Raw genomic sequence first — 57,671 nt, 5'->3', positions numbered from 1 at the left:
AAGCGCTCCAACCTGGGAATCTCCTTGATAATTGCTTCATGCAAGGCGTTCTCCAAAACATCCTTACCCGCCCCAAGATGCGCAAGACCGGCTGCCAGTACCTTGCAAACCGGCACACGGTCATTGGTTGCGCTCAACTCTTTGCATTTGTCTAATAACCCCTGACTGAACAAGGAGTTAAAATTCTGCATAATCTCATCTGTATCAGCCTTGATCCTGGCCAGAAAAAATAACCGCTCCAATACAAGGACGAAGGCGGTTAACCCAACAAGGAGAATGGGCCAGACCAAAAATCCACCGGAAAGAAGCCATTCCTTTATTCCCTTGGAATGACTCAAACGCTCAAGAATCGCGCCTCCTGACAAGTCAAGGGGCAGAACATTGCTGTTGCCTTCCAAATATTTGCGTATCGCTCTGGCCACTGACCATGAAGTATCGCCGGAGTAAGCTGCCAAAAGCCTCTGTTTTGGATCATAGCGCAAAAAACCAACACTTCCGCCGCTTTCGCCATCTTTATTCTGACGGTAGAAAGCCACAATGTCTCCCACGCGCAGGGTTTCACCTCTTATTCTTATACCTTTCGGGCCAATAAACTCTTCTCTTGATTGACGAATCCGGCCCGATGCCTTCATGTACGCAAATAACGATTCAACAATGGCCTGGACATCCTCAAATGAAGGAAACTGTTTTGCCTCCGACAAACGCTCTATTCTTTGGAGATATTGTGGGTATTCAGGAGATATAAGGCTGTTTTGAAAAAGCTTGTTTGCATCCCTGGCTACCGCGCGCACGATTCCTTCCAGGCTCTTTGTCTCCTGTACCTCTTTTTCCAGTTGCGCACGCTCTTTTTCTTCCTGTTTAAGCAAGGTTTCAAACTGACCTTTGAGTCGATTAAATTTTTTTTCTTCTCTGAGTACTGCTTTTTTTAATCGGGCAAGCTGCTGCAAAAGTGCGGCCCGTTCTTTCTTGATTATCTCTTTGGTTTCTGCTGTTTCAAGTTTAATCTGATTGACTTCTTTTTGAACTCGGGCCGACACCTCTGTCCATGTCTGATTTTTTCCAAAGCACGGCAACGTCCAAAAGCATACTATAAGTGAAACAAGGAAAATGGTGTGGTTCATGGCTGAACTCTCCTTAGTGGGAGCTCGACCAGCTCATAGGCCCGCCTGCGTTCAATCATGTCCAGGGCTTTGCTGATTTCTGAATTAAAGGTGGCAGGGAGTTCCCTCCAGGTATTGGAAAACATATCCAAATATCCACATTTTTTTCCATCCAAGGTCTGATAAAAAAGGGCAACGCGACCAACACGCAAAAGGTAAACCTGGGTTGACTCGCTGCCCTGCGATAAAACTGCCTCGTTTTTTTCTATTCCCCGGCCATATTCAGCCTCAACCTGCAAAGCTTCCAGTACCCGACGCAATTTCTCGCTTAATTCAAGATGATAGTCGTCAAGGGAATTCTTTAGAAAGGCGAGTCTTTTTTGTCGTTCCTCGGGCAAAAAGCTTAAGTCTGATGCAATGAATTCCTCCAGCCGTTTGACGGTATCGTCCAGATATGGTTCCAAAAAAATGTTTATCTTTTTGGCTTCCTCTCTCTGCCTTTTAAGCTCAGCAATAACCTTTCTTTGCTTTTGAATATAGCCCTCATACTTTTTTTGCTGGTGGGTGTACCATCGCTTTAGATTTTTAAGTTCTAAAATTTCAGAAAGGAGTTTCTCCCGTTCCACAGCCCATGCATCAACTTCACCCTGGACCTTTTGCGCCTCTTTGACAGCTCCTTCCATGGAGTTAATCAATTTTTGCGGTGTCTCTTTGCCTTGGCCTGTAAAAGGAAAGAAAAAAAGAAAAGTGATAAAGAAAACAAGACCTTTTAGCACTTTTAATGCTCCATTTTTGATAGGGGATACTTTTTTGAAATGATTTGAACGACAAATTTAGATACCAAGGACATCTTCCTTGAGCACGTCTACTAAGGTCGCTGCTTTTAGATCTTCAATTTTAAAATATTGAGCTCCAAGTTTTAAAGCAATTTCTTTTGCCAGACCAAAAGTGATGAGACCGGATTTTTCCACATCAATCACTACACTACGAATACGGTTATCGTTTCGGATGATCGTAGCAAGCTCCATTACTTCTTCCAGCGGCTTTCTGCCAGATAGACTCACATTGGCCTTGCCATCAGAAACGAGCACCATAAGAGGATAGGTGTTGGGATCTTTTCTAAGCTGGACATCCAGGACATGGTAACCCACAGCAATGCCTTGGGATAGAGGGGTTTTACCTCCAGTGGGTAGTTCTTCAAGGAGTTTGTACGCGAGTTCAATGCTATTCGTTGGCGGTAGGAGTACTTCTGCCTCCTTGCCTCGGAAGGCCACAAAAGAAACCTTGTCCCGCTTTTGATACGCATCGAGAAGAAGGGAAAGGACAGCGCCCTTGGTTTCGACCATCCTTTTCCCGGCACCCATGGAGCCACTGGCATCCACCACAAAGACGATCAAATTGCCAATACGTTTTTCCCGCACTTTCTGGCGAAGATCGCATTTTTCAATAACAACGCTTACCCCTTCTCTACTTCGCTTAGCCTGATAAGGTGCTGCCGCGCGCAATGTCGCATCCAGGGCCAGGTCCTGAGGATTTTGATTTAGATTACTTTTCACATAACGGCCCATTTTATGGGTCGTACGAGTGCGGGACCTCCGTCCTGACCCTTTTCTGAACGACCGGTCACGCTTCATTAAAAATGGTTTTGCCCTAAATGGTGCGCCTACAGGAAATATTGTTTCCACTCCTGGGCCGGCAGGAGATTGGTCCTCATGGGAATCATTTTGTTCAGGAGTGGCCTCCTCGGGAGTGTCTGGCATCTTTTGATTTTCGGCACTCCTTTGCTTGTGTTCATGGTGTTCCGTTCTGTCTTCGGATGATTCTTGCTCGTGCTTGCGCTCATGGTCATGTTCATGCCGAGATGGAGGAGGCGAGGGAGAATTAACTCTTCTGCGATGTAAAAGAGTCAATTCGGCAGCTTTTAACACATCATCTTCCAATACATTATCGCGTTCCTGAAGCGCTGCAAGCGCCCGTGCAGTTTTTCTAAGTGTAATATCTGCTCTATGGCCCGCAACAAAGGCCTCCAAACAGAGGCTGGAACAAAGCTGAAGCAGCTTTTGGGACATCCTCACCCGAGGCAAAAGCCGGCGAGCTTTTAGAATGCGCCTAGTCAAATCTTCCTGTTCAGAAAAAAATTTTTTAACAAACAACTCGGGATCCTGATCGAACTGTTCTCTCAGCTGAAGCACACGCATACGCGGTTCAGGCTCGGAAGGAGCGCAAACTTCCACGCTAAGCCCAAAACGGTCCAAAAGCTGTGGTCTGAGTTCTCCTTCCTCCGGATTCATAGTGCCGATGAGAATAAACTCCGACGGATGAACCAGAGATATCCCTTCGCGTTCAACAATATTCATGCCCATGGCCGACGCGTCCAGAATAATATCCACAATATGATCATGAAGCAGATTGACTTCATCGATATAGAGAATACCTCGATGGGCAGCGGCCAAGAGCCCTGGTTCAAAAGCCTTCTTCCCTGACTTAACAGCTTCTTCCAGATTAATGGTTCCCGTTATTCGCTCTTCAGTTGCGCCAAGAGGGAGATCCACTAGTTTAATCTTTCTGCGCTTAACAGGCAGTGCTTGGCCTTGTTGGAGCTTTGTCCGACACAAAAAACAAAGCTCTCCATTCGGGTCACACCCAAAAGGACAGTCTGCTACTACCTCGATTTCAGGCAACAAATTTGCCAGTGCGCGCACTGCCGTGGATTTGGCTGTACCCTTTTCACCCCGGATTAGGACCCCTCCAATGGACGGACACACCGCATTCAACAAGAGCGCTTCTTTCATCTGCTCCTGTCCAACAATAGCCGGGAAGGGATAAACAGGCCGCGTTTCCCAGCCAACCCTTACTCCTGAGAAACTCGTATTTGCTGCGTAACTGGTCTTGACTTGCATCTTCGGATGTGTCCAACTCTTTGTTAGCATTGAATAAAAAACCTGGGAAAAGGCCACAAAAATTGAATTATCCACCAAAAATTTGCTGTATCTTTTCAGCTTCAAGACCAATCTTTTGAAAAGGCTTCTTGCGCATGCGGTGGGGCAAAGCCATTTCTGCGGCCTCCCTGATGTCTTCGCGGATTACCTCCTTACGACCACCAAGAGCAGCCAGTGTCTTGGCTGTTTTCATCATGACAATGTCGGCCCGGTGACCGTCCACATTCATTTCTATGGAAGTTTCAGCAATCAAGCGGAGCATGTCATCAGACAAACTGACCCCAGGCAAAATCTTTTTGGCCTGTACAATGCGCTGACTCAACTTTTCTTCTTCTTTACGCCATTTTTCCTGAAAAGCTTCAGGGTTTTCTTCATACTCTGCCCGCAGTTTAACTACTTCCACTCTCTGGTCCACATCCGTGATGCCTTCAACCTGGACACAAAGTCCAAACCGGTCCAGAAGCTGGGGCCTGAGCTCCCCCTCTTCCGGGTTCATGGTACCGATGAGAACAAACTCGGCAGGATGGGAAAAGGAAATTCCTTCCCTCTCTACTGTATTTACCCCCATAGCCGCAGCATCCAGCAGCACATCCACGATATGGTCATCCAGGAGATTGACTTCGTCTACATAAAGAATCCCTCTATGGGCCTGGGCGAGGATGCCGGGTTCAAAGTGCTTTTCTCCCTCTTTAATTGCCTTTTCCAGATCGAGAGTACCCAGGACCCTATCTTCTGTGGAACCAACCGGAAGATCCACTACGCGAATCTTTCTGCGCGTTACAGAAAGCTGTTTTCCCTGGGTCAACTTTTCCGCACATACAGGACAAACTTGCGAAGCTTGACCCGGACAGCACCCAAAAGGACAGTCTGCTACAACCTCGATTTCAGGCAACAAACTTGCCAGAGCTCGCACTGCTGTGGATTTAGCAGTTCCTTTTTCGCCTCGGATAAGCACTCCGCCCAGTTTGGGATTAATCACATTTAAAAGAAGCGCTTTTTTCATCTTTTCCTGGCCTACAATGGCCGAAAACGGAAATGCTCGATTTGCCTTCATAATAACTTCCTATATTTCTCCTATTACTCTAACTACTTTGATCATCCCATTCCTTTCTCCACATCTTCAGGAGAAAAAATATCCACTGCTCCGCCCTGGAAATCGCCTTCAACCTCACCCATGGATTCTTCTAACCACCCTTCCATTTCCAGGTACGCCTCACGCAGCCCTCGCGATACTTCCGGATCAGCCTTCCATAGTCCCCGACTTTCAGCCTCTAAAAGCCTGCGACCGATTTCTTCCAGGGCCCAAGGATTGTTTTCTTTAAAAAATTCCCGGTTTTCTTCATCCAGAACAAATGTTCGGGCTATGTCGTCAAAGATCCAATCATCCACCTCCTGGGTCGTGGACTCCCAACCATAAACCCGGCCAACTCGTTTGGAAATGTCTCCGGCACCTTTATAGCCGTGACGTTTCATTCCTTCGATCCATTTGGGATTGAGCAATTTTGTCCTGACCACACGACGTATTTCATCGGCAAGATCACGCACTTCCACCCGTTCAGGTTCTCGCGTATCACCATAATAAACTTTGACCTCTTTCCCACTGATGTGCCTGGCCGCAGCTGTGATGCCTCCGTGTGTCCCAAAGTAACAACAACAACCGAAAATATCATGTTCGTCAGAAACGACCTTATTAAAGGTCACATCAACACTTTTGAGACTACTCTTAAATTGATCATGGGATGCCTGCCCAAAAATTCCTTTTCCATAGGCATAGCCGTTCCAATTGACAAAGATATCTGACAAGTCCTTTTCATCCTTCCAGGCAGACGCATAGACTGCGAGATTGACTCCTGGCCGATATGTTCCCGGTTTCGAGGAGAAAATTCGCAAGGTAGCCTTTCGCCAGCCATCTTCATCAGGCTTATCATTCCCTTCTGACTCTAATTTTTCCAGAGAGTGCTTGCGTACATAATTCATATTCAGGGGCTCATCCAGAGAAGCGACCGCATAGATGGCCTCGTCCAATAAATCGATACATTCCGGAAAATTATCCCTGGTGATGCCGGAAACCCGGATGGTCACATCAATCCTGGGCCTGCCCAACTCTTCCAGAGAAATGATTTCGAACCCCTTGACCCTGCCGTCGGAGAGCCAGACAGGACGTACTCCAAGAAGAGAAAATATCTGCCCCATGCCCTCTCCGTCAGACCACATGATGTCCGTACACATCCAGTAAACAGCTACATTCTCGGGAAACCGACCTTCTTCACTCATATGTTTATCTATAACTGCAGCAGCCACCTGCTCACCCACACGGTATGCTGCCTTTGTAGGCACCCGCCTGGGGTCAAGGGAATAAAAATTTCTTCCGGTGGGCAGAATATCATCTCTTCCCCTGGTAATCACTCCTGAAGGACCAGCAGGTATATATCTCCCGTCAAAACCATTGAGTAAAGAGTCTATTTCCCTGGAGGCCTCAATTCTCTTGTCCAGTTCAAGAATCCTGGCCTGAATCCCTGCCAAATGCTTGAGCTCGTGCTCATCTACGAGGCGCTCTCCCAAAAGTTTGCGCACCTCCTTTCCAAAGCTCCCATTACCAGATGACTTGAGAGCCTGCTCCACAATAAGCCTGCCATAGGAATCAATCTCTTCCAGAAGTTCACCATGACTCTTTTGCCACCTGGGACTCACTTCACCGGGTTCATTTAAAAGACTCTGAAGTTCAAGCCCCATAAGTCGGCAAAGAATTTTTCGAACCGACCTTTCCTCATCTGCATCAAAACGCAAGATTGAATAAATAAAGTTGGTTCGCCTCTCACCTTGGGGGATTTCTCCGAAAATGTGCATACCGTCCTGGATCTGGGTATTTCTGATACGGCTTAATACTTCATGAGCTTTTCTTACAACTTCATCAAAAGGAGTGTCTTTATCGAGATTAATTTCCTGATCCAGGTTGGTCTGTTTGATCAGGTCAATGATCATGTGTTCCAGCGCATGAGCGCGGGTTTTATCGGTAATCTTGGCCTGTTCGTATTCGCTCAAAAATCGTCCAAGCTCTTCCAGCTCTTCATATAATCCAGCCTGGCTCATCACGGTCTGCATATGATCCACGAGGGTGGCGTAGCTTCTCCTTTTTGCGATGATCCCTTCTGGAGAATTGTCGGAATTATAGATATAGAGATGGGGCATCTCATGAATGCAAATATCCGGGAAACAGGCTTCGGAAAGACCGGCTCCTTTCCCTGGAAGGAACTCCACATTTCCATGCGTTCCTACATGCACAATTACATCTGCTCCAAAGCACTCTTCCAGGTAACGATAGGTGGCCAGATATTGATGTGGTGGGGGAACATCAGGGTCGTGCAAAATTTTGCATACCTGGCCATCACAGCGAGGGCCGGCGCATCCTCGTTTGGGTTGCACACAAACGACCGCATTGCCATAAGGGACTCCTGTGACCACAATTTTGCCCTCATGAACCATTGCCGGTGGCACGCCGTTTATTTCTTCTCCGGGGGGCTCGCCCCATGTACTACTTATTCGCTTACGGACCTTTTCAGGTAAATCTCTCCACCATTTTAAGTATTGGTTTAGAGGTACCAGGTCCAGGGCTCCGCCTTTCTTGACGATTTCATTGACAGTGGTCCAGCGAAATTCAGAAATGGCTTTGCGGTCCATGATGGTCTTGATGAGCTCCTTGCCATCTTTTGGGGCATCCACCGCGTAGCCTCGCTTGCGCATGGTCTGCAGGATACGGGCGACACTTTCCAGCGAATCAAGCTTTGCCGCTCCTCCTACTGTGCCTTCTGCTGAAGCGCAGGGATTATTGTGAAGAATAAAGGCTACCTTTCGCTCAGAAACCGGTTTTTGCCTGAGAGCCACCCATTTTTTGACTCTTTGGGCCAACCGACGGCAACGTTCCTCAATAGGTACGCGTTCTTCAAGTTCAACTCCGGTCTCACTGTCTTCAGACTTCCCTGCCCCACCAATAATAAGGGGCTCTATCACGCCTTCAAATTCTGGCATTGCCACGCACCAGCTAATGTCGGCCCCAAGACCTTGCTCGTCATTTTCCCATTCATCGGGCGACTTGTAGCTGGATACAACAGGTTGAAACACAGGAACATTGAGTTTTGTAAGCAGGCCAACGCCATCCTCGGCGCTTCCAATATCAGAAGATTTGTCACCTCTCTGTTTTCCCAGGAAAAAAGCCTGGAGTTTTACCATGGCCTGGATGCGGGAATTACCTTCAGGGGTAAAAAAGACATCGTGGACAACTTGAGCGCTTCCTTTTGCGCCCAGGCCGGGATCTTTCACGCTGTAGGAAAAGGCCGGGATAACTCTAAGGCCAAGGTCCTCCAACTCTGTAATAAGAAAATCCTCAACCGCCAGGTTGTTATTAACCCAATAGTGACGGGCAAAAAGTACTCCTACACTAGGCGCGTCTTTTATATTTTTCTTGGCGGCATGTCCTTCATACCACTGCAAATATTCATCAACCGAAGAAAAGTAAGAAACAGGTGCCTGAGGATGATACAGTCCCTCCCACGGGACTTCTTTAGGCTGCTCTACTGGAATATCATGCCCGTTCACTTCCCTGGCTATATAACAAAACATGTTGGCACAATTTTCTTCGCCTCCCAGGGTGAGGTAATCGTAACAAGTCTGAACTATAGCAGGGGCCACAGTGGAAAGGGCCCAATAAGAAGGGTCATGACTCAGGCAAACAACCGGGATACTTTGGCCGATATCCTTGAGCTCTCTTTCAATGGTTTCCCAAAATGATTCTGAAGAACGATACAGCAGGATTACATCTGCTTTTTTGAGTTTACTCAGCGCATCTTCTGGTTTTGATGGGTCTTTTTCCAGGGTGCTGGAAGAAAAAATTTTTAGGTCAAGCCAATCTAAGCTCTTGCTGGCCTGAACAAGCGTAGGAACGTAGCTATTCCAAACAATAGCGGCAATGTTCATAGATTCTCCCATGCATTACTGCTGAACCCGCCATGGCGGGTTCAGCAGTATCTAGTTGCCTGGTTAGTATTTCAGTCTTATCTCGAAGAAATAACTTCGACCGCGGCCCTTATAATATTCAAAATAATCTTCATCAAAAATATTATCCACAGAAAGTGAGAATTCCACATTTTCTTCAGGGGTAAAGGTGAGTTTTGTGTTCCAGAGCCACCGCTTGGAATAGCCACCGTATACATCAGGCACATCGTTATTATCTTCTGTGGTGTAAATCCTGCCCAGATAATCACCAGCCAGACTTAGCTTGAACCATTTGTATGTTAATTCACTGCCTAAGTTGATGGTTTCAAGGGGCATATAGGGAAGATGTTTGCCTTCAGCGTCCGGGTTACGTTCATTTTCTTTTACTTCGCTGTCGTTATTTGTGTAGTTGGCCCAGATCTTCAACCAATCAAACGGTAGCAATTGTCCTTCAAGTTCCCAGCCGTTAATTTCTACTTTTGCCACATTATCCAGATATTTATCTGTGCCAACTTTGTATCGCTCGATTGCATCTTTCAACCTGGAATGAAAAAAAGTTGCTCCAATCTTTAGCTTTCGGTTAAAAAGATATTGGTCAGCACCCACTTCGTATGTCCAAATGATTTCCGGATCGAGGTCTGGATTAGAGTGATAGGTATACCAACCTGATTGCCATGTCCGGTAAAGTTCATAGATGTTTGGCGCGCGGAACCCTTTGGCCACAGAGCCGCGAAGGTAGGTATCTTCAAGAGGATTCCAGACAGCCCCGATTTTTGGGCTTATGGCATAGTCCTGAGGTTCATCATATTCCTCAACGCTCCCTACAGAACCGGATTTGCCATCATATGCCTTCCAGAAATCAAACCGAAGGCCACCATAAAGAGTCAATTGTTCCAGGACTCTCCACTCATCTTGAACATATAGCGCATAAAACAGATCCTTTCCTCTTGTAATATCTATTTTGTCCAGCTTACTGTCTTCATCACGATAATATGAAAGATTGTAACTATCCTGTTCAAAACTATCTGTTTTAAAGTAAAGACCACAAGTAAGGAAATGCTTGTCTCCCAAAGGCATATTTGCCTGAAGATCAGCAAGCCAGGTCTCTGTATCGGCATCACTTAATTTCCCTGTGGCATTGTCAAAAGTACCAGTAGTATCCGTTGTTGTAGTGTACCACTTGTTATTAAACTGATAGCCAATTTTTCCGGTAAAACCCACAGAGCCAAATGTTTCTTTGTATGTTAAGGAAGCCAGGTAGAAATCCTCATTGCCGATGCCAGTGTAGTAAATATAATTATATGGCTTGACTGATGCATATTGACCGTCCCCTACATCAACTGTTCCGCTAAAACTTGGTTCACCACTGGCATCGGTCAAGTACGTATTTGGTTCATCATAACCATATTTGTGTTGTCCATATTGAAAATCAAGCGAGATAGTTCCTGTTTCAGTCAAATCATAAGAGGCCATCAGGTTAATATTCTGCCTCTTGGCCCAGTTATCGCCCTTGTCTCCAACCACCCATTTGGGGGTGCCGGAAGTACTCGTAGTAGGATAGCCGCCGGTAAGCGTACCGGTACCGGAGTAGATTGACCTGGTAACGAGAGAGGTTGGATATCCACCGGTCTCCTCTGCTTCATATCCAAACCTTATCCCAAACTTATCAAACTTATCACCTACATAACCACCATAACGATAAGTCTCATCACTTCCTATGCCGCCAAAAATCTCCGCTTCTAGTTTTTGAGGTGTAGTAGTGATGATATTGATCACACCGCCCATGGCATTTCCACCATAAAGGGCTGAGGCTGGACCGCGAATAATTTCAATGCGTTCTATATTTTCCACACTGATATTGTTCCATTTCACACCTCCATCGTACCCACCATTGATTGGCAGACCATTCAGTAAAACCAGCGTCCGCTCTTGTCCGGGCAAACCACGCATTTCGATACTGGGAAGACTATCACTCAACCCTTTTTTTCTCTTGAAATATATCCCGGCTTCATATTTTAAGGCTTCATCAATGGTCTGGATGTGATACTTTTTCATCTCTTCCCTGGTAATCACACTCACGCTTGCAGGAACATTGTCTATTTCTCTTTCTGTCCTGGTCGCAGTGACTACCATCTCTTCCATATCCACAGTTTCGTCTGCTTTCACATCTTCCTGCTGAGCAGCAAACAATGGATTTCCAAGACAAACTACCAAGCAACACGATAGCAACACCTTAAAAATTTTCATCTTGTCCCTCCATAATCTTAATTTAATAGTCTATTTGTATGATATCTAACCTTGCCTAATTTACATAATATTTACTCAATAGTTAGTACCGGCTATAATATTACGTTATGTCTACAAAAATTTATCTATAATCATTTCTTGTTATTGAACTAACAGGATATAAATAGTTATACCCCTGGTTACTGAAGCTTTCCACATTTACTCCATAAACAGTGCGAATATTGTCCTGATTCATAACTTTATCGGGCGGACCGGAACAAAATACAGTCCCGTTTTGCATCATGACCACCCGGTCGGAGAACCGAAGGGCGAGGTTTAGATCATGGATGGCCACTACTATAGCCATGTTTTTTTCATTGACGATTTGACAAAGAAGTTGCATCACTTCGAGCTGATACTTGAGATCCAGGCTGCTTGTAGGTTCATCCAGGAGCAGATAGCGGGCTTCCTGGACAAGGGCCCTGGCCAGCATGACCTTTTGTTTTTGCCCTCCACTTAGGCAATCAAAATCTTTCGCAGAAAAGGAGTCCAGTCCCATTATTTCAAGAATACTGGTTACCTTTTTGAGATCTTCCCTGGCAGGACGCCAACCTAAGTAAGGTCTGCGCCCCATAAGAACCGTATCAAATACTGTCATGGGAAATTTAGGAGGGTATGCCTGGGGAACATAGGCCAGTAGTTTGGCCCTTTCCCTGGAGGACATATGGAGAAGATCCTGTTTATCAACTGTTATGACCCCTCTGGCAGGCCTTAAAATATTGAGAATACACCTTAACAAGGTGGTTTTGCCCGCACCATTTGGCCCGATAATAGCTAGAATTTCTCCGGGACGCGCTTCCAGGGAAATATCTTTAAGGATTTCCTGATGCTTATATGAAAATTTTAGATTTTTTACCCGCAACATTAGCAGTATTTCCTAGCCTTTTTCATCAAAAGGTAAAAAAAGAATGGGACTCCCAGGAAAGAAGTCATGATACCAATTGGGATAACTTGTGGCGGCCAGATGGTTCTGCTCAACGTGTCAGCACCCACCACCAGTATTGCGCCCACAAATCCAGAAGCTGGGATCAAGAAGCGATGGTCACTTCCAATTAGCATGCGCGCGATATGAGGTGCCACCAGCCCAATAAAACCTATAACACCAGTGAAACAAATGACGCCCGCGGTCATGAGCGCTGTCAGAAAAATGCCTCCTGTCCGTATGGTGGACACATTGACCCCAAGGGCACTGGCTGATTCATCCCCGGTCATCAAAAGATTCAAGTCCCATGCCCTTGCCATCACCAGTGGAATGGGAGGAATGATCATCAGGCAGGCGATACTGATTTCAGGCCATCCCACTTTGGAGAGACTGCCAAAAAACCAGAAGACCATTTCATGCACTTCTTCAATAGTTGCTGTATATTGGACAAAGGAAGTAAGCGAAGAAAAAAGGAACATGATGGCCACGCCGGCCAGGATTAAGGTCTCGGATGAGGTGCTTTTCAAGCGAGCCACCCCATAAATAAGTAAAGATGTGAGCAAGGCAAAACCAAAGGCACTGGCAGCAACTATTTCCCTGGAAAGCCCGTTTGAGAAAACAATACCAATTACGGCTCCAAAGCCTGCTCCTGAAGCTACTCCCAGTGTAAACGGCGAAGCTAAAGGATTTTGCAAAATAGCCTGGGAGACAGTCCCGCCCAAGGCCAGACCCCACCCGGCCAGAAAAGCCATAACGATTCGAGGCAGGCGCAATTTCCAGATGATTACACTTGATACGGTCGATTGCTCAAACAGAGCTGCGAACACTTCTTGCAAGCCAAGAGCTGAACTACCTACACAGAGACTGACCATGCCCATCAACACGAGCAGAGCCGCCAAGATGCAAAGAAGCACGACTCTTTGCCTGATCAGATGCCTATATTGGGTTAACCCATATGAAGCCGGAAGCCTTCTGGAGGTACTCATGTCTTCACTTCCCTGTTGGGTAGGCATAAAAACCACGGTATGGCACCTTTAAAAAATCCGCCAAATACTCTCTGTGCATTTCCTGAGGATTTAAGTCTACTTTAGGGAAAAACCATTTGGTCATGTAAGCGATTCCCACTGCAGCCCTGGGTCCCCCTGCAACGTCTGACGCCAATACATAAACTTTGCCTTCTTGCACTGCACGGGTGAATTTCCAGCCAGGACGTTCCATGATATTTTTCTGTATTTTTCGAAATTTTTTTGAATTGTCGCATACATAGGCATCCTTTATCGAAGCTATCTTAACGATAACATCCGGATTTTTGCTCAATACCCATTCAGGGCTAACCCTAGAAAACGATGTAGAAAATGCAGAAGCAATATTACGAGCTCCGGCATAAATACTTAGTTCATACCCACCAGACCCCGGTCCCATCACCTGGTAGTCAGAAAAGCTTTCAACATAGACCTTTGGACCTGGTGAGTTTTTTCTGCGCAATTTTTCGATATGCTCCATTTTTTGAGCATGCCATTGTAAAAATACTTCTGCCTGCTTTTGCTTCCCTAAAACCATGCCCAGAATTTGCACCTCTCTGGGCAGCGCGCTTATTTTATAAAAATCGAGGCGAAGCACCTGGATTCCCAGCGGCTCCAATTTTTGTTCAGCCTCAAGCCCGGGAAAACGCCCGTAACACAAAACCAGATCAGGCCGGAGGGTAGCTATCAATTCGTAATCTGGCTCATTCCAACGCCCAACCACTGGCCGATCCTGAAATTTCGACCACAACCGCGGTTTTTGGTGGATGTAATCGCTGACTCCGACTACAAGATTTTCTGCCTGTAAAATTTGCATAACTTCCAAGGCATTTGCACTGAGAACAACTACCTTTCGGACAGGCAAGCTGAGCTGGATTTCACGCCCCCTGGCATCGATAAAGGTTCGTGTTTCCCCAGCAAACCCACTCTTGCAGGCTAAGAAGAAAATTAAAATAAATATAAAATAGTTGGCTGCACGCATAGGGTTTCTCGGGTAAAAAAGAAGCTTAGACCTCATACTAGAGGTTTTGTAGAATTTAGATAGAAATAGCACACCTAGCGAACCACAAAAAATGATCGCCTCAAGCTCTCCACTGTTCCCCTTCACAAATTGTAATTACCAAACCATGCATAATTTCCTAACCAAAGTAATACGACACATTTACAACTTATAAAAAATTACTCGATTATGTTTAAAAAATTAAAAAGTCAACATTTTTTATCGCCAATTTGCTACCTAAGTAACACGCATGAACGCAAATTTTCACACGTATCGCTGAAAAATACACCTGCTTTTTGTTACTTAACTAAAATGTGTAATCGAAATTGAAAAAAAATGTATTTTTTGCGTAAAAAAGGAGGTTTTTGCGTGAACCGGGGAGATGTCCAAATGGGGGGGGGGATAAAAAAACTATGCTCGCATATCAACAGGAGAATTGACTTCATTGGCTGCTTATTTAAAAATAAACCAGCATTAAAATCAAAGACATCGGGACTTGAAGCAAGGGGCTGATTTCCCAATCAAACAACTTGGACCGGGAACCTAACTGTTTTTAAGAATCTGGCCATAAGCGACCATTGCAAATTATAGCCGCAAAAAACAAAAAAGAGCTCAAAAACTATTGGAGTTCAGTTGTGTTTTCCTACCGATTCTATTAAAGATTGCTGTCCACTTCAAAACAAATAAAATTCGACATCCGATATTTTGCGGAGGTATTTAAAGTGTTCAAGTCTGCTGTTATATTTAACGAGATTTTTTTGAAACATGATCTTCCCTCCCATCCTGAAAATGCAACAAGACTGCATGCATTTCTAAAAACCCTTCCTTCTTTTAATATCCCCATTCTAGACAGTAAACCTGTAGACATGCACCTTCTCAAGCTTGCTCACGATGAAAATTATATCCACGAAGTAGAAAAAAGATGCCAGAGTTTTGAGGGACACCTTGATCCTGACACCTATTACAACGAACACAGCTACTATGCCGCACTCATGGCCGCAGGTGCAGTGGAAAAAGCAGTGAATCTCTGCTTTAAAGAAAACTTTAATTGTGTTTTATGTGCAGTAAGACCACCTGGACATCACGCAGAACATGGCAGGGCAATGGGTTTTTGTATCTTTAATAATGTAGTTGCAGGAACGCTAAAAGCCCTTGAGCTTGGCTTTAAAAAAGTATTCATCATTGACTTTGATGCTCACCATGGCAACGGAACTCAGCATATCCTATCTAATAATCCCGATGTGTTTTACTTCAGCTCTCACCGGTATCCATTCTATCCGGGTACTGGAAGCGAAAGCGAAAACAACGAACATACCTATAATATTCCTCTCTCGGCAGAGGCAGGAGATGTGGAGATAAAACAGATTTACGGAGAAATTCTTCCTGGTCTGATAAATAAATTCCAACCAGAAATCCTCCTTGTCTCAGCCGGCTTTGATCTGCATAAGGATGATTATCTGGCTGGCATGAAAGTCACAGATGAAGGCGTAAGGTTCATCCTTGAGACTCTTGTTTCGATTGCCAGAGAGAAAACCTTGCCCATTATCTTCACCCTCGAAGGGGGGTATAACCTGCAGGTTCTGGAAAGGAGCGGGGAAATATTGTTTAAGTTAATTAGCTAAAATGATATGAAAATAATATAGTTGAGCTTGCCAGACTAACCTTTAAGTTACAGTAAGCACCTTTTAAAAATTAGACTAACAGTTAACAACCTAAAAATTCCATGAATTTTTTGGCCTCTTTGAGTTCCTGATTCAATTCCAGGGCCTTTTTTAAATGCGTTAATGCCAGTTCAATTTTATTTTGGCCAAAATACGCCCGAGCGATATTGTAATGCAAATTTTCATCATTCGGGCTAAGCTCAAGTGCCCGTCCATAATACTCAACTGCCTGTTCAAACATCTTTTGTTTACGCAAATTTATTCCAAACTCATTAAACAAATGCTTGTGTTTCAGCTCAAAAGCGGCATCTAGCTTGACCAATCGCTTAAATATGTTGTTGGCCTTTTCTTTGTCACCTCTTTCCAGATAAGTTAGCCCCAAACCAAAATTTGCCCTGATATTTTCTTCATCAATCTTTAATGCATTCTTATACTCATACTCAGCACTATAGGTTTCTCCCCGCTTACGATGTCGCTCAGCCCTGGCAATGGTTTTCTTTAATTCGCACATTTTAGGATAAACTGTTTGCATATAAAACTCTGGCTCAGGAAAAAACTTATTCAGAAACTCATCTTTGGAAATGATTTTCTTTGAGCTGGAAGGAACTAATTCAACATTTAGGGGCCTGATCTCAACCATGTCATCATCAATCTCAGTTGCAAAGCAATACTTTTTCTGGATATCCTTTTTCTGAGTGGTTCCAATACCTACTTTTGATACGGTCTGGAGAGAAAATAGCCCCTTGATTTTATTGTCTTTTTCTTTTTCTGTTGTTTTAAGGCTATGGTTACTAACCATGAATCCCTCCCAGGCTCACAATATTTCCTTTATTAACTATAAATATAAATACGCATTAAATGGATTAATAAATTATGAAGTTCTTATTTTGTAACCCACAAGACTAAGAGTGTTGTAATTAAAAGATATAGAACTAGTCAACAAAATATCAGATAACGTTCAAGTATTTATTAAAATGGACAATGAATATACCCTAATGACACAGCGTACCACGCGATTGTCTTGCTGTGTCATTGTCGATTACACTATATTTACCAAACTTACGCGTTCTTTTGCCATTTAAAGTGTGAGATTCGTTCGCCTATTTTGCTCAATCCGCTATAACAGGGACGAGATTGTCCAGGCGAGGGCAGCGAAGCTGCCCGTGGCAATCTCACCCGTTGGTTGAAAATCGCTTGCTAAAAATCTATCTCCCAAAAAATCTTAGCTATTTTATCTTGACCTTTTTTTTAATTGAAATTAAATGAAGAGTTCTCTTAGCGCCTGTAGCTCAGCTGGATAGAGCAACGGCCTTCTAAGCCGTCGGCCCGGGGTTCGAATCCCTGCAGGCGCGCCATAAAAAGAATAAAAAAAGGGGTTAGGTCAAATCACCTAACCCCTTTTTTTATAAAAATCGCTCCTCTTGTCTAATTGTCTCGAATTTGTCTTGTCCAAATATTCTCAAAATTACTTTTCCTAGTCCTCTTTCATAACTATCTACTATTTTATATGCCTTCGACAATTGCCTGCGAACACGCCATTAAGAAATTTTCCATTGTTTATAAAATTAGCGGACTAGCTTATAGTATTTCTCTCATCGGGCCTATCCGGTACCTGCATCTGTCTAGTTTAAGGGGTAGGGATTAAGGGCTACGGGGTAAGGATTTCTTACTTGAACCCCTCTTTTAAAGTTTAACATCTTGCTTATTTCTTTGTAGACTTCTTCAAGATGCCTACAATCAACATCCGACAAATTATGAAAACTTATCCTCTGTCTGACTAAGGTTTGGGCACAAACTTTATAACCTTCCTAATCGCTTCTTATAAGTCTTTTTACTTCGAAATCAGGGAGTTAAGAACCTTAAGATTTTCTATATCTTCATGTAAATCCTTGTCTTTTGGGGTTTCCAGGACCATGGGATGCTCACGGAAACGGGGATCATTTAAGAGAAGCTTGAATCCTTCCAGGCCAATTTGCCCCTGTCCGATATGCTCATGCCTGTCCTTGCGTGAACCAAGCCCTGTCTTCGAATCATTGAGATGAAAAAAATGTATCCTTTCCAGGCCAATATTTTTTTCTAACAAATCAAGGGTCTGGGCATAGGCTCCTGGAGTACGTAAATCATAGCCCGCGGCAAAGATGTGGGCAGTGTCCACGCAGACCCCAAGCATTTCCTGAAACTTAGACTGCTCCAGAATAAAGGCCAAGTCCTGAAAACTAGCACCCAGATTCGTTCCCTGACCCGCTGTTGTTTCCAGAAGGACCGTTACACCTTGCTTCCCTGATATTTCAATGGCCTGGTCAAGATGGCGTACAAACCTTCCTAAGCCTACTTCCACTCCGTCCCCGCCGTGCGACCCCGGATGGGTAATCAGAAAAGGGATGCCAAGAAGCGCGGTTCTTCTCAATTCATCAGCAAAAGCGTGAATAGATTTTTTAAGTACACTCTTATTTTTTGCGGCCAGGTTAATGAGATAAGATGTGTGCGCGGCAATGGGATACCCGCCCCATTGCTGCCATTCTTCTTTAAATGCCTGAATGGATTCTTCAGTCAAGGAAGGGGAGTGCCACTGTCTTTGATTTTTAGAGAATATCTGCAGGGCCCTGCCTCCTACCTTCTGGATGCGTTGTATCGCCTTATACAGTCCGCCGCTGATGGACATGTGAGCGCCTAAATAGGGCACAATATTATCCTCCAAAACTTAAAAACAAACTCGGAGCGAACGCCGAAAGTTGAGTGATTACATCCTGGCTACTCCCAGGAAAACCGCATGCAGACTCACGACCATGACAACGAAAACTTTCCTGGCCAGTCCAGGGGATAGACCTGGAAATTTTAGATAAATATGCTTCTTTTTGCAGACCCCAAGACAATCTCCGCATAGTGTGCAGGATAAATTTGGCCTACCCTTTTCCAAATCTTCACCAGTCAAGGCTCCATACCGACATATGCTTGAACATCTGCCGCATTTGTTACACTCTGAATCAATCTTTATCCTCCAGGGTGAAATCTTGCCTAAAACATTACCCACCAGCCCCATGGGACAATACATTGTGCAATGAACCAGTTGTCCCCTTCTAGAGGACACAAAGAGCATGACCCCTACTCCCACAAGTCCGAAAATGGAAGCCGAGAGTAAAGCCAGCGTCCAGGGGGAGCCCAGAATACGCATTGTCAAAGCTGCTGCAACAACCAAAACAAGATTGAATATTTGTGCCCTTTTGGCCCATTTAGGAAGATGCCGGATCTTTTTAACCCTCCGGCTGGCCACATCATCCCAGGCCCCGATATAACATAGGTGGCTGCACCAGGCCGGGCCTACCAAAAGAACAGTTATCGTAAAGAGGGTGAGCATAAAAAAGCCCGACCCACGATAAATTGGTGCTGCCAGGATCAATGCTGGCACGGGTAAATGCAGTTTTCCGGTCATGAGCATTTCCTCTATCCCTAAAAGCCCCAGGAAAAGCTGAAGAAAAAAGACCAGGGAAAACAGGGCCCAGATACGCGGCCTAACCCGAATAGACGCTTTAGGGTCGAGCATTTTTCCAGTAATCCATGTTGCATACAAGGCAAGAAAAAAAATTTCTACCCACCCCATGTTCAAATGAAAACGATCAGCAAGAAGTATAGGAAAACTGGTCTTTGTTCTGGCCAATACAAGAGTCAGGGTTGTGAGCAAAAAAGCTGCTCCTTGGGCTGGTCCTATCTCTACTGCTTCCGAGAAAAAAAGTCGTCCTTTTTGGCCAAGGATCAGGAAAAGGGAAAAAACCGTAACCCCAAAGACAGTGAGCATAATCAGCCCAAGCCTGAGCCAAGGAAGCCCAAAAGCCATTCTGAACTGAACAAGCTGGACTCCAGTTTCCACCCAAGTAAAAGCCCCCAAGGTGAAACCCGCAGCCAAAACATATCTGATCCAACGCTTTTTGGTGAAAAATAAAAGACAAAGGAGAATCCAGGCAATGCACAGGCCCAAGTCTCCTGCCCTTAAGGCATGGGCCGAAAGCAAGATCAGACTCAAAATCGGGGGAACAAGCCAGAGATGCATTCGATTATCTCCTATTGATAATTTTTGACAATCCCATTTGGTTACACCAACTTTTTCAATACCCTATCCTGACCAAAAAGGTCAAAAAGATCTCCAAATCTTTTCAGGTGTTGGTAATGCTCCATATACATGACCAGGGCTTTACCCAGAATGTTTAAAACCTCCTCTTCGGCAAATATACCTGAAAGTTCGGACGCCAGTCTTGGGTGTCTTCCAAGCTTACCCCCTAGAACGATGCGAAACCCATCCTTGTCGGGAAGAATGGCCTGAGTTGGACATATTTTCTGGCATGCCCCACAGTAAAGACAATTATTTATTTCAAATACGAGCCCAGCATTCAAAAGCTCAATTGCATCTTCATCACAAGTCTGGGCGCAAAGCCCGCACTTTATGCATATCTCCTTTACAAAGTCTGGCTTCCTGGCCCTTATCAGACCAAAATCGGCAATTTGTGGACGTGAACAACCATTGGGGCAACCAGCCACGCTGATCTTGAATTTTTGATGAGCCTTGACAGGACCGTTGATCCAGCCCCTAAGAAATCCAGGCCATCCGCTTTCCAGGACAACCCGTTTTAATTCCGTCTCAAGTTCTCCATTCCAGGGCAAGACATTAGGACAGCTGCCCCCACTAAGGCCGTGACATATATCCAGGGAAAAAGAGTCTGTTCGCACGGTACCTCCTTAAATTATTTTGCCAACAATTAACTATTTTAAAACTTAATTATCTATATTGATGGAAAATTGTGCGCTGCATTGACTTAAGTCAAAATATCATTTTTTGGCCACAATTTTCTTTTTTGGGCTTGCTTTTTTTGGGATGTTAGTACAAACTAACCTTACTTTTATTGATAATATCAACCAACGAACTCGCCATTGCCCAAGGAAAATGCAAATCAGACATAAAAAGAGTCAGGCCAGACATAGAAATAAAAATAGAAGCAAACTATATGAAATTTTTAAATAAAATTTGAAACAGACAACCAAGACACTATTTGCTTTTTTAAAGGTTAGGATATATTAACATTATGTTAACCACAACAACATGGACTCATCGCCAACGAGAGGTGCTGGCCACTGCCCTTGAAATTCTTGCCCGCGAGGGAAGCAGAGCGCTCACCATGAAACGGGTTGGGCAAAGACTAGGTGTAACCGAAGCTGCCATCTACAGACATTTCGATAGCAAACATCACCTGCTCGTAGAGCTCTATGCGTATGTCCGGGAGGGTTTGCTGGCAAAATTGGCACCGATTCTAGGCAGCGAAATGTCGCCTGTAGACAGAGTCCGTGTCTTTATACGTGAGTCCCTCCGCTACTTTTTGACCCACCGGGGGGTTAATCTCATCTTGTTGGCAGAGTCTATTTATCACCACGATGACGAGCTGCGAAAGGCCATGCTCTCGATCTTCACTGCCTACAAGACCCTTGTGGAAACACTTCTTCAGGCAGGCATGGCCAGCGGCCACTTCTGCAAAGACTTGGACACAGATATTTGCGCCACATGCCTCATCGGGATGATTCAAGGCGCCCTTACTCGACACTTCCTCACCACAGGAGGTCCGGAGGCCTTTGAGCCGTCAGAAGCTGCAGAGGCTATAAGCCGCTGCTTTTTGCGCGGAGTCCTTCCCCCTAAAAATACCTGAGGGATGATGAGTAAATGTTTTTTAAAACATTATTCCGGAGTTTTTTATGGTCACAAATGTTTGTCAGTTAACACTTACTAATAGAACACTTGTCCCTCATCATATGAAGACCAGACGTCTGTTTTTTCGAGCTTTGTCACTTGTGTTATTAGGGTGTTGGCTGGCCTGCGCCCCTATTGCACAGGCCAAAACTGTCCTGACGCTGGAGCAAGCCATTGCCACGGCCTTGTCCCAAAGCCCTGTGCTAGGCGCTAGCAGATACGAAATGTCTGCTGCGAGCGCGGCCACCAGGAGCGCGACCGGTCGCCTTTGGCCACAATTAGACGCCTATGCCGGGTATCAGCGACTAAGTGACCCGGCAGCAGTGGCCCCCATAAAAACTCCGGTTTTTAGCCGGGATCAGTACAGGACGGGCATCAACCTTAAGATTCCCATCTACCATGGAGGCCGTCTCAGGGGCCTGACCGCTATTGCCGACATAGAGAAAGCCATTGCCAAAACCAATTTTGAGTTTAAAGCGCAAGACTTGGTGTCCAATGTCACAAATGTTTTCAACTTGATACTTTACTTAAAAGCTCTCCGCCACGCACAGCAAGAGACCCTGGCTGCCCTTCGCAAAGCCCGGGATGATGCTGCTTTAAAGCTCAAGGTAGGCAGGATAGCCCCAGTGGACCTCATGCAGCTAGACACGCAAGTGGCCACCCAGGAACAGGCATTGATAAAGACCCGGGAAGCGGAGCGTCGAACCAGGCAATCTCTGGCCATGCTCCTTGGCTGGGAGCCCAGGCGAGAACCTGACGCACAGGGGACTTTGACCCCTGCACAAATAGACCTTTCAGGCGAAGACGTGGCCCGGATGATAGAGGATCGGCCGGATGTTCGCAGGGCCAGAAATGAGGTTCGCAAGGCAGAAGCCGCTGTTAAGATCGCCCGGGGAGCGCATCTTCCTTCTTTAGACCTTGTAGGAGACTATGGCCGGAGGGCCGGAAGTGGTCTGGAGGGAAACGAAGAGGTATGGTCTGCCGGGGTGTCATTGACGCTCAACCTTTTTAGTGGCGGAACGATATCCAGCCAGGTTCGTGAAGCCAAACACCGGCTTATGGCTGCCCGGGAAAATTTGCGTGCAACTCGTCTCAGGGCCCAGGCTGAGGTCCTCCAGGCTGTTTCCTCCCTCAAAGAAGCTGAACACCGGCTTATACTTGCCCGGACAGCCAAAAAAACCGCAGCGGAGAGCTATCGTATAGAGGAACTTCGCTACAAAACCGGAGCCGGCACAGTTACCGACGTTCTTCTTGCCCAGGCAGCATGGCTCAATGCCCAGACCAGCGAGCTGGCTGCCATTTATGACCATCAGGCAGCCGCGGTATCATATCGCCTGGCTACTGGAAAAATCAACGCGTCTTACTCTCGTTGGCGAAAGAATCTACACAAAAAAGTTTTGGAGAGATAATATGATAAAAAAAACCCTGGCCATACTCGTGACCCTGACATTGATTGCGGGAGCCATTTTGCTTGTCAAACATCGCAAGGCTCAGCTGTCCCAGCTCCCCTTGCCACAGCAACCCCTGCTGGCAGTAGAGGTAGCACCGGTCTATCAGGGTAGCCTCGCTGTCAAGGAACGCTACCTTGGAACTATCGAATCCAAGCTCTCTGCTAACATCGCCCCACGGGTCACCGGTCACCTGGTGGAAGTCCGCGGTCGGGAAGGAGACAAGGTCCAGAAAGGAGATCTCCTGGCTCTATTGGACGATCGATCCCAAAGAAACAGGATTGTCGGACTTGAAGCAGAACTAGAGGCTGCCAGGGCCGCTCTAGTCACCCAGACGAACGTCTATGCCAGAGATAAACAACTTTTTGAGGCCAAGGCTCTAAGCCAGGAAGCTCTTGACCGGTCAAAAGATGCAAAAATCGCTGCCAGGGCCAGGGTCATCAACCTTGAAAGGGCACTGGACACCGCCAGAATTGAACTCTCATATACCCGTCTCACCGCACCATTTGACGGAATGATAACGGCCCGGCTCCAAGAACCCGGAGACCTTGCACTTCCTGGCAAACCCATCCTCTCAATGGAGGCCCCGGAAGCCGGATATACTGTCGAGGTCAAGGTCTCCCAGGATGTTTTCCCAAAGCTCCGTGTAGGTGGAGAGGCCCTCATCTTCGGCCCAACAGAGAACACCCCTATAAAAGCGGCTATCAGTCGCCTGCACCCTGCCATTCAATCCGAGGAAGGTAAATCTGCTGTTTTACCCACAGTAGAGATCGACCTTAAAAAGCGCCCTTTTTCCCTGTCCACAGGCTCAACAGTAGAGGTTGAACTCATTACCAGCAAAGTACACGGCTGGATCGTCCCGACCCGGGCTCTGCTTGAAACGACCGATGCATCGTATCTCTTTTTGGTAAGCGCAGAAAATACCATTCGCGTACTTCCTGTTACCGTGCTTGCCAGAGGTCCGGAGAAGGCCTGTGTAGATGGAGACATTCCAGCAGACGCTCGCGTTGTGGTGGCCGGAGAAAGCGGTTTGCTGCGGCTTCACCCAGGCCAAAAAGTGCACCCAGTAGCGAGGTAAGGTAAGCAATGAAACACAAAAATTTTGCGGAGTTTGTCCTTTCACGATCCCACCTTGTTGCGTCCCTTGTCTTGATTACAGCGGTCCTGGGGTTGATAGGCTTTAAATACATGCCCCTGAACCTCTTTCCAGACGCCAATTACCCGTCTGTGGTGGTGCTTATCTCACAGCCGGGTGCAGCGGCAGGGGATATGGAGGACAAAGTCACGCGTCCTTTGGAAAAGGTACTCGCCTCTATCAGCCTCGTCCGTAAAGTCCGTTCGGTGAGCCAGGACGAGATGGTCGCGGTTGCGGTGGAATTTGAGTACGAAAAAGGCCTGGACGCTGCAGCAACAGATGTAGCCAATGCAATAAAACGCATCGAGGCAAGTCTTCCCCCGGACATCTTACCCCCCCAAATCTTTAAGGTGAGTGACGCCACAGTGCCGGTCTTTACCCTGGCCCTGAGCCCCAAGCCAGGCACGCACCTGGACTTGTCAAAGGTCCGCCAGCTTGCAGACAATGAACTGCGTGAGGACTTTCTTCGAATCCCGGAAGTGGGAGATGTAGAAGTCTTTGGAGGATATTCTCCAGAACTTTTGGTGGAGATCGATGCTCGCCGTCTCCATGCCCATGGTCTTTCCCTGGAACAGGTCATAATGGCCATTCGGTCACAAAACATCAACCTCCCTGCCGGGTTGATCCTCCAGGATCACCAGCAGTTCCGACTGAAAACCTCAGGGGAAAAGCTGACCAGGGCCGAGATTGAAGAGATCGTGATCGCAAGCAGTGCCCAAGGCGAGATCTCCCTCAAGGACGTGGCCCGGGTCCGCACCCATTACCGGGAACGACAATCTCTCTTTCGCGGAAACGGTCATCCTGCCATTGGCGTAAACCTATTGAGATCGGAAACCGGACATGTCACCACCACTATTGCTGCTGTGGAAAAGGCCCTGCCAGAAATCGAGGCCAAGTACCCTGAAATTGCATTCGAGATCGCTGACACCCAGAAGGAACTCATAGGTACCAGCATCGACAATATGGTCGATGCCCTGCGCGACTCTGTGATCATGACCGTAGGGGTAATTTTCCTGGTGCTGGCCAGTCTAAGACTCTCGCTTCTGTCGGCCATATCTATTCCCCTCGCCTGCTGCATGGCTTTTGCCGGCATGTATCTCTTGGGTTACGAATTGAACATCGTCACCCTTACCGCAATCATTCTCTCAGTAGGTCTCCTGGTGGATGACAGCATCGTGGTCATCGAAAACATCGAACGACACGCAACTACCCTGGGCAAACCCATCCGCCAAGCCGTAGTGGATGGCCTGAACGAGATCGTCCTTGCGGACTGGGCTGGCACCTTTACCACCGTGATCGTGCTTGTGCCCATTATGTTCATCGGAGGCTACGTAGAGAAGATACTTCGGCCGCTCACTACTGTCTTGTCCCTTACCCTCGCGGCCTCCTTTCTCGTATCCGTGACCATTATCCCGCTCCTGGCCCCATATGTAGTTGGCCGGTCTTCAAAACGAAATCCTCTCGAACGCCTGGCGACCCTGGTGGACCGCTATACTATAGAGCCCATGAAAGACTTTTTTGCCAAGCTCGTCCATGTGGGGCTCAGGCACCGCGCCGTCTTTCTCCTTGGCGGTGTGATCCTCTTGATCCTCAGCATCAGGCAACTTCCACTGGCAGGCCGGGATCTCATGCCCCCCATGGATACCGGGATCATCAAGATCAACTTTGAAGCCGAGTCCGACGCTTCGCTCTCAGCTACAGAGTCCATAGCAAAACGGTTGGAAGCCATCCTGATGGAGATGCCAGAGGTGCAGCTCATCTCGGTTGCCGTGGGCTCCGAACCCGGCGTTGTCAGCTTTGGTACCGGCCGCATCCCGCAACAGGGCCAGATTACTGCCCATTTCGTGGACCGGTTTCACCGTAAGGAAACCATTTGGGAGTTGGAGGAGAAAGTACGTCTAAAGGCAGCCACCATTCCAGGGCTCAAGTCCATTGACGTCTACGACTTCGGCGCGACACCCCTGTCGTCAATAGCAGCTCCGGTGGATGTTATGCTGTCAGGGCCAGACCCGAAAATCCTGGATAGCCTTGCAGATGAGGTAGTCCGTCGTCTGCGAAAAGTCCGGGGCCTGACCACGGTTACCCGCTCCTGGACAGGAGACAGGACAGAGGTCGTCCTCAAGGTTGATGAAGCCCAGGCCATTCGCTATGGCCTGGATCCCGTGGAGATCAGCCGCCAGATAGCAACGGCTGTGAACGGCGGCCCGGCCTCGATTCTACGCGTTCCTGGCGAAGACGGCTATCAGATTCGGATCCGCTACGCCCCGCATAGACGGGACAGCCTGATGGACATAAAATCTATACAAATCACAACCAAGACCGGGCCCATCCCCCTTTCCCAAATCGCCACGCTTGCCCGTACCAAGACAAGAACGAAGTTTACACGCCAGAACCTTGAACCAACTGTGAACATCTACGGTTATCGGAGCGAAGCAGCAATCAGTCACATCCAGGCTCAGGTTTCCAAGACCCTGCAAGGGCTGCCACTCCCTCCTGGCTACCGTCTAAGTCAAGAAGGCGAAATAAAAAAGATGGGAGAATCGGGCCAGCGGCTTGCCAAGGCCTTAAGCGTAGCAGTCATCCTCCTCTTTTTCTCCCTGGCCACGGCCTTCCGTTCGTGGACCAATCCTATTGTAATCATGGGCGCTATTCCCCTGGCTTTAATCGGGGCCGCGTGGGGCCTCCTCCTGACCGGCCGTCACATGTGCATGCCTGCCTCCATGGGTATGATTTTGCTTGCTGGAATCGTGGTGAACAATTCCATACTCTTGATCGACTTCATCGAAAAGGCCAGGGCAAAAGGCATGGCTCTGCTTGAGGCCATCGAACAATCCGTTCGCATGCGTACTCGTCCCATCCTCATGACTGTTGCCTGCACCGTGGTCGGTATGCTGCCTGTGGCGTTAGAGCAGGCCCTTGGACTTGAACGCCTTTCCCCGCTGGCCGTAGTGGCCATTGGCGGACTCGTAAGCTCCACCATCCTCACTCTGGTCTATATTCCGATTCTCTATAGCCTCTTGGATGGATTGAGGGAGAAGGTGCTACGAAAATTTCATCTTATAAGAGGTACTCACAGCTCTCATGGCAATGACTAAACTTTAACATCAAGCTTGCCTGCCTGAATTAAAGACTATTTAATTAACTCTTCCATTAAGCATAATGAAATAAAAGTAGATTTTTCGCCAATGAGTGAGATTGCTACGGGCAGCTCCGCTGCCCTCGCAATGACAGGATGAATGCCAAGTCATTGCGAGAAGCGTTAGCCTTGATGCAAACCCAAACTTTAGAGCCTGTGGCCGAACTTTTTATCAACTTAATTTCCAAGTTTTATTTCAGTCTTGGTTTCTTTCATGCTGGTACAAAGACTTGGACCTGTTCTCAAAACTTGCTTGCGGACAGAGCATAATGGGATACTTTGGGTAAACAAATATTCTTTTTATTATCGAAAGTTATGGGCAATGTCGCAAAATGTTTAGCCCATTTCTCCCGATGCTCTGTTTTTTCGCAAGCTTCGCCAAGATGGGTTACCCAGGCCGTTTGTAATGCATTTCAGAAAGCAAGACCTTCAACCACCGCTTAAATTAGGGTTTGGCCACAGGCTCTTTAAGCTGTAAAAATTCTTCCCCGAAACATTATCCACCTGGTTCCAATCACTACTCTCCAACGCATAATTTCTGAAAAACCTCCACTGTTCACCCACTTGAACTAATTTTTTTTACCGTAAGAGAAAATAAAATCCTCTATATCCTTCACATAAGCTTAATTCGGTGTTATCTTAATATATAAAATACAGGCTCAAACGACGACAAAAACTGAAGTTTAATTGATTACCCTTTCTAAGTTCGAAAATCTGTATTTCTTTCGTTTGACAAGGATATCAATGGATTGCGCAGCACTTTATCTTAATAGAACGACCTTGCAATAACGTTTCATTCAGCAAGACAGACACAAAATCCCGCGAACAGACAGACCTGGCTTAAACAAAAAAAAGGCCCTTTCCCGTAAAAAAACGAACCACCTAACCTTTATCACCTGAGGCACGGCACTAAATGACCAGCAAACTTTTTGAAATGACCAGAAATCACCCCCTACTCTATTTAACTGTCGTCTAATTGCAATTCGAAAAATTACTTTGATGCCAGCTGAAATCTAACTCCAATTCCAACTTAGAATTTTATAACCTCTTAATCATCACTGCTAGTCAGGCGATATAACTGCAGATAAACCCGAATAACCAAGGGGGGAACTACCATGAATAAAGGCCGTTACGGAAGAAATGACAAGTTAATCAAAGAACACCGGCATGATGTTTACGAAGAAAACCGCGGGCCGGAACCTAGTCTATGCACTGAATGTGGTGCCCTCTTTGTAAATGGACGCTGGACATGGAAAAAAACAGGAGAATACACAAGCAAAATGGTTTGTCCTGCCTGTCGACGTTGTGCTGACAACTACCCTGCTGGCTACATCCAAATAAAAGGAGAATTTTTTGAAGGGCACCGGGACGAAATATTAAACCTTCTTCGCAACGTAGAGGAAATGGAGAAAGGCGAACATCCCCTAGAAAGAATTATGTTAATTACAAACGAAGATGACCATACATTGGTAACGACAACCGGGGTTCATATTGCCCGACGAATCGGGGAAGCATTGTCTCGATCTTACAAAGGAGATTTTTCGTTTCAATACGGAGAAGGAGAAAAAAGCATAAGGGTCTATTGGCAGCGGTAAGTCTCGGATGACCTCTGAAAATTTATTGCTAAGTCGAAAAAAGGTAGGGCCGAGCATTATCAAGGCCCAAAATAATGTTCGGCCATCAGAATAATCTTCTCAAACAACACTAAGAAAAAGGAGAGTCGTGTAGCGGCGGTTAGGCAAAGACTATCATCCTTAAATTATTCAAAAGCGCTTCATCGCGTATTTTTAAAAAGGGGAGCAGACTATGCAATCACCCTTACAGATCAGTTTTCGTAATTTGGACAGGTCCTTGGCAGTCGAAGCAAATGTCCGGGAGAAGGTTGAAAAGTTAGACAAACTTTTCAAGGAAATCATAACCTGTCGGGTTAGTGTCGAAGCCTTGCATAAGCGCCACAACAAAGGCAATCTCTACGATGTACGGATTTACATCACCGTTCCGGATGGAGAACTGGTCGTCAGTCGGCGACCTGATCTCCATCATGCCCACGAGGATATCTATGTGGCAGTCCGCGATGCGTTCAACGCAGCGCAGCGCCAGCTAAGGGATTATTTCAGGCGTCGCAAGGGACATTTTAAAACGCACCAAGTAGTACCTCAAGGAAAAATCTCACAACTATTCTTGGATGAAGGTTACGGATGGATTACGACACCTGGCGGCAGACAGATCTATTTCCACGAGAACAGCGTCTTGAACCACAGCTTCAATGACTTGAAAATCGGTACAAATGTCCAGTTTCATGAGGAAAAGGGCGAACATGGCCCCCAGGCTAGTACAGTGAGAGTTATGGGCAGATACCAAATCTAGGTCGAAATAGAGATAATGAGGAAACAATACCATGTTCCATACAACAACGAAGAAAACAAAACTGCCTCGGCCTCTCTATAATGGCGGGTTCTCTGTTGAATATGCTTTGCAGCAGAGACGTTCTGTAAGGAACTTCAAAAAAGGGCCATTGTCGCTCGCTGAAGTATCGCAACTGTTGTGGGCTGCACAGGGATTAACAGACCCAGGCGGGTTCAGGACAGCACCTTCTGCAGGAGCCCTTTATCCCCTTGAGGTATACATAGCGGTAGGGAGTGTCGAAAATCTGAGCGCTGGCGTTTACAAATATATACCCCTTGAACATCAACTTGTAAAAACTGTGGAAGGCGATATACGTCGTGAGCTCTCAACAGCCGCGCTCAACCAGAGTTGGGTGAAAAATAATGCAGCACTGTTAGTTTTTTCCGCTGTAGAATATCGAACGACCCAAAAGTACGGACGCAGGGGAATTCGCTACGTGCATATTGAAGTAGGTCACGCTGCACAAAATGTGCTTCTGCAAGCGGAAGCATTAAACCTTGGTGTTGCTGTGGTAGGAGCCTTTAATGATGAAAGGGTGGAAGACATAATGAAAATGTCAAAGGATGAGCACGCCTTATATCTTATGCCCATCGGCAGAAAATAGGTGGAATCCATCATTCTCAGAAAAATGAGGTGGTTATAGGGCTCGCCCACTACCTCTGGAAATGGGTGCTGCACCCGGTAGTTGTTCTAGCTCAAAAATATTTTCCACTTCTCCTCATTCTGAGGGTGCGAAACACCGATGATTCTATTAACAGTAGCGAACGAGATTCTTCGCTTTGCTCAGAATGACGTAATCAAAACAACTAGCGGATGCACCCTCTAATCGCCAAAACCGGCTCCATGGATTTTGCCAAAAATCGTCAAGGTGACACATGCAAAAGAGTCTAAAAGCCCCCATCAAGGAACTGATTTTTATCCAAGCGGCTGAAATTGAGCTAGAAGGGCTGCTCGAAGTTCCTCCAAACCCAATAGGCCTGGTGCTTTTCGCCCACGGAAGCGGTAGCAGCAGACATAGCAGAAGAAACAACTATGTAGCCAGTTTACTCAAAAAGGCCAAAATTGCAACATTGCTTTTTGACCTGCTAACGGATAGGGAGGAAGCGGACAGAACGAATGTATTTGATATCGAACTGTTATCTAAAAGACTTATCAATGCTACCGACTACGTAAAAAAAGATAGTCGGGTCAGTAAGCTTCCTTTTGGTTACTTTGGTGCAAGCACTGGAGCAGCCGCTGCGCTGAATGCCTCTACAAAAAACGAGTACATTAAAGCGATTGTTTCCAGGGGAGGCAGGCCGGACCTGGCCGAAGGCAGCCTTTCCTTGGTTAAAGCCCCTACACTACTAATTGTAGGAGGTAACGATTTTGGCGTGATTGAGCTTAACGAAAGAGCGTATAATCAACTCGCCTGCGAAAAAGAACTAACGATCGTTCACGGCGCCACCCATCTCTTTGAAGAACCGGGAAAGCTGGAAGAAGTAGCTAAACTGGCAAGGAATTGGTTCGTCAAATATCTAAAAGGATAAAAAATGTTTTATGATAGAAGCCAAGCAGGCAAGCGGCTGGCAGAAAAACTCCTGCGCTATAAAGACGAACACCCTGTTATCCTTGCCCTTCCAAGAGGCGGAGTCCCTGTGGCCTTCGAAGTAGCAATGAAACTTCGTGCTCCACTGGATATCGTGATTGTAAGAAAGCTTGGTGCTCCGGGACAGAAAGAGCTGGCCATCGGCGCATTGGTGGAAGCCAAAAAACCACTGGTCTTCCTCAACAACTATATTATGAACGCTCTCCAGGTAAGCGAATCCTATCTGGAAGAAGAAATTGCCAATGAAACTGAAGAGATGAAAAGACGCCAAAAAATGTATCGAGGAGAGAAACAACGGACTCCGCTGAAAAACAAGATAATAATTGTCATTGATGACGGTATTGCAACCGGTGCTTCTATGAGAGCGGCATTGATGGGGTTAAGGGCTGATGAACCTAAAAAAATTATCCTCGCCGTCCCTGTGGCGCCACCGGACATAATAGAAGAGTTGGAACAACTTGTTGATGAGGTTGTCTGCCTGGAAACACCGGCAATATTCTTTGCCGTGGGAGAACACTATACGGATTTCTCTCAGACTACGGACGACGAAGTGATTGCTCTTCTTGATGAGGCAAAGGAACAACTTCAAAAATGAGTCCCCTATAGAGCCTGTGGCCAAACCCCATTTTAACCGCTGATTGAAAGTCTTGGTTTCTGGAATGCATTACAAACGGCTTGGGTAACCCAATCTTGAACTTTGCTTGCGGAAAAACAGAGCATCGGGATGAATGGGCTAAATATTTTGCGATATTGACCATAACTATCTATAGTTTAAATTGAACGATTTCCTTGCAGTTCAAACTTTGAGATTGCTTCGCTACACTTTGTTCCACTCGCAATGACAGGAGCGAGATTGTCATTGCGAGGGCAGCGAAGCTGTCCGTGGCAATCTCACCCATAGAGTGAAAATCGCTAAACTTAGGTATAATAAAAAGAATATTCATTTATCCTAAAAATCCCATTATGCTCTGTCCGCAAGCAAGTTTTAGATGGATCCAAGAAAGAAACCAAGACTAGAGTAAACCATGGAAACTAACTTGATAAAAAGGTTTGTCACGGACTCTATAACAAAATTCTAAAGTATAAACGGGAACGAAAACCTTATGAGCCTAATTCTTATTGTTTCTATAATAATTCGCCTGAGCGCAATGTTCTTATCTTTTGTTATACTACGCCGCACTAAAGATTGGCGCATCGGATTTATGACCTTAATGTTGGGATTAATGGCCATGCGTCAAACTTTAACATTGATGAAAGGAGATGATTCGTGGCGTACTCTTGTCACAGGTGAAATAGAAGAGCTTCCGGGGCTAATTGTTAGCGTAATGGCACTTTTAGCCATCTTCTTTTTAAAACGTATTATTATCGAACTGCAACAGGCAAAAGAGGCCCTGCAGGAAAAAGAGTCCATGGTCCAATCTCTTATTGCCAACGCCCCATATAGTGTCTGGATATGTAATGGAGATGGGACGATCATTTATATTAACCAGGCAGCAATGAAACTGTTTGGGGTAAATGACGCTGCAAAGATCGTTCGTAAATACAACATCTATCACCACAGCAACAAAGCCGAAAAACCACTTCTCGCTTATTTTGAACGTGCTTGGGCCGGCGAAGTTGTCCGCTTCCGCCAGGACCTGGACGTACCAACAACTAAACAGAACTCATCGCGTCAACAAACCTTGCATTTTTATACGACACTATTCGCCATTCCGACCAGTGATCCACAGCGCTCCAACATCGTCGTAATCCAGGAAGATTTCACAGAAAAGGTACGAACAGATGAGCACATTCGACATCTTCAACGTGTTTTAAAGGCGATCAGGGACATCAATCAATTGATTGTGCGCGAGAAGAATCGACAAACGCTATTGCAAAGGGCCTGCGAGATCCTAAATCAGACACGAGACTATAAACTTGTATGGATCGGGTTGGTTGAGGCAGAAAGTAAAGATGTTTTGCCCGTAGCCCAGGCTGGTTTGGAGGCGAACTATCTAAAATCGGTAAAGATCACCCGGGATGACTCAGAGACGGGCAAAGGGCCAACAAATACAGCCATCAAGACCAAGAAGCCTGTTATCATGCGGGACATCCCCAATAACCCCCGGTGTAAACCTTCGACGAAGGAAGCAATTAAACGGGGATACGCCTCGTCTGCGGCTATACCCCTGATTTATGAAGAAAGGGTCTATGGTGCTCTTAATGTGTATGAAGCTCGCCCTGATGCCTTTAATGATGAGGAGTTGGAGCTACTTGAAGAAGTTGCCATGGATATCGCCTTTGCCCTGTATAATATTGAAATGGAAGAAAAACGAAAGCATGCGGAAGAAGTGCTGCGCAATGCACATGAGGAACTGGAGGCCAAGGTGGCGGAACGAACCAAGGAATTAGCCCTGGCCAACGCTAAACTCAAAGAAATAGACCGCCTCAAGTCTGAATTTCTTGCCACCATGAGCCATGAGCTTAGAACCCCTCTAAATTCCATTATCGGCTTTGTGGGTATAATATTGCAGGGCATCACCGGAGAAATCAACGAAGAGCAGAGAAAACAGCTTTCCATGGTCTATGCTTCCGCAAAACATCTTTTGAGCCTGATAAATGATATCCTGGACCTCTCCAGAATTGAATCCGGCAAAATGGAAACCGCAGTAGAACAGGTTAGGATAGAGGATATTATATCTCAGGTAGCTCAAACATTGTCTCCTATAATTTCAGAAAAAGGCTTGAAACTTAACACGAAAATACCGGCCGAAATACCGGAGATCTACAGCGACAAAAAGAAAATTTTTCAGGTTCTTCTAAATTTGGTCAACAACGCAGTAAAATTTACTGAACAAGGAGAGATAAGAATTGAGTGTGAAGTTGATGAAGCAAATATGAAAGTAAGCGTTTCAGACACAGGTATTGGAATCAAAAAAGAGAATATGAACCATCTTTTCGAGTCCTTTCGTCAAATCGACGGTACTGCGCAGCGCAGGTATCAAGGTGCTGGTCTGGGACTTTATCTTTGCAAAAAATTAGTAACATTACTGGGCGGAAGGATTTGGGCGGAAAGTGAATATGGAAAAGGTTCCAAGTTTACCTTTACCCTCCCTCTCAGGCTCGAAAAGGAGAGTAGTTATGCAGAAAAGGATATTGATAGTTGAGGATAACGAACAGAATCTGTACTTGGCAACTTTCCTTTTGGAACAAAAGGGGTACAAAGTCATCGCTGCTCAAAACGGCCTGGAGGCAATAGATAAAACCTTAACGGAAAAGCCTGATTTGATACTCATGGACATACAACTCCCCGAGGTAAATGGTTATGAGGCCACAAAGCGCATAAAGAGCATGAGCGAAATCCATCATATTCCCATCGTCGCGCTTACTTCTTATGCCATGGTAGGAGATAGAGAAAAAGCACTTGCTATTGGCTGCGTGGGCTATATTGAAAAACCATTTGACCCAGAGACATTCGTGTCTGAAATTGAAAAATACCTTTGATACACATGGTTATCTACCCAGACCTCATTTTTCAGAAACAGCGTTACCAGATATTCATTTGAAGCTCCGAAAATTCTTAGCTCTCTCTTCTTCACCGTCCTCTCTTGCAAAAACGACTCTTACCATCAGACTCGAAAGTAGAGAATAATAACTGAAAGAATTGGTTGACAATCGTGTCTGAAATTGAAAAATTGTTATTTGATGAAGTGCCTATCCCAAAAGGGATAACCTTGCAAAAAAGTTATACCTTACAAAGTATCAGCTATATTTTAGAAAGTTGGCTTGATTAATCTTTGCCAAAGTCTGTAAAAATTTTATTCTTGAATAAAAATCAGGAGAATGTGGTGAAAATCTTAATTGCCGACGATAGCAAAGAAAACATCTACATGTTAGAATCCTTGCTGAAAGGATATGGCTACGAAGTGGAACCAGCATCTGATGGTCTTGAAGCTCTGGAAAAAATCTCGAAGACCGATTTTGATATGATCATCTCCGACGTCCTGATGCCCAGGATGGATGGATTTCAGCTCTGCCGCGAGATAAAAAAGGACCAGAGACTAAAAAAAATCCCATTTATCTTTTACTCTGCCACCTATACCGATCCCAACGATGAAGTATTTGCCTTGAGCCTTGGTGCGGAACGATACATCATCAAACCTACAGAACCTCATATTTTTATTGAAATCATAAAGGATGTTATCAAAAACCGCGAAAAGGAAGCTCAGGCCCCGGTTATCCCCCCTGTTGAAGAAGAGACAGTCTATTTAAAACTATATAATGAGCGTCTCATCAATAAGCTGGAAGACAAAATGGTGGAGTTGGAAGAAGTAAACAGGGTCTTAAAAGAATCGGAAAAAAGATATCGAAACTTGCTCGACAATGCCAATGACGCCGTAGTAGTTTTAAATGATTCTGGCTATATAAATTATGCCAACCCTAAATTCTATGAAATGTCAGGCTATTCGGTTGATGAAGTGAAAAATTTGCATTTTAGCCAGATGGTCCATCCTGATGATTTAAATATGGTTACAGAAAATTTCAGAAAAGCATTGGCCGGCGAAGATACTTCCCAAAACTACGAATTTCGAGGTCTGGCCAAGTCCGGAGAGACGATTTATTTGGATAATAATGTTAGTACGCTACATGAAGAAGGAATAACCAGCTTACTGGCAATCGCGAGAGACATCACCCAACGCAAGCTCACCGAAGCAAAGCTTGAGCAGAGCTTGGACAAGTTGCAAAGAGCCATGGAGGGAACCATTCAAGCCATGGCATTGACTGCTGAAACTAGGGACCCGTACACTGCCGGCCATCAGTGGCGGGTGGCCAAGCTTGCCCGGGCCATAGCCGAAGAGATGGACCTTCCAGAGAATCAGATTGAGGCTGTTTACATGGCCGCAATTGTTCATGATATAGGCAAGATATATGTACCTGCTGAAATTCTCAGTAAACCGGGTCGAATAACCGAAATCGAATTTAGTATGATTAAAACGCACTCTCAGGTCGGATATGATATACTGAAAAACATAGAATTTCCATGGCCGCTTGCCAAAATCGTGCTTCAACACCATGAAAGATTGGATGGTTCCGGATATCCCTCAGGACTGACCGGCGAAAATATTCTCCTGGAAGCCAAAATTATAGCCGTGGCAGATGTAATCGAGGCCATGGCATCCCACCGGCCATACCGGCCGGCGCTCGGTATAGATAAGGCCCTGGAGGAAATCTCGCAGAATAGGGGTATCATCTATGAGGCTAGTATAGTTGATGCTTGCTTGAGACTTTTCAAGAAAGGATTTAGTTTTGAATAGCTGATTCCACTACATTCTCGCCAAGGGTGCGGCAAAAACCAAAATTCCCTGCACTCCCCCCCATACTTAGGGGGAGTGCAAAAGTAATCTGACATTATGACCTATCAAGACTCATGTGCAAGATGCGGGACATGTTGCTTAAAAGGTGGGCCCAGCCTTCACCTGGAAGACCTGGAGCTTGTCAGGAGCCAAAAAATAAAAAAATCCGACCTTGTCCTTTTTCGCCAGGGCGAGCCCATGTGGGACAATGTCCAAAACAAAATCATTCTCTTAGACCAGGAACTGATCAAGGTAAGGTCTGTTTCTTCCAAAGATAACACCTGTATCTTTTTTCAACCCTCACGCAAAAGCTGCACTATTTACGCGTATCGCCCCCTACAGTGCCGTGTGCTCAAGTGCTGGGATACCAGGGAACTTGAAAAGATCTATGACTTTGAGAGATTAAACCGCTCCATGCTCATTAAACAGGGTTCTGCAATGGCTGACTTGATTCTGGAATACGAAAAAAAATGTTCTGTGACTGACGCTGCGCGTCTTGTTGAAAAGCTTAACAAGGATAACCAAAAAGATACCTTGCAAAAAATAAATGAAACCCTGGCCTATGACACTAGTTTCCGCCTGACCCTTAAGGAAAAAGCGAGGATATCTGACCGGGAACTTGATTTCTATTTTGGTCGCCCAATGGCTGTAATTGTCCAGAGTCTTTTTGCCTACTTCAAAAAAAGTCCACCTATCCGGGATAAGAGGGACGGAGGTGCAGCCATCGGATGCACTCGGGTTGAGTAGTTGAGTAGGTAGGATGGTCAGTGGATATGGGATTCCTTATCCTGATTGTCGCCAGATTCCGGGTTATTACCCCTGCACAGAGCATTTGCACAGGTTTAATTACTTAATTATGACAGAATGTTGCTAAATATGAACAAGAAAAGATAAAACAACTATCAGCAGATGCAATGCCAAAATTAAGGCTTTTCAAAAATCAGTGCAAATAGCGGATGCGCCCGGGTAACGAAAATAAAAAAATCCCGCCCAAAGGCGGGATTTTTTTAAGCATCCAGACCGGCTAGAGCCTTTAACCGTTCAAACTCATCCTGAACCCTTTCTTGAATATAAGCAATATCATCATCGGCTAAATGCCTGAACCGACGCTGAAGCTGCAAATACTCTTTAATTGGTTTCAACTCTTTTGTTTTCTGAGTAATTTTAAACCGTCCGTTTTCCACTTCATACAGAGGGAAAGCCCCGGTTTGCACTGCCAGTTTTGCCAGGGTGATACTCTGCTCCGGCTTACTTCGCCAACCAGTTGGGCAAGGTGAATAAATCTGGATATAAGCCGGGCCATCCACAGCCAATGCCTTGCGTACCTTGTTCATCAAATCCAGATAATATGCAGGTGAAGCAGTAGCCACATAAGGAATATTATGTGCTGCTGCGATCATGGCTACATTTTTTTTCCAGGTATATTGTCCCTTACTTTTTATCCCGGGAGGAGAAGTCGTGGTCATGGCGCCGTACGGAGTTGAACTGGACCTCTGAATACCCGTATTCATATAGGCCTCATTATCCAGACAGACATAAAGAAAATCATGTCCCCGCTCCAAAGCACCGGACAATGATTGCAGACCAATATCAGCGGTGGCCCCGTCTCCGGCAAAGGCAATAATGTTGGGTTTTTCTTTAAGTTTATTCTTTCTATGTAAAACCTGCACGGCAGCCTCGATACCAGAAGCTACTGCACCGGCATTTTCAAAGGCCACATGGAGCCAGGGTACACGCCAGGCAGTTTCTGGATAGGGAGAAGTTACTATTTCCATACAACCGGTGGCATTTGCTACAATGGTATTTGGACCGGCTGCTTTCATAACCATGCCCATAGCCAATATCTCACCACAGCCCTGACATGCCCTGTGACCAGGACTGATCAAAGTCTCCTTGGGCAAATTTTTGGCCGTAATCTTTTCGAACTTTATATCTTCTTTATTTAGCATGACTGCGCACCCCCCAGATAGTATAATCGTCCTTGAGCTCGCCTTTTTGGGCCTTCTCTAGCATGGCTTTAAAGTCGCTTCTTGTTACATCCCTTCCTCCAAGACCAGCAATAATATTAACAACCTCTGGCTTATCATCTAACTCATAAAGAAGGGTCTTGATCTCTGAAGCTACCGGTCCATTAACAGCTCCAGGGCTAAGTGCCCGATCAATAACAATGAGTTTTTTAACACCTTGGATTGCCTGTTTGAATTCTTCTTTGGGAAAAGGACGCCACAAGCGGATGCGCACCTGGCCAACGTTTTCACCCTGTTCGTTTAATTCCTCCACCGCGGACATCAATGTCTCTCCTAAAGAGCCCATGGTCACAAATACTGTCTCCGCTTGTTCAGGTCCATTTTTTTCGATCAGGTTATACTTACGTCCGAAAATGTCGGCCCACTCGTTTAAAACTTCCTCTACGACGGGCTTGGAGTGTATCAAGGCCTGCTCCCACTGCTTCTTGGCCTCAGTATAAATCTCCGGAACGCCAACCGGCCCCATGGTCACCGGATTTTGTGGATCCAATTTTAATGCAGGCTCAAAAGCAGGTAAAAACTTGTCAACTAATTCCTGGTCAGGGAGTTCCACCGGCTCTATCATATGGGTCAAAATAAACCCGTCCATGTTCACACATACCGGCAAAAGCACTCGCTTATCTTCAGCTATCTTAAAAGCCGCTATGGTCAAATCCAAGGCTTCCTGTCCATTTTCTACAAAAAGCTGGACCCAGCCAATGTCCCGCTCAGCCATGATGTCAGCATGATCGTTCCAGATAGAAATAGGTCCGGAAAGGGCTCTATTAGCCACGGTCATGACCATGGGCAGGCGCAAACTAGAGGCAATAAATAAAATCTCGTGCATCAAGGCCAACCCTTGAGAAGATGTTGCAGTATAAACCCTGGCGCCTGTAGCTGCTGCCCCTACTGCAGCACTCATGGCTGAATGTTCAGACTCCACCGGAATAAAAGCCGCATCCAGATGGCCATCTGCCACTATCTGGGACAACTCTTCCACAATATGAGTCTGAGGAGTGATGGGATAAGCTGAAACCACATCCACTTTAGCCATTTTTACCGCCTCAGCAACGGCCAGTGATACTTCTGTTCCTATCCGCTTACCCATTACTCGCCCTCCCTTTGCATTTCAATTGCACCTTTTGGACATTCAGTAACGCAAATGCCACATCCTTTACAATAATACAAATCAGGCCGGTAAAATCCCTGCTCATCCTCTGCAACGCAAAATTCCGGGCAATAAACAGCACAAAGCCCACACTTTACACATTTATCTTCATCCAAAACCGGGACACTTGAACGCCAATCACCAGTTTTTAGATTCGAAGCATTACCAGGGGTGGTAATGGCCGCGCCCAGTTCCAGATCTTCCCAGGTCGGATATTGCATAACCTCCTCCCCATTTTAATAAGTTTATAGTTTTAAGTTTAAGTCTAAAGTCTGGAGAAGTTTGACACTACCCCAAACTCAAAACTCGAATACTTTCAAGCTAACAGGTGTTAGTAAAAATCATTAAATCTTTAAAAAGGCTTTCGGTCAAAGGCAAAATCAACAGGCAAAAGGCAGATTACCCCTCTTTCATCTTCCGGGCTTCATTCTCCAGTAGCTCGGCCCAGGCAAACCCGGCCTGGCCCAGGGCATTTATAACATCCAAAGATATTTTATCATTATTCACGCGGCGATAAATCCATTTGGTAATATAAAGTTGCTCACTGCTTCCTCTCTGAGCACCAGAAGAAGCTAATAACAACCTTATCTGTTCTCTTATTTTCTCGCGGCCAACTATACCCTGTTTAATTTCTCGCCCCAAACTCTGTATGCGTTCATGTTCTTTGTCTTTTAACTTCCAATAGTTAAAATAGGCTCTTTTTAAAAATTCTTCAGCCTCAAAATACTCCTGAATAAGCTGGCCAATTTCTTTATTTTGGGCATAAGCAACAAAGATACTGCTTATATTTCTTACCTTTCGAGCTAGCGAACTTAAAAGACCGGCCACCTCGTCCTTAGTTAAAAGCCGAGAATACTCTTTCCTACCCTGCCTGAACTCTTTTGGCCTGTTTAAAGCAATATTAACAATTTCTTTTGTCAAATTGTTAGTTACAGCAGGAGATAACCCAGAAATTATAAACGGACGTAAAAGATGACCAAAAATCTCTTTTCTAATATGTAAAATGTCATTTTCTGTATAATTTAGACCGTAAAAATAAAGGCCGTAGCGCATGTTTATCTGTTTAAAAGTAAGAGTTAGTCTCTTCTCCTGAGGTATATAGTGTTCAAAAATAACTTCGGCCAGGTCTTTTATAAAGTTTGATGTTAAAACTTTATCCTCTATTTTCGCCGTACCGGCTTTGAGACTGTGTTCAACTTTACCAAAGTCAGAACGAGCTGCTTTATCGGTTTCATTGTTTGTGTTCTTCCCAACAACGGGCACACGGTCTGTCTTGGCCTCTGGCTCGGTTTGGGGAGTATAGGTCTCATTCCTGCTTATTTGATATCGTACAGCGTGAGTAGCCTCAACATCCTTTTTCGCGATGTTTTTGTCTCCGGACTGATTATTATAATAAACAAGAAAAAAAACTGCTCCTAGACAAAGTAAAATTATTGCCGCAAGAATAAAACTTTTTTTGCTCATCTTATAGAATTTCCCTGCAAAAACTCAAAAATGGCTGTTTTGACAAAGTTTTAAACAGTCCAACCCGTTAAAATAATTTAACATTCATCGTTACCTGCAAGCGAGCCTTGTGAACAAATCCAAATATTTCGACCAAGTTTAAAAATTATGAAAAGTTGCCCGCTGGGTAAGTTTTAGCCACAGACTTTTTTATGAATAATATATCCCATGTACCTGTGCAACCTTTGATTAACAGTTAAGAAAATCAGCAATAGTGCCCACTTGAAACTTAAAAAGAATAGAGAGTTACTGATACATTAGTTTTCAGAGAGAGCATTCTCTTTTCTTCTCCATAACCAGGTCAAATCGAAGGAAGCTAAAAATCATGAACTTCACCAATACTTACCATGTTAACATCTTGAAGTATAGTTTCCTCTTAACTCCAAATGCCCCCCTTTGAGTACGGAGCTTGATCTGAGGCTGGCAGATGAGTCTATTTTTTCAATATTGTTAATCGGATAAAATTTTTCTCAAATAAACTTTACATTTTTGCATCACTTAGCATAAAAACCCGTCTTCATTGCCGTTTACGTCCCAAATATTGCCATTAACACAAATTACAATTAAAGTCTTGAACAAAACTTAATAAATATACATAGTTAAGAAAACAATTGCGGATGCAGAAAGCATTTTTTCTCAAGAAACTTGCTTTTTTCTTTGCACTCGCAGCAGGGAGGGATAAAAAATGTATGTAGGGCTTAGAATGATCACAAATGTGCCCACAGTGAGTCCTGACGACCTGGTTCTGGATGCGGACAAAATCATGGAGGAAAACAAACTCTGGATGCTCCTGGTCACGCAAAAAGATAAACTGATTGGCTATATCCGCAAAGAAGATGCGCGCGCTGCTTTACCATCTCTTGCTACTTCTTTGGACAAACACGAGATGAATTTCCTCCTTACCAAGCTGACCGTAGAAAAAATCATCCGTACTGACCTGGAAACTGTTAGCCCTGAAACAGAAATTGAAGTAGCCGCCAACTTAATGTACAAAAAAAATCTTCCTGGCCTGGCTGTGGTCAACAAAAAAAATAAGTTATTAGGTTATATCAATCGTTCTGTCATGCTCAAAGTACTTGTTGACGAGATGGGCCTGGAACAAGGCGGAACGAGAATCGCTTTTGAGGTTGAAGACAGGACAGGTGTTATAGCCGAAGTATCCACAATTATTGCCAGTATGGGCATTAATATAATTTCCACAGGAACATTTTTCCGTGGAAAACGCAGACTGGTGGTTTTCCGGGTTAAAACTGATGATCCTACAGCTATAGAAAATGAATTAAAGAAGCGTAATTATCGCCTTGTTACACCTGAAGACTTTGCTGGAGAATGGGAATAATGTCCCTTTTAGAGGTAGATAAAGTTACTTTAACCTTTCGTGGTCTGGCTGCGTTAGTAAGTGTCAGCTTCAAGATCGAACAGGGGCAAATCGTTTCCCTGATCGGTCCCAATGGAGCAGGTAAAACCAGTATGCTTAACTGCATCAGTGGTCGTTATCACCCTGACCGGGGGAGTATTAAGTTAAACGGCCAGAATATTTTAAATCTTCCTGCTCATAAACGAACCGGGCTTGGCCTGGCCCGCACCTTTCAAAACATTGCCCTTTTCAAGGGCCTGACCGTGCTGGAAAACCTTATGGTGGGCCGTCACCTCCATTTGGGCTATGGCCTCCTTCCCTCCCTGCTTTATTGGGGACGGGCGAGGAAACAGGAAAGCAAGCACCGGCATCGAGTAGAGAAAATAATCGACTTCTTAAATCTCTCCCCTTACCGGCACCAGATTGCAGGCCGGCTTCCTTACGGTGTCCAGAAAAGAGTTGAATTGGGACGAGCCTTGGCCGCAGAGCCTAAGCTTCTGTTACTGGATGAGCCCATGGCCGGGATGAACCTGGAAGAAACAGAAGATATGGCCAGATACATCCTGGACATCAATGAAGAATGGGGAGTGACCATTTTGCTGGTTGAACACGACATGGGCGTGGTCATGGACATATCTCATTCCATTGTGGTCTTGGATTTTGGACAAGTTTTGGCTGTTGGCACGCCCAGTGAAATACAGTCCGATCCCAAAGTTATTGCTGCATACCTTGGTGAACAAGACAGCCTGTATCTTGGACGCTAAGATGGCTTTTGAAAAGGACTCAATAAACTAAATGAATTCAACACACTCTAAAAGTATGAGCGAGACAGACAAACCAAACACTAACTCCAATAAAACCGCTTATAATACCACGTTACCTGCTTTGCTGATTAAAAATGCAGGTCTATACGGACAGCGCATTGCCTTGCGCGAAAAAGATTTGGGTATCTGGCAAAGCTTTTCCTGGCAAGAATATCTAAACCATACAGCCGCATTCGCTGCAGGGTTGAAAAAACTGGGGCTTGGCCGGGATGATATTCTGATTCTTATAGGCGACAACCGGCCTGAATGGCTCTGGGCACAACTGGCCATACAGGGCCTAGGCGGGATTGCCTTAGGTCTTTATCAGGATGCGCCGGCAGATGAAATTTGCTATATCTTTGAACTCTCCGAGGCCAAAATCGTAGTCGCCGAAGACCAGGAACAAGTAGATAAGATACTGTCTATCCGTGAGAAACTACCCCACTTAAAATATATTGTTTATCATGATCCCAAAGGGCTTTCCTTTTACCGTGAACCAGGCTTGATGGAGTTTAGCCAAATCCAGAAGATGGGCCAGGACGAAGCCGATTCATTTTCCGAGTGGGTATCAGAGGTTTCGCCTGATGATACCTGTCTGATTGCCACTACATCAGGAACCACAGGCCGTCCCAAGCTGGCCATGCTCAGCCATAAGAACCTGCTGTCCATGGCCTGGAATCTTGGACAGGTTGATCCCAAGTACGCCAGCGACGAGTTTGTCTCCTTTTTGCCGCTTGCCTGGATGGGCGAACAGATGATGGCTACAGCCTCAGCCCTGCTCTTTGGATTTTGTGTGAATTTTCCGGAAGAGCCAGACACTGTGCAGGAAAACATCCGTGAAATCGGCCCGCATCTTATCTTTTCCCCTCCCAGGGTCTGGGAAAACCTGGCTGCTTCAGTTCAGGTAAAAATAATGGAAACGACCCCGTTTAAAAGGTTTTTATACAATCTATTCCTGCCCATTGGCTATAAATATGCTGACTGCATGTTTTCAGGGCAAAAGCCGTCACTTTATTTAAAATTTCTCTATAAACTGGCTGACCTTGGTCTTTTCAGGGCTTTAAGGGACAGACTCGGCTTCTCCCGAATAAGATCGGCATCCACAGGTGGTGCCGCCCTTGGTCCGGACACCTTCCGGTTCTTCCATGCCATGGGCGTAAACCTGAAACAGATTTACGGGCAGACTGAAATCTCCGGTATCTCCTGTATCCACAAAGATGGGCATATAGATTTTGATACTGTGGGCGAACCCATCCCGGAGACAGAGATAAAAATATCTGAAAAGGGAGAAATTTTATCCAAAAGTCCAGCCGTATTTAAAGGTTATTATAAAAATCCCGAAGCCACGGAAGAGACCCTGGAAAATGGCTGGCTGCGCTCAGGAGACGCAGGGTACTTTAAGGAAAACGGTCAATTAGTTGTTATTGACCGTTTAAAAGATGTTATGCACTTGAAAGACGGGACCAAGTTTTCCCCACAATTTCTGGAAAACAAACTCAAGTTCTCTCCTTACATCAAAGAAGCCATGGTCATTGGCGAAGGGAAAGAGTCTGTTGTTGCTATCATTTGCATAGACATGCCCATAGTCGGCCGCTGGGCAGAATCAAGGTTGATTACCTATACTACCTATCAGGATTTATCTGCCAAGGATGAAGTCTACAATTTGATTTATGATGAAATAACAAAGATTAACGCTACATTGCCCGAAAAAACCAGGATCAAGCGTTTCTCGCTGCTCTTTAAAGAACTGGATGCCGATGACGGAGAACTAACCAGGACACGCAAGATCAGGAGGAAAATTGTCTATGAAAGATACCGGGATCTTATCGATGCCCTCTACTCCCCGGAAAAGGAGACCATGCTCAAGGCAGAAATAGTTTATCAAGATGGACGCAAAAGAGAAATAAGTGGAAGGATTAAACTGAAAACTGTTGAAAAGGATTAAGGGGTAAGGGTAAAGGCGACAACTAACCATTAACTAACCGTAACTAACTATAAACTAACCATAACTAACCACAAACCAACCAATTACAACCATGGAATATTATTTACATCTATTTATTAACGGTTTGGTCGTAGGCAGTATTTACTCCCTGGTCGCTCTTGGCTTTGTCATCATCTACAAGGCAACCAAGGTAGTCAATTTTGCCCAGGGTGAGCTGGTCATGGTCGGGGCCTATGTCTGTTTTGCCCTTACAGTCCAGGCCCATATCCCGTTTATCTGGTCTTTTCTGCTCACTTTAGCTTTCTCAGTTATCCTGGGGCTTTGTGTAGAGCGCCTTGTCCTTAGACCTCTTATCGGTGAGCCTATCATCAGCGTAATTATGGTCACCGTTGGTCTGTCCTCGGTCCTAAAGGCCCTGGTTCAGGTCATCTGGGGAACTCAAATCCGAGTTTATCCCCAAGTTTTGCCCAACGAACCGATTATGATTATGGGCTTACCTGTAGCCCCGGTATACATTGCCGCCTTTGTTCTTTCTGCACTGCTATTTACCATCTTTTCCCTGTTTTTTAAGTTTTCATCCCTGGGTATTGCCATGCGGGCCACGGCCTTTGATCAACAGGCAGCGCAATCCATGGGTATCGGCATCAAAAATATTTTTGCCCTGTCCTGGTGTATCGCCTGCGTAGTTTCTTCCATTGGAGGAATTATTCTTGGCAATATTAACGGCATCAATTCCCAGCTGGGCACCCTTGGATTAAAGGTGTTCCCCGCGGTTATTCTGGGAGGGCTGGACAGCCTTCTAGGCGCCGCTCTCGGAGGATTGATAATTGGTGTCCTGGAAAACATCAGTGATGGCCTGGCCAAAGAATTTTTAAATTTAGGTGGTTTCAAGGAAGTAGCTTCTTTCATTATTTTAATTCTGATCCTGATGATCAAACCCTATGGTCTCTTTGGCAGCAAAGAAGTGGAGCGAGTATAAATGAGCAAAGCAAATAAATGCGGATTATTTTTTACTTCCTACGAGCAGGAAGCTCAACTTTTCCCCAGTAAATTTCAAAAAATCTGTCTTGGCTTATTCTTAATCACCCTCTGTCTTTGCCCATATCTTTTAGACACGTATATTATTTCTCTTTTCAATCTGATTTTTATTGCAGTTATCGGCGCCGTATCTTTAAACCTTCTTACTGGTTGCTGCGGACAGATATCACTGGGACATGGAGCCTTTATAGGAGTTGGAGCATATGCGACCGGTTACCTTATGCAACTTGGCCTGTCTTTTTGGCTGGCCCTGCCTATGGCCGGATTGATTACAGCGGCAGTTGGCATGATCTTTGGCATTCCCTCTTTACGCTTAAAAGGCATTTACCTGGCCATTGCCACCCTGGCAGCTCAAATTATCCTAGAATATATCTTTTTGCACTGGGAAGGGGTAACCGGAGGCTCTAACGGACTTCCAGTTGACTCACCTCAAATATTTGGTTTCTTCCTGGATAATGATATCTCCATGTTCTACCTGCTCTTTTCATTTGCAGTTATTACCACCCTGGCTGTTTCCAATCTTTTACGCACCAAACCGGGCCGCGCCTTCGTGGCTATTCGCGACTTTTATCTATCCGCAGAAATTATGGGCATTAACCTATTTGCCTACAAACTCATGGCCTTTGGAGTAAGCTCTTTCTTTGCCGGCCTGGCCGGAGGATTATGGGCCACCTATTCCATGTATATCACCCCGGAGCAATTCGGCATCGGATTATCCATAAGCTACCTGGCCATGATCATTATCGGTGGTATGGGCAGTGTCCTGGGCAGTATCATGGGCGCTGTGTTCATAACCCTTCTTCCCGAAGGCCTCTCCTGGATTTCAGGATCACTTAGTAATGTATTCCCTGACATAAGTACTTATTTATTAGGCCTGAAGGAAGGTGTCTTTGGTTTGATCCTGATCCTCTTTTTAATCTTTGAACCGGAAGGGTTGGTTCATAGATGGCGATTGATCAAGGCCTATTGGAAGCTCTATCCTTTTGCGCATTAGAGCCTTTAGCGTCTGCGGAAGATGGAGTCTAATATATATAGAGGGTGTGAAGACTTAGACCAAAGTAACTTTGCAAATAGCGGGATAGTAGGGACACAACTTTTATAACTTCAAGGAGGGTAAGTATGAACAGGTTTATGCGCATGTTGATAGTGTTAACTATTTTTTCCCTTACCTTTTCAGGGGTAGGTCTGGCCAAGGAAATCAAAATTGGTCTTCTTTCTGACTTAAGTGGCCCAACCTCTACGGTGGGCAGACCCTATGCACAAGGTGTAAAGGACTGTGCAAAATATCTAAACAGTCAGGGAGGTATTGCCGGACAAAAGATCAAACTCATCCAGGTGGACTATGCCTACAATGCTCAGCAGGCTATCAGTGCCTATAAAAAATTTGTCACCAGAGACAAAATCGTTGCCATGCAAGGATGGGGAACTGCAGATACAGAGGCTTTGACCCGTTTTGTTGCAAGGGATAAAATCCCTACATTTTCCGCCTCGTATTCTGCCCACTTAACAGACCCCAAAAAGGCACCATACAATTTCTTTATTGCAGCTGACTATTCAACTCAGCTTAGAGCAGCCTTGAAATACTTTAAAGAACATTGGACTGAATCCCGTGCTCCAAGACTGGCCTTTGTTTATCCTGATCATCCTTACGGTCTGGCCCCAATTCCAGCGGGCAAAGAATTCGCCAAACAATTGGGTTATGAAATCGTGGGCGAAGAAAATGTCAGCCTGAAAGCCATTGATGCTACTACTCAACTCTTGAATTTAAAGAAGAAAAATCCCGACTATGTCTGGATTGGTGGAACTAGTCCGTCTACTGCTGTTATAATGAAAGATGCTCAAAAACTTAATTTTAAACCCACATTTTTTGCAAATATCTGGGGTGCTGATGAAAATCTCATCAAGTTAGCCGGCACTGCCTGTGAAAACCAATACTCCCTGCAGGCTGCAGCCATTTACGGCCAGGACGTGCCAGGTATGAAAATCATCAAAGAGTTGACCCAGAACCAGCCACAAATGACCCATTACATTCGCGGTTTTGCTTCCATGCTGGTTATGGCCGAAGGAATCAAGAGAGCTGCAGCCAAAGGTAAAATTACCGGCCCAGCAATCAAGGAAGCCCTTGAAACCCTGCGAGACTACGATCCCATGGGTCTGACTCCGCCCATCAGTTATTATCCAGACGATCATCGTCCTAATTTGTCAGTCTTTATTTATCAGATCAAAAACGGTAAATTAACTTTTGTCAGTGCTCAGTCACTGCCGCGTAAAAAAGAGTGGTTAGGCAAATAAAAAAATAAAACGATGAGGCTAAGAGGCAAAAACATGCCTCTTAGCCTTTTAACCTTTTAGCCTTCAATAAAGGACTTCAAGAATGGACCTGTTACAAGTGGCTAACCTGGAAGTGGTTTACAATGATGTAATCCTGGTTCTCAAAGGATTGTCTCTCAATGTAGCCAAAGGCAAAATTACCGCGCTTCTAGGTGCTAATGGAGCAGGCAAATCCACTACCCTAAAGGCCATTTCCGGTCTTCTTCTAAGTGAGGACGGAGAAGTCACGGAAGGGTCCATCCTGTACGAAGATAATCCCATTCACAATCTCCCCCCGGAAAAGATTGTACGCATGGGTATTTTTCAGGTAATGGAAGGCCGCCGGGTCTTTGAAGAATTGACCGTGGAGGAGAATTTACGCTGCGGTGCTTTTACCCAGCCTGCCAGCAAATTTGCGGGAAACCTTGAAATGGTCTTTAACTACTTTCCCAGGTTAAAGGAAAGACGCAAGCAATGGGCCGGTTATCTATCCGGAGGCGAGCAGCAAATGCTGGCCATTGGCCGAGCCTTGATGGCAGAACCAAAACTCCTGCTCCTGGATGAACCCTCTCTTGGCCTGGCTCCTTTGCTTGTGGAGGAAATTTTTAATATCATTGCCAAGATTAATTCCGAACAACAGACCACTGTGCTTTTAGTGGAGCAAAATGCCAGGGCTGCCCTGAATATCGCCAACTACGGATATATCATGGAAAACGGACGCATCGTTTTAGATGGTCCGGCCCAGGAACTTCTCAACAATCCTGATGTACAAGAATTTTACCTTGGCATGGGACATGCCGGAGAAAAGAAAAGTTATCGCCAGGTCAAACATTATCGCCGCCGTAAAAGATGGCTGGGGTAAAGATAGAACTTGGGAAAGTGAGAAGTTGAGAAAATAAGAAATCAAGGAGTCGTAAACTTGGGGTGTTGAATAGTTAATAAGCCAAAAAAAGGGGAAAGGAGAATAAAGATGCGTACTACCGGCTATTATCATGAACTGGAAGCAAAGAGTCGAGAAGAACTTCGAGCAGAGAAATGGGAAAGATTACAGAATATTCTTCAGCTTGCCGCTGCAAAAAGCCGGGAATTTAAAGACAGATTGAGTAGATCAGGAATTTCAGTACAGGATATCGCATCGGAAAAAGACTTTCAGGCTATCCCCCCCCTCCCCAAAAAAGACTTAATCACCCTCCAGGAACGAGATTTAAACCAGCTTTTGACCACTGAGCTAGGTAATCTGGCCCATATCTATATGTCCCCCGGCCCTATTTTTGATCCCGAAGGAACAGATGATGATTATTGGGGCTGGGCAGAAGCCTTTTATGCCGTGGGCTTTCGGCCTAAAGATATCGTCCAGATGACCTTCAGCTACCACATGACTCCTGCCGGTCTAATGCTGGAGCAGCCTTTACGCAAGCTGGGCTGTGCAGTTATACCTGCCGGTCCTGGCAATACAGAAGCCCAGATCACCCTGCTTACCAAGCTCAAAGCTACCGGTTTTGTGGGCATGGCCAGCTACTTAAAAACAATAGGAGAAAAGGCAAAAGCCGCTGGGCTTGATTTAAAAAAAGATTTTAACCTGCAAGTAGCCTTTGTGGCTGCAGAAATACTGACTCCTTCCATGCGTAAGGAACTGGAAGAGGAGTTCGGCCTGATCCTGCGCCAGGGCTATGGAACAGCCGACGTGGGATGTATTGCCTATGAATGCCCGCAAGCTCAAGGCATGCACATCTCCACCAGGTGTTGGGTAGAAATCTGCCATCCCGGCACAGGAGAGCCAGTGCCTGAAGGCGAGATTGGTGAAGTTGTGGTCACGCCCTTTTCCACTACTTATCCCTTGATTCGCCTTGCCACGGGAGATCTGGCCGCCATTGACTATTCACAATGTCCGTGCGGACGTACCGCACCCAGGATTAAGGGAATCTTTGGGCGCACAGATAGTACGGCCAAGGTTAAAGGACAATTTGTCTATCAACACCAGGTAAGCCAGGTCATGGCTGAATTTCCAGTGATTATTAACTGGCGACTTACTTTGACCAACCCCCAGGGTAAAGACACCCTTACCCTCTATGTCCAGGCCAGAGAGGGCCTGGACGAAAAAAAACTCATTGCCGCCTTTAAGGAAAAGATTAAACTCCTTCCAGCCTTGGAAATTATACCCGCAGATCAAAAACTCGAGAATGGCGGAAAAATTGTGGATGAACGAGTATGGGAGAAATAGACCAGCTCAATCCTGGCTGGCTAAATGAAAATTTGGAATTTCCCGTCCTCGCAAATTAGATATAGTTGCATCTGTTAGATGTTTCTAATTACGTCACTCAACTTTCTGAGTTAATTTGCGAGCGCATTTTCTTCAATGCTGACAAAGACTTGGACACATCTAAGGCTTGCTTGCGGGCTGTGCATAATGGGGTTAGTCAATAGAATGTTACTTAATGCCTTTTCTGTTGTTATGATGGGTTTCGAAAGTTCGATGGAATAACCTCCCTATGCACAGCACTTCCGCAATCTTCGCCAAGATGTTTTACCCAACCCGTTTGTAATGCATTTCAGAAAATGCACTCTTCAATTGTGTAGTAATTTTAGGATGTTAATCATGTCAGAAAGTTGAGTTACGTCATTCTGAGCGAAGCGAAGAATCTCGTTTACTACGTTAGAGAGTCATCGCTCGCTTATACTCCCTCGTAAATGATGGGAAAAAAATTGGATTGGAACAACTAACGGATGCAACCATTAGATTTTCCTCACCACAACCCAAGCGACATCTTTCCTGACACAGAGGGCAGGCGATACAATGATAATAAAAAGCGAATACGATAAAATCAAACCTTACACCACCAAAGATGGCTCAATAATCCGTGAACTAATACACCCAAGTGTGCATGGAAATACCAGGCAAAGTCTGGCAGAGGCAACCATTCCGGAAGGCTTTACGACTTTATTGCACAAGCATTATCAATCTGAAGAGTTATATCACATAGTCGAAGGGAGCGGAATAATGTTCATCGAGGACAAGAGATTTGAAGTTAAAAGTGGTGACACAATCTGTACGCCTGGAGCATCCCATCAAATTCAGAATACTGGCAGAATCCCTTTAAGGCTATTGTGTTGCTGTTCACCCCCCCTACTCTCATGATGATACAAAACTGTTATGAGCCACTAATCAACTGCAAAAAATCAGCTCACTTGAAACCCACATTAGAACTGACTAATTAAATGTCTGACTATTATCACAAAAACTATAAAAACTATTTTGACTCCACATTTAAAATTGATCCATCCTCATTTTTATCTCCACTGATACATTTTCTAAAGCCTGGCGCCCAAATACTAGATGTAGGTTGTGGATCGGGTAGAGATTTACTATGGCTTAAAAAGAGAGGATTTCAAGTACGTGGGCTTGAACGTTCTCCAGGGCTAGCAAGTCTTGCTGGGAGTTATTCCCAATGTAGAGTTATAGAGGGCGACTTTAAAATTTATGACTTTTCAAAAATCAAAGTTGACGCTATAATTTTAATTGGTGCGCTAGTCCATATTAACCATCACGACTTTAAAACAATCTTTGAAAGAATTGCCTTGGGTTGCAAGTCAGGTGGAATGATCCAGATCACAATAAAGGAAGGAACGGGCTATCAAATAGCTGATGATGGACGAAAGTTTTATCTCTGGCAGGATGAAACCCTAAGAAACTTTTTTAAAAACAGCTTATACCAAATCTTGTATTTTAGAAGAGAGGTTTCCAAGTTAAATAACACCGATATCTGGCTAAATTATATTTTAAGAAAACCATGATCCTTGAAGAGTATAAGAAAAAATTTTCAAACTTAAGGACGGACGCAGGACGGAACCGCTGGCCTTCCATAACTTGCCATCGCGCCCCGTACAAACCATTCTTGCTTTTGTCTGTAATGGATCTAATTGCCGCAGGTTTAATCAAGGAAAATTTTATTGAGCCCAATTATGACCTAGCAGAAACTTTTCATCAATACTGGACCAGAATCATGCCTCTGGGCACTAAAGGAAATATGGCTCTTCCATTCTACCATCTAAACAGCGAAGGTTTTTGGCATCTCGTGCCTAAACAGGGTATGAGAAAAAATTCCAGAGTTACCACATCAGTGACCAGGTTGCGCCAACATTATGCAGGAGCCAGACTAGATGACGAACTTTTTTTATTTTTAAAGAATAGTGAAACAAAAGAAATTTTAAGGGCCATACTCGTAGATACTTATTTTGCCCATGAAATCCGGTCAATTTTGCGCGAACAGGGGATAATTAACTATGAGGCTTACCAATATGCTGAAAAATTATTAGCGGCAGAAGCCACTTTAAATAACTATGGAAAAGAGAAAAATCAAAATGATCGTAAAAAGAAAGTCAGGGATCAGGGGTTTCGCAAAGCCATCGTGCGGATTTATGAACACCGCTGTGCTTTATGTGGGATAAGAATGTTGACCCCAGACGGTCATACTGTGGTTGACGCCGCTCACATCAAACCCTGGAGCGAAAGCTATGATGACCGGCCAACAAATGGTCTATCCCTCTGCAAACTATGTCATTGGTCATTTGACGAAGGCCTGATAGGTGTCAACGACCAGTATAAAGTTATGATTTCATCTGCGGTAAGAACTGAACAAAACATGCCCGGCCATATGATGGCTCTAGCTGAACGTCCCATTATTTTACCCCAAAAAGAAAATTTTTACCCAGCCTTGGAAAATATCGCCTGGCACAGAAAAAAAATCTTTAGAAAATAGCCTGCTGCCTTGCCCTTCAATATTCAATTCCTAAAATTTAAACCACTCCTAGCAAATATTTCTTAACCGCACAAATTCTCCAGCCCCTTTGTGCCTGCCTGCTACCTTGTGATTGGTTACAATATTTCCATTGATAGCTTAATATCCACTTGTTCTCAGACTGAGGTTAGAGAAGAACCGCATGGATAAAAACGAAAACTTCAACTGATATTTCAATCCCTTAGAAACAAGCAAAAAAAATGTTGACACCTAGAATTAAATAACTATATTGCCATATAGCAATATGGAGATAAAACTATGAAACAATTCCTAAAGACAATGAAGGCCCTATCTGACCCAAATCGGGTCAAAATTATCAAGATGTTAGAACAAAGGGAAATGTGTGTCTGCGAGATTCGGGCCGCCCTGGGGCTGGCCCAGCCTACCATCTCCAAACACTTAAAAGTACTGGAAGATGCAGGACTTGTAGAAAGCACTAAAGAAGGCATGTGGGTAAACTACAAGCTAGCCAGCGCTACCGCTAATGATGACTCTATTTATGCCCGGACCATGCTTACGCAGTTAAAACAGTGGTTAAACGATGATCCGGAGATAAAAAAATTGCTTGGTTCATTAAAGTACATATCTCGTGAAACTATTTGTAAAGAATAATTGCGGGTTATTTACCATGGTTGTCCGTGGACACACAAACCCGTCTTAAATTCTAATAAAAAAGGGAGGGTGAAAAATGAAACCTCTGGAGAAAATCAACTGTGCTTGTGAGAATACCGCTGGGCCAAATAACAAACAAAAATCAGGCCTTGCTAAATACATAGCTCTTGTAATTCTGGCCCTTTTTTTATGGGTGATCATTTACACCCAACTTCTTCGGTTTTCAAAATTCCTGGTCTTTGACCTTTTGGGTCTAGAACCTGGTACTCATCTGGGCGAGGCTCTCCAATTCTTTGTCTATGATACTCCAAAGGTGCTCATGCTGATGAGCCTGGTCATCTTTTTTGTAGGCATTATCCGCTCTTTTTTCACTCCGGAACGAACCAGAAAAATCCTGGCCGGAAAAAAAGAATTCGTAGGCAATATCATGGCTGCGCTTTTGGGCATAGTTACTCCGTTTTGTACCTGTTCTGCCGTGCCTTTATTTATCGGTTTTGTAACAGCCGGTATCCCTTTAGGCGTAACCTTTTCCTTTCTAATCTCCGCGCCCATGGTCAATGAAATTGCCGTGGTTCTTTTATACGGCCTTTTGGGCTGGAAAATCGCGGCCATTTACATGGGCACGGGTTTATTGGTGGCCATTGTGGCCGGCTGGGTTATTGGTCGCCTGCCCATGGAAAGGCACATCCAGGATTGGGTTCTAAAAATACGAACCAGTGCCGATGATGTGCCGGAAGAAACAAAAACCTGGGAAGACCGCATTCGCTATGCAGCCCATACGGTTAAAGATATCGTGGGCAAAGTCTGGATCTATTTAGTGCTTGGCATTGCCGTGGGCGCTGCCATCCACGGTTATGTGCCGGAAAACTTCATGGCTTCTATAATGGGCAAAAACACATGGTGGTCAGTACCTCTGGCAGTATTAATCGGCATCCCCATGTATTCCAATGCAGCCGGCATTGTACCCGTTGTCGAAGCGCTTTTGGGTAAAGGTGCAAGTTTAGGCACAGCCCTGGCCTTTATGATGAGTGTTATTGCCCTGTCTTTCCCTGAGATGGTCATCCTGCGCAAGGTCCTGAAAGTAAAACTTATCCTTACATTTATTGCGGTTGTTGGCTCAGGGATTTTAATTGTTGGTTATTTATTTAATTACCTGATTTAAAAGGAGGGAAAATTATGGAAATCAAAATCCTGGGTACTGGTTGCCCAACCTGTCAGAAAACAGCCAAAATAGTTGAAGAAGCTGTACAAGAAGCCGGTATTGAGGCCAAAATCGAAAAGCTTACCGACATTCAGGAAATTGCCAGCTATGGCGTGCTGTCTCCTCCGGGTATAGTTATTGATGGCGAAGTCAAGTCCACTGGCAAAGTGCCCACAAAAGAAGAAGTCCTGTCATGGCTGGGATGAGTTTAAGGAACGAAGCAAGCTACCATAACATTTTGGGTCCCGCTTTTGGCGGGACCCAAAATAACGTAACCAGGACATCGAAACAGATGCACCCGTGAAAAAGTTAACAGCTTAGCCTTTTAGCCTTAAAAGAGATAAAGATGGCCAAAATCAAGATGGAAATTTATGTTCCCTTTTTGGGCTGTGGCTGCAGGCCAGGAATGAAGATAGACAGCAATCTGGAAAAACTGCAGCAAACTCTCATCAAGTTGAAAAAAAAATATAAAAACGACATCGCCTACCTTATATACTCTTTGAATTTACATCTAAATCGCTTTAGGGAACACAAGGAACTTGTATACATCCTGCAAAATGAGGGAGACTCAGGCCTGCCTGCTATTTTTATCAATGGAAAAATGGTCTTCCACGGCCATTATCCAGATTATGAAGAACTGGAAACGGCAATAGAACGCTTTAATAATTAAAAATGGAGAATATCATGAACTCCTTTGACAACGCTTTAAGAGAAATGGATCTTGATTTCTTTGGTTCCGGAGAGCATGGCATCGGTCTGGATGGTGCTACCAGTTTAATCGGGCAGGACAAGGCCATCTTTTTGGATGTGCGCACACATGAGGAAGTACAACTTCTCTCTTTTCCTTTTGCCAAACACATACCGGTCAATGAAATCCCTGACCGCTTGAACGAACTGCCCAAAGACAAACTGATTATCATCTTCTGTTCTTCAATCTTCCGCTCTGCCCTGGTCTATGGTTATCTGCTCTCCAAAGGCTTTGAGCAGATCAAAGGTCTTCTGGCTTCTACTGAACAACTGGTTACGGCTCTGAAGCCTGGTCCTATTTTTAAAAGGCAAAAAGTATAGGTAGTCTATCCAGACATGGACGTTTCACTGCTCTTACTGGTCAGCTCCCTATCCTTTGGCCTGAGTTTTATTTTTGCCATGGGGGGCATAGGATCTGCCCTGGTTTTGGTCCCTATCCTTCACTGGCTTGGCTTTCCTTTAAATGAAGCCAAGCCCACCTGTCTTTTTATAAATACCCTCAGCATGACCGGTGCGAGCATCTCCAACATCAAGCATAAGAGACTGGATTTTCGTCTGGGCATACCTATTATTATTTCCTCTACCCTGCTTGCGCCTGCCGGCGCCTATGTCTCCACGCTCATATCCACCAGAACAGTGTTGATAATATTTACCCTTTTCCTCATCTTTTCCGGCAATATGATGCTCTTTTTTAAGAGCTCAAAATATAAAGATCAATTCAGGGAAGACCGCCCTCTTTTGCCCATGATTGGCATTGGCTCGACAGCCGGATTTCTCTCCGGCCTGCTCGGAGTCGGCGGCGGAGCTCTCATCTCGCCTCTTATGATCATTCTGGGCTTCAACCCTAAAAAAGTCGCTGCAATCACGGCCTTTGTGGTCCCCTTTTCCTCTTTAACCGGCTTTATTGCTTACTGGGCTATGGGACACGTCAATCCCTTGCTTGTTTTGCTTGTCGGCTTAGCAGCCTATATTGGCGGGTACCTTGGCACCCAATTCATGCAAAAAAAACTAAAACCAGCAACTGTGAAACGATTTCTGGCTCTGGTTATTCTGCTTTTGGCCTTAAAAATGATTACACGGCTAATTTAAATAACTGCTGTGACAAGAATCCGGGCTCGAGTTACTACTATTTAACTCAACTTCTGACATGATTAACATCCTCAAATTACCACACAATTGAAGAGTACATTTTCTGAAATGCATTACAAACGGGTTGGGTAACACATCTTGGCGAAGATTGCGGAAGTGCTGTGCATAGGGAGGTTATTCCATCGAACTTTCGAAACCCATCATAACAACAGAAAAGGCATTCAATAATATTCTATTGACTAACCCCATTATGCACAGCCCGTAAGCAAGCCTTAGATGTGTCCAAGTCTTTGTTAGCATTGAAGAAAATGCGCTCGCAAATTAACTCAGCAACTGTGTTTTTTGTCAATAGTTAATGGTTAAAATTTATTGGTTAGTTTATTTTGTTTTCAAGAACAATTTT

General features: G+C 45.1%; 48 protein-coding genes and 1 tRNA gene (1 of these 49 running past the window's edge). 32 read left to right on the top strand and 17 right to left on the bottom strand.

Translation table 11 applies throughout. The annotated features are described in order from the left end of the window. From KFV02_RS04715 to KFV02_RS04675, 9 genes are all read right to left on the bottom strand, one after another. Positions 1–1,121 carry the 5' portion of a MotA/TolQ/ExbB proton channel family protein gene (locus tag KFV02_RS04715; protein WP_252380384.1) on the bottom strand. The gene continues 316 nt to the left of window position 1, outside the view, so the window shows 1,121 of its 1,437 coding nt (coding positions 1–1,121); the start codon lies at positions 1,119–1,121; its stop codon lies off the left edge, out of view. Continuing rightward, on the bottom strand, positions 1,118–1,876 hold the full coding sequence (locus KFV02_RS04710; protein ID WP_252380383.1) for a DUF3450 domain-containing protein: 759 nt from the start codon (positions 1,874–1,876) through the stop codon (positions 1,118–1,120). Before KFV02_RS04710 ends, KFV02_RS04715 begins: the two co-directional genes overlap by 4 nt. Before the next feature lie 57 nt (positions 1,877–1,933). Beyond that, positions 1,934–4,000 carry a putative cobaltochelatase gene (locus KFV02_RS04705; protein ID WP_252380382.1) on the bottom strand — a complete coding sequence of 689 codons (2,067 nt, stop codon included), beginning with the start codon at positions 3,998–4,000 and terminating at the stop codon, positions 1,934–1,936. A gap of 67 nt (positions 4,001–4,067) precedes the next feature. Continuing rightward, positions 4,068–5,093 carry a magnesium chelatase ATPase subunit I gene (gene bchI / locus KFV02_RS04700; RefSeq protein ID WP_252380381.1) on the bottom strand — a complete coding sequence of 342 codons (1,026 nt, stop codon included), beginning with the start codon at positions 5,091–5,093 and terminating at the stop codon, positions 4,068–4,070. Positions 5,094–5,134: 41 nt separating this feature from the next. Next, complete coding sequence (gene cobN / locus KFV02_RS04695; RefSeq protein ID WP_252380380.1) at positions 5,135–9,010, bottom strand: cobaltochelatase subunit CobN; 3,876 nt, start codon at positions 9,008–9,010, stop codon at positions 5,135–5,137. Positions 9,011–9,073: 63 nt separating this feature from the next. Then, the gene (locus tag KFV02_RS04690; RefSeq protein ID WP_252380379.1) at positions 9,074–11,275 is read right to left on the bottom strand and encodes a TonB-dependent receptor plug domain-containing protein; all 2,202 of its coding nucleotides are present in this window, start codon (positions 11,273–11,275) and stop codon (positions 9,074–9,076) included. Positions 11,276–11,396: 121 nt separating this feature from the next. Beyond that, a complete protein-coding gene (locus tag KFV02_RS04685; RefSeq protein ID WP_252380378.1) occupies positions 11,397–12,179 on the bottom strand; it encodes an ABC transporter ATP-binding protein in 783 nt (260 codons plus the stop codon). Next, the gene (locus tag KFV02_RS04680; RefSeq protein WP_252380377.1) at positions 12,179–13,249 is read right to left on the bottom strand and encodes a FecCD family ABC transporter permease; all 1,071 of its coding nucleotides are present in this window, start codon (positions 13,247–13,249) and stop codon (positions 12,179–12,181) included. The genes KFV02_RS04685 and KFV02_RS04680 overlap by 1 nt, the downstream gene beginning before the upstream one ends. After that, positions 13,227–14,240 (bottom strand): ABC transporter substrate-binding protein, encoded by a 1,014-nt coding sequence (locus tag KFV02_RS04675; protein WP_252380376.1) that lies wholly within the window; start codon positions 14,238–14,240, stop codon positions 13,227–13,229. Before KFV02_RS04675 ends, KFV02_RS04680 begins: the two co-directional genes overlap by 23 nt. 740 nt (positions 14,241–14,980) lie before the next feature. Between KFV02_RS04675 and KFV02_RS04670 the strand changes: the two genes are divergently transcribed. After that, positions 14,981–15,880, top strand: a complete 900-nt coding sequence (locus KFV02_RS04670) for a histone deacetylase family protein (RefSeq protein ID WP_252380375.1) — start codon at positions 14,981–14,983, stop codon at positions 15,878–15,880. Between the two features lie 82 nt (positions 15,881–15,962). On the opposite strand, the gene KFV02_RS04665 is transcribed toward KFV02_RS04670, so the two are convergent. Continuing rightward, positions 15,963–16,718 carry a tetratricopeptide repeat protein gene (locus KFV02_RS04665; RefSeq protein ID WP_252380374.1) on the bottom strand — a complete coding sequence of 252 codons (756 nt, stop codon included), beginning with the start codon at positions 16,716–16,718 and terminating at the stop codon, positions 15,963–15,965. A gap of 479 nt (positions 16,719–17,197) precedes the next feature. Here KFV02_RS04665 and KFV02_RS04660 point away from each other — a divergent pair. Then, positions 17,198–17,274 (top strand) — tRNA-Arg (locus KFV02_RS04660). A 476-nt stretch (positions 17,275–17,750) separates the two neighbouring features. Here the strand turns inward: KFV02_RS04660 and KFV02_RS04655 are convergent. From KFV02_RS04655 to KFV02_RS04645, 3 genes are read right to left on the bottom strand one after another with little or no spacing between them, the layout of a single operon-like run. Continuing rightward, complete coding sequence (locus tag KFV02_RS04655) at positions 17,751–18,602, bottom strand: deoxyribonuclease IV (RefSeq protein ID WP_252380373.1); 852 nt, start codon at positions 18,600–18,602, stop codon at positions 17,751–17,753. Between the two features lie 57 nt (positions 18,603–18,659). Next, entirely contained in the window at positions 18,660–19,964 is a 1,305-nt protein-coding gene (locus tag KFV02_RS04650) for a 4Fe-4S binding protein (protein ID WP_252380372.1), read from the bottom strand. 41 nt (positions 19,965–20,005) lie between these two features. Then, entirely contained in the window at positions 20,006–20,638 is a 633-nt protein-coding gene (locus KFV02_RS04645) for a 4Fe-4S dicluster domain-containing protein (RefSeq protein WP_252380371.1), read from the bottom strand. A gap of 353 nt (positions 20,639–20,991) precedes the next feature. On the opposite strand from KFV02_RS04645, the gene KFV02_RS04640 reads away from it, so the two are divergent. The 13 genes from KFV02_RS04640 to KFV02_RS04580 all read left to right on the top strand — a co-directional run bounded on the left by KFV02_RS04640 (position 20,992) and on the right by KFV02_RS04580 (position 37,440). Then, positions 20,992–21,606, top strand: coding sequence for a TetR/AcrR family transcriptional regulator (locus tag KFV02_RS04640; RefSeq protein WP_252380370.1), 615 nt, complete (start codon positions 20,992–20,994; stop codon positions 21,604–21,606). Positions 21,607–21,652: 46 nt separating this feature from the next. Further along, positions 21,653–23,056 (top strand): TolC family protein, encoded by a 1,404-nt coding sequence (locus KFV02_RS04635; protein ID WP_252380369.1) that lies wholly within the window; start codon positions 21,653–21,655, stop codon positions 23,054–23,056. Position 23,057: 1 nt separating this feature from the next. Beyond that, positions 23,058–24,173: an efflux RND transporter periplasmic adaptor subunit gene (locus KFV02_RS04630; RefSeq protein ID WP_252380368.1), complete on the top strand. Its 1,116-nt coding sequence runs from the start codon at positions 23,058–23,060 to the stop codon at positions 24,171–24,173. An 8-nt stretch (positions 24,174–24,181) separates the two neighbouring features. Next, on the top strand, positions 24,182–27,325 hold the full coding sequence (locus KFV02_RS04625; RefSeq protein ID WP_252380367.1) for an efflux RND transporter permease subunit: 3,144 nt from the start codon (positions 24,182–24,184) through the stop codon (positions 27,323–27,325). A 1,156-nt stretch (positions 27,326–28,481) separates the two neighbouring features. Then, the gene (locus KFV02_RS04620) at positions 28,482–28,961 is read left to right on the top strand and encodes a BCAM0308 family protein (RefSeq protein WP_252380366.1); all 480 of its coding nucleotides are present in this window, start codon (positions 28,482–28,484) and stop codon (positions 28,959–28,961) included. A 211-nt stretch (positions 28,962–29,172) separates the two neighbouring features. Continuing rightward, on the top strand, positions 29,173–29,733 hold the full coding sequence (locus tag KFV02_RS04615; RefSeq protein WP_252380365.1) for an HPF/RaiA family ribosome-associated protein: 561 nt from the start codon (positions 29,173–29,175) through the stop codon (positions 29,731–29,733). A gap of 31 nt (positions 29,734–29,764) precedes the next feature. Then, positions 29,765–30,376, top strand: coding sequence for a SagB/ThcOx family dehydrogenase (locus tag KFV02_RS04610; protein ID WP_289510075.1), 612 nt, complete (start codon positions 29,765–29,767; stop codon positions 30,374–30,376). A gap of 271 nt (positions 30,377–30,647) precedes the next feature. Then, the gene (locus KFV02_RS04605) at positions 30,648–31,301 is read left to right on the top strand and encodes a dienelactone hydrolase family protein (RefSeq protein ID WP_252380363.1); all 654 of its coding nucleotides are present in this window, start codon (positions 30,648–30,650) and stop codon (positions 31,299–31,301) included. A gap of 3 nt (positions 31,302–31,304) precedes the next feature. Then, the gene (locus KFV02_RS04600) at positions 31,305–31,955 is read left to right on the top strand and encodes a phosphoribosyltransferase (RefSeq protein ID WP_252380362.1); all 651 of its coding nucleotides are present in this window, start codon (positions 31,305–31,307) and stop codon (positions 31,953–31,955) included. Positions 31,956–32,463: 508 nt separating this feature from the next. Beyond that, positions 32,464–34,506 (top strand): sensor histidine kinase, encoded by a 2,043-nt coding sequence (locus KFV02_RS04595; protein ID WP_252380361.1) that lies wholly within the window; start codon positions 32,464–32,466, stop codon positions 34,504–34,506. Then, a complete protein-coding gene (locus KFV02_RS04590) occupies positions 34,481–34,843 on the top strand; it encodes a response regulator (protein ID WP_252380360.1) in 363 nt (120 codons plus the stop codon). The genes KFV02_RS04595 and KFV02_RS04590 overlap by 26 nt, the downstream gene beginning before the upstream one ends. Before the next feature lie 344 nt (positions 34,844–35,187). Beyond that, on the top strand, positions 35,188–36,654 hold the full coding sequence (locus KFV02_RS04585; protein WP_252380359.1) for a response regulator: 1,467 nt from the start codon (positions 35,188–35,190) through the stop codon (positions 36,652–36,654). 96 nt (positions 36,655–36,750) lie between these two features. Further along, positions 36,751–37,440, top strand: coding sequence for a YkgJ family cysteine cluster protein (locus KFV02_RS04580; protein ID WP_252380358.1), 690 nt, complete (start codon positions 36,751–36,753; stop codon positions 37,438–37,440). 260 nt (positions 37,441–37,700) lie between these two features. Here KFV02_RS04580 and porB read toward each other — a convergent pair whose 3' ends face one another. From porB to KFV02_RS04560, 4 genes are all read right to left on the bottom strand, one after another. Beyond that, on the bottom strand, positions 37,701–38,642 hold the full coding sequence (gene porB, locus KFV02_RS04575) for a pyruvate synthase subunit PorB (protein ID WP_252380357.1): 942 nt from the start codon (positions 38,640–38,642) through the stop codon (positions 37,701–37,703). Then, a complete protein-coding gene (porA, locus tag KFV02_RS04570) occupies positions 38,632–39,807 on the bottom strand; it encodes a pyruvate ferredoxin oxidoreductase (RefSeq protein WP_252380356.1) in 1,176 nt (391 codons plus the stop codon). The genes porB and porA overlap by 11 nt, the downstream gene beginning before the upstream one ends. Next, entirely contained in the window at positions 39,807–40,088 is a 282-nt protein-coding gene (locus KFV02_RS04565) for a 4Fe-4S binding protein (protein ID WP_252380355.1), read from the bottom strand. The genes porA and KFV02_RS04565 overlap by 1 nt, the downstream gene beginning before the upstream one ends. Before the next feature lie 178 nt (positions 40,089–40,266). After that, positions 40,267–41,331: a hypothetical protein gene (locus KFV02_RS04560; protein ID WP_252380354.1), complete on the bottom strand. Its 1,065-nt coding sequence runs from the start codon at positions 41,329–41,331 to the stop codon at positions 40,267–40,269. A 724-nt stretch (positions 41,332–42,055) separates the two neighbouring features. Here KFV02_RS04560 and KFV02_RS04555 point away from each other — a divergent pair. The 17 genes from KFV02_RS04555 to KFV02_RS04475 all read left to right on the top strand — a co-directional run bounded on the left by KFV02_RS04555 (position 42,056) and on the right by KFV02_RS04475 (position 57,268). Beyond that, positions 42,056–42,709, top strand: a complete 654-nt coding sequence (locus tag KFV02_RS04555) for a CBS domain-containing protein (protein WP_252380353.1) — start codon at positions 42,056–42,058, stop codon at positions 42,707–42,709. Further along, entirely contained in the window at positions 42,709–43,491 is a 783-nt protein-coding gene (locus KFV02_RS04550; RefSeq protein ID WP_252380352.1) for an ABC transporter ATP-binding protein, read from the top strand. The genes KFV02_RS04555 and KFV02_RS04550 overlap by 1 nt, the downstream gene beginning before the upstream one ends. Positions 43,492–43,522: 31 nt before the next feature. After that, entirely contained in the window at positions 43,523–45,475 is a 1,953-nt protein-coding gene (locus tag KFV02_RS04545; RefSeq protein ID WP_353617289.1) for an AMP-binding protein, read from the top strand. Between the two features lie 91 nt (positions 45,476–45,566). Beyond that, positions 45,567–46,454, top strand: coding sequence for a branched-chain amino acid ABC transporter permease (locus KFV02_RS04540; protein WP_252380351.1), 888 nt, complete (start codon positions 45,567–45,569; stop codon positions 46,452–46,454). Further along, the gene (locus KFV02_RS04535) at positions 46,455–47,507 is read left to right on the top strand and encodes a branched-chain amino acid ABC transporter permease (RefSeq protein ID WP_252380350.1); all 1,053 of its coding nucleotides are present in this window, start codon (positions 46,455–46,457) and stop codon (positions 47,505–47,507) included. A gap of 125 nt (positions 47,508–47,632) precedes the next feature. Beyond that, positions 47,633–48,805: an ABC transporter substrate-binding protein gene (locus tag KFV02_RS04530; RefSeq protein WP_252380349.1), complete on the top strand. Its 1,173-nt coding sequence runs from the start codon at positions 47,633–47,635 to the stop codon at positions 48,803–48,805. Positions 48,806–48,887: 82 nt separating this feature from the next. Then, on the top strand, positions 48,888–49,685 hold the full coding sequence (locus KFV02_RS04525; protein ID WP_252380348.1) for an ABC transporter ATP-binding protein: 798 nt from the start codon (positions 48,888–48,890) through the stop codon (positions 49,683–49,685). A gap of 108 nt (positions 49,686–49,793) precedes the next feature. Further along, positions 49,794–51,044, top strand: a complete 1,251-nt coding sequence (locus tag KFV02_RS04520) for a phenylacetate--CoA ligase family protein (RefSeq protein ID WP_252380347.1) — start codon at positions 49,794–49,796, stop codon at positions 51,042–51,044. Positions 51,045–51,617: 573 nt separating this feature from the next. Then, the gene (locus KFV02_RS04515; RefSeq protein WP_353617288.1) at positions 51,618–51,959 is read left to right on the top strand and encodes a cupin domain-containing protein; all 342 of its coding nucleotides are present in this window, start codon (positions 51,618–51,620) and stop codon (positions 51,957–51,959) included. Between the two features lie 80 nt (positions 51,960–52,039). Then, positions 52,040–52,615, top strand: coding sequence for a class I SAM-dependent methyltransferase (locus KFV02_RS04510; RefSeq protein ID WP_252380346.1), 576 nt, complete (start codon positions 52,040–52,042; stop codon positions 52,613–52,615). Continuing rightward, positions 52,612–53,580: an HNH endonuclease gene (locus KFV02_RS04505; RefSeq protein WP_252380345.1), complete on the top strand. Its 969-nt coding sequence runs from the start codon at positions 52,612–52,614 to the stop codon at positions 53,578–53,580. Before KFV02_RS04510 ends, KFV02_RS04505 begins: the two co-directional genes overlap by 4 nt. Positions 53,581–53,877: 297 nt before the next feature. Next, the gene (locus KFV02_RS04500) at positions 53,878–54,231 is read left to right on the top strand and encodes an ArsR/SmtB family transcription factor (protein ID WP_252380344.1); all 354 of its coding nucleotides are present in this window, start codon (positions 53,878–53,880) and stop codon (positions 54,229–54,231) included. Positions 54,232–54,307: 76 nt separating this feature from the next. Next, positions 54,308–55,393, top strand: a complete 1,086-nt coding sequence (locus KFV02_RS04495) for a permease (protein WP_252380343.1) — start codon at positions 54,308–54,310, stop codon at positions 55,391–55,393. 14 nt (positions 55,394–55,407) lie between these two features. Continuing rightward, positions 55,408–55,638 carry a thioredoxin family protein gene (locus tag KFV02_RS04490; RefSeq protein ID WP_252380342.1) on the top strand — a complete coding sequence of 77 codons (231 nt, stop codon included), beginning with the start codon at positions 55,408–55,410 and terminating at the stop codon, positions 55,636–55,638. 140 nt (positions 55,639–55,778) lie between these two features. Continuing rightward, positions 55,779–56,102 carry an arsenic metallochaperone ArsD family protein gene (locus KFV02_RS04485; RefSeq protein WP_252380341.1) on the top strand — a complete coding sequence of 108 codons (324 nt, stop codon included), beginning with the start codon at positions 55,779–55,781 and terminating at the stop codon, positions 56,100–56,102. Positions 56,103–56,116: 14 nt separating this feature from the next. Then, complete coding sequence (locus KFV02_RS04480; RefSeq protein ID WP_252380340.1) at positions 56,117–56,500, top strand: rhodanese-like domain-containing protein; 384 nt, start codon at positions 56,117–56,119, stop codon at positions 56,498–56,500. A 15-nt stretch (positions 56,501–56,515) separates the two neighbouring features. Beyond that, positions 56,516–57,268 carry a sulfite exporter TauE/SafE family protein gene (locus KFV02_RS04475; RefSeq protein ID WP_252380339.1) on the top strand — a complete coding sequence of 251 codons (753 nt, stop codon included), beginning with the start codon at positions 56,516–56,518 and terminating at the stop codon, positions 57,266–57,268. The last annotated feature ends 403 nt before the right edge of the window (positions 57,269–57,671 follow it).

The sequence above is a fragment of the Desulfovulcanus ferrireducens genome, from assembly GCF_018704065.1.
Lineage (GTDB): Bacteria > Desulfobacterota > Desulfovibrionia > Desulfovibrionales > Desulfonatronovibrionaceae > Desulfovulcanus > Desulfovulcanus ferrireducens.
The sequence above is the reverse complement of the archived record's forward strand: the minus strand, read 5'-3'. Positions and strand labels throughout refer to the sequence as shown.

Coding starts and splice junctions, on each gene's coding strand:
- KFV02_RS04705 (WP_252380382.1), bottom strand. CDS start 4,000: ATGCAAGTCAAGACCAGTTACGCAGCAAATACGAGTTTCTCAGGAGTA.
- bchI (WP_252380381.1), bottom strand. CDS start 5,093: ATGAAGGCAAATCGAGCATTTCCGTTTTCGGCCATTGTAGGCCAGGAA.
- cobN (WP_252380380.1), bottom strand. CDS start 9,010: ATGAACATTGCCGCTATTGTTTGGAATAGCTACGTTCCTACGCTTGTT.
- KFV02_RS04690 (WP_252380379.1), bottom strand. CDS start 11,275: ATGAAAATTTTTAAGGTGTTGCTATCGTGTTGCTTGGTAGTTTGTCTT.
- KFV02_RS04685 (WP_252380378.1), bottom strand. CDS start 12,179: ATGTTGCGGGTAAAAAATCTAAAATTTTCATATAAGCATCAGGAAATC.
- KFV02_RS04680 (WP_252380377.1), bottom strand. CDS start 13,249: ATGCCTACCCAACAGGGAAGTGAAGACATGAGTACCTCCAGAAGGCTT.
- KFV02_RS04675 (WP_252380376.1), bottom strand. CDS start 14,240: ATGCGTGCAGCCAACTATTTTATATTTATTTTAATTTTCTTCTTAGCC.
- KFV02_RS04665 (WP_252380374.1), bottom strand. CDS start 16,718: ATGGTTAGTAACCATAGCCTTAAAACAACAGAAAAAGAAAAAGACAAT.
- KFV02_RS04650 (WP_252380372.1), bottom strand. CDS start 19,964: ATGCATCTCTGGCTTGTTCCCCCGATTTTGAGTCTGATCTTGCTTTCG.
- KFV02_RS04640 (WP_252380370.1), top strand. CDS start 20,992: ATGTTAACCACAACAACATGGACTCATCGCCAACGAGAGGTGCTGGCC.
- KFV02_RS04635 (WP_252380369.1), top strand. CDS start 21,653: ATGGTCACAAATGTTTGTCAGTTAACACTTACTAATAGAACACTTGTC.
- KFV02_RS04630 (WP_252380368.1), top strand. CDS start 23,058: ATGATAAAAAAAACCCTGGCCATACTCGTGACCCTGACATTGATTGCG.
- KFV02_RS04625 (WP_252380367.1), top strand. CDS start 24,182: ATGAAACACAAAAATTTTGCGGAGTTTGTCCTTTCACGATCCCACCTT.
- KFV02_RS04620 (WP_252380366.1), top strand. CDS start 28,482: ATGAATAAAGGCCGTTACGGAAGAAATGACAAGTTAATCAAAGAACAC.
- KFV02_RS04615 (WP_252380365.1), top strand. CDS start 29,173: ATGCAATCACCCTTACAGATCAGTTTTCGTAATTTGGACAGGTCCTTG.
- KFV02_RS04610 (WP_289510075.1), top strand. CDS start 29,765: ATGTTCCATACAACAACGAAGAAAACAAAACTGCCTCGGCCTCTCTAT.
- KFV02_RS04605 (WP_252380363.1), top strand. CDS start 30,648: ATGCAAAAGAGTCTAAAAGCCCCCATCAAGGAACTGATTTTTATCCAA.
- KFV02_RS04600 (WP_252380362.1), top strand. CDS start 31,305: ATGTTTTATGATAGAAGCCAAGCAGGCAAGCGGCTGGCAGAAAAACTC.
- KFV02_RS04595 (WP_252380361.1), top strand. CDS start 32,464: ATGAGCCTAATTCTTATTGTTTCTATAATAATTCGCCTGAGCGCAATG.
- KFV02_RS04590 (WP_252380360.1), top strand. CDS start 34,481: ATGCAGAAAAGGATATTGATAGTTGAGGATAACGAACAGAATCTGTAC.
- KFV02_RS04580 (WP_252380358.1), top strand. CDS start 36,751: ATGACCTATCAAGACTCATGTGCAAGATGCGGGACATGTTGCTTAAAA.
- porB (WP_252380357.1), bottom strand. CDS start 38,642: ATGCTAAATAAAGAAGATATAAAGTTCGAAAAGATTACGGCCAAAAAT.
- porA (WP_252380356.1), bottom strand. CDS start 39,807: ATGGGTAAGCGGATAGGAACAGAAGTATCACTGGCCGTTGCTGAGGCG.
- KFV02_RS04565 (WP_252380355.1), bottom strand. CDS start 40,088: ATGCAATATCCGACCTGGGAAGATCTGGAACTGGGCGCGGCCATTACC.
- KFV02_RS04560 (WP_252380354.1), bottom strand. CDS start 41,331: ATGAGCAAAAAAAGTTTTATTCTTGCGGCAATAATTTTACTTTGTCTA.
- KFV02_RS04555 (WP_252380353.1), top strand. CDS start 42,056: ATGTATGTAGGGCTTAGAATGATCACAAATGTGCCCACAGTGAGTCCT.
- KFV02_RS04550 (WP_252380352.1), top strand. CDS start 42,709: ATGTCCCTTTTAGAGGTAGATAAAGTTACTTTAACCTTTCGTGGTCTG.
- KFV02_RS04545 (WP_353617289.1), top strand. CDS start 43,523: ATGAATTCAACACACTCTAAAAGTATGAGCGAGACAGACAAACCAAAC.
- KFV02_RS04540 (WP_252380351.1), top strand. CDS start 45,567: ATGGAATATTATTTACATCTATTTATTAACGGTTTGGTCGTAGGCAGT.
- KFV02_RS04535 (WP_252380350.1), top strand. CDS start 46,455: ATGAGCAAAGCAAATAAATGCGGATTATTTTTTACTTCCTACGAGCAG.
- KFV02_RS04530 (WP_252380349.1), top strand. CDS start 47,633: ATGAACAGGTTTATGCGCATGTTGATAGTGTTAACTATTTTTTCCCTT.
- KFV02_RS04525 (WP_252380348.1), top strand. CDS start 48,888: ATGGACCTGTTACAAGTGGCTAACCTGGAAGTGGTTTACAATGATGTA.
- KFV02_RS04520 (WP_252380347.1), top strand. CDS start 49,794: ATGCGTACTACCGGCTATTATCATGAACTGGAAGCAAAGAGTCGAGAA.
- KFV02_RS04515 (WP_353617288.1), top strand. CDS start 51,618: ATGATAATAAAAAGCGAATACGATAAAATCAAACCTTACACCACCAAA.
- KFV02_RS04510 (WP_252380346.1), top strand. CDS start 52,040: ATGTCTGACTATTATCACAAAAACTATAAAAACTATTTTGACTCCACA.
- KFV02_RS04505 (WP_252380345.1), top strand. CDS start 52,612: ATGATCCTTGAAGAGTATAAGAAAAAATTTTCAAACTTAAGGACGGAC.
- KFV02_RS04500 (WP_252380344.1), top strand. CDS start 53,878: ATGAAACAATTCCTAAAGACAATGAAGGCCCTATCTGACCCAAATCGG.
- KFV02_RS04495 (WP_252380343.1), top strand. CDS start 54,308: ATGAAACCTCTGGAGAAAATCAACTGTGCTTGTGAGAATACCGCTGGG.
- KFV02_RS04490 (WP_252380342.1), top strand. CDS start 55,408: ATGGAAATCAAAATCCTGGGTACTGGTTGCCCAACCTGTCAGAAAACA.
- KFV02_RS04485 (WP_252380341.1), top strand. CDS start 55,779: ATGGCCAAAATCAAGATGGAAATTTATGTTCCCTTTTTGGGCTGTGGC.
- KFV02_RS04480 (WP_252380340.1), top strand. CDS start 56,117: ATGAACTCCTTTGACAACGCTTTAAGAGAAATGGATCTTGATTTCTTT.
- KFV02_RS04475 (WP_252380339.1), top strand. CDS start 56,516: ATGGACGTTTCACTGCTCTTACTGGTCAGCTCCCTATCCTTTGGCCTG.